This is a genomic window from Kitasatospora sp. NPDC023176 (assembly GCF_055560495.1).
This window is the reverse complement of sequence record NZ_JBVHIP010000056.1, coordinates 1-41,051: the sequence shown is the minus strand read 5'-3', so window position 1 is coordinate 41,051 and position 41,051 is coordinate 1. Positions and strand designations below refer to the sequence as shown.

General features: G+C 73.7%; 36 protein-coding genes. 12 read left to right on the top strand and 24 right to left on the bottom strand.

Annotation, left to right across the window (positions count from 1 at the left end; translation table 11 throughout):
• Positions 1–115: 115 nt before the first annotated feature.
• Positions 116–913 carry an SDR family oxidoreductase gene (locus ACZ3YL_RS39940; RefSeq protein ID WP_465662526.1) on the top strand — a complete coding sequence of 266 codons (798 nt, stop codon included), beginning with the start codon at positions 116–118 and terminating at the stop codon, positions 911–913.
• Between the two features lie 66 nt (positions 914–979).
• Here the strand turns inward: ACZ3YL_RS39940 and ACZ3YL_RS39935 are convergent, their stop codons facing one another.
• From ACZ3YL_RS39935 to ACZ3YL_RS39895, 9 genes are all read right to left on the bottom strand, one after another.
• Positions 980–1,633 (bottom strand): alkaline shock response membrane anchor protein AmaP, encoded by a 654-nt coding sequence (locus tag ACZ3YL_RS39935; protein ID WP_465662525.1) that lies wholly within the window; start codon positions 1,631–1,633, stop codon positions 980–982.
• Positions 1,630–2,262, bottom strand: a complete 633-nt coding sequence (locus tag ACZ3YL_RS39930) for a DUF6286 domain-containing protein (RefSeq protein ID WP_465662524.1) — start codon at positions 2,260–2,262, stop codon at positions 1,630–1,632. The genes ACZ3YL_RS39935 and ACZ3YL_RS39930 overlap by 4 nt, the downstream gene beginning before the upstream one ends.
• On the bottom strand, positions 2,259–2,606 hold the full coding sequence (locus tag ACZ3YL_RS39925) for an Asp23/Gls24 family envelope stress response protein (protein WP_188308460.1): 348 nt from the start codon (positions 2,604–2,606) through the stop codon (positions 2,259–2,261). Before ACZ3YL_RS39925 ends, ACZ3YL_RS39930 begins: the two co-directional genes overlap by 4 nt.
• Positions 2,606–2,788, bottom strand: a complete 183-nt coding sequence (locus tag ACZ3YL_RS39920) for a hypothetical protein (protein WP_465662523.1) — start codon at positions 2,786–2,788, stop codon at positions 2,606–2,608. Before ACZ3YL_RS39920 ends, ACZ3YL_RS39925 begins: the two co-directional genes overlap by 1 nt.
• Positions 2,789–2,834: 46 nt before the next feature.
• Positions 2,835–3,314 carry an Asp23/Gls24 family envelope stress response protein gene (locus tag ACZ3YL_RS39915; protein ID WP_465662528.1) on the bottom strand — a complete coding sequence of 160 codons (480 nt, stop codon included), beginning with the start codon at positions 3,312–3,314 and terminating at the stop codon, positions 2,835–2,837.
• Between the two features lie 212 nt (positions 3,315–3,526).
• On the bottom strand, positions 3,527–4,333 hold the full coding sequence (locus tag ACZ3YL_RS39910; protein WP_188308457.1) for an enoyl-CoA hydratase/isomerase family protein: 807 nt from the start codon (positions 4,331–4,333) through the stop codon (positions 3,527–3,529).
• A 231-nt stretch (positions 4,334–4,564) separates the two neighbouring features.
• Positions 4,565–4,798: a helix-turn-helix domain-containing protein gene (locus ACZ3YL_RS39905; RefSeq protein ID WP_030059940.1), complete on the bottom strand. Its 234-nt coding sequence runs from the start codon at positions 4,796–4,798 to the stop codon at positions 4,565–4,567.
• Positions 4,799–5,125: 327 nt separating this feature from the next.
• Positions 5,126–6,724, bottom strand: a complete 1,599-nt coding sequence (gene abc-f, locus ACZ3YL_RS39900) for a ribosomal protection-like ABC-F family protein (protein WP_188308456.1) — start codon at positions 6,722–6,724, stop codon at positions 5,126–5,128.
• Between the two features lie 213 nt (positions 6,725–6,937).
• Positions 6,938–7,957, bottom strand: coding sequence for a PQQ-binding-like beta-propeller repeat protein (locus ACZ3YL_RS39895; protein WP_188308455.1), 1,020 nt, complete (start codon positions 7,955–7,957; stop codon positions 6,938–6,940).
• 369 nt (positions 7,958–8,326) lie between these two features.
• Between ACZ3YL_RS39895 and ACZ3YL_RS39890 the strand changes: the two genes are divergently transcribed.
• Positions 8,327–9,541: a glycoside hydrolase family 26 protein gene (locus tag ACZ3YL_RS39890; protein ID WP_465662520.1), complete on the top strand. Its 1,215-nt coding sequence runs from the start codon at positions 8,327–8,329 to the stop codon at positions 9,539–9,541.
• A 17-nt stretch (positions 9,542–9,558) separates the two neighbouring features.
• Here the strand turns inward: ACZ3YL_RS39890 and ACZ3YL_RS39885 are convergent, their stop codons facing one another.
• The 9 genes from ACZ3YL_RS39885 to ACZ3YL_RS39845 form a co-directional block, all read right to left on the bottom strand.
• Positions 9,559–10,719, bottom strand: coding sequence for a GNAT family N-acetyltransferase (locus ACZ3YL_RS39885; protein WP_465662518.1), 1,161 nt, complete (start codon positions 10,717–10,719; stop codon positions 9,559–9,561).
• Positions 10,716–11,579, bottom strand: coding sequence for a YveK family protein (locus ACZ3YL_RS39880; RefSeq protein ID WP_465662516.1), 864 nt, complete (start codon positions 11,577–11,579; stop codon positions 10,716–10,718). Before ACZ3YL_RS39880 ends, ACZ3YL_RS39885 begins: the two co-directional genes overlap by 4 nt.
• Positions 11,580–11,625: 46 nt before the next feature.
• Positions 11,626–12,741, bottom strand: a complete 1,116-nt coding sequence (locus ACZ3YL_RS39875; RefSeq protein WP_465662514.1) for a glycosyltransferase — start codon at positions 12,739–12,741, stop codon at positions 11,626–11,628.
• Entirely contained in the window at positions 12,738–13,619 is an 882-nt protein-coding gene (locus ACZ3YL_RS39870) for a polysaccharide deacetylase family protein (RefSeq protein ID WP_465662512.1), read from the bottom strand. The genes ACZ3YL_RS39875 and ACZ3YL_RS39870 overlap by 4 nt, the downstream gene beginning before the upstream one ends.
• The gene (gene murJ / locus ACZ3YL_RS39865; RefSeq protein WP_465662510.1) at positions 13,609–15,360 is read right to left on the bottom strand and encodes a murein biosynthesis integral membrane protein MurJ; all 1,752 of its coding nucleotides are present in this window, start codon (positions 15,358–15,360) and stop codon (positions 13,609–13,611) included. Before murJ ends, ACZ3YL_RS39870 begins: the two co-directional genes overlap by 11 nt.
• A complete protein-coding gene (locus ACZ3YL_RS39860) occupies positions 15,357–16,721 on the bottom strand; it encodes an O-antigen ligase family protein (RefSeq protein ID WP_465662508.1) in 1,365 nt (454 codons plus the stop codon). The genes murJ and ACZ3YL_RS39860 overlap by 4 nt, the downstream gene beginning before the upstream one ends.
• A 6-nt stretch (positions 16,722–16,727) precedes the next feature.
• Positions 16,728–18,251, bottom strand: coding sequence for a sugar transferase (locus ACZ3YL_RS39855; RefSeq protein WP_465662506.1), 1,524 nt, complete (start codon positions 18,249–18,251; stop codon positions 16,728–16,730).
• Positions 18,252–18,644: 393 nt separating this feature from the next.
• On the bottom strand, positions 18,645–19,799 hold the full coding sequence (locus ACZ3YL_RS39850) for a glycosyltransferase (protein WP_465662504.1): 1,155 nt from the start codon (positions 19,797–19,799) through the stop codon (positions 18,645–18,647).
• A gap of 206 nt (positions 19,800–20,005) precedes the next feature.
• Positions 20,006–20,446 (bottom strand): SRPBCC family protein, encoded by a 441-nt coding sequence (locus ACZ3YL_RS39845; RefSeq protein WP_465662502.1) that lies wholly within the window; start codon positions 20,444–20,446, stop codon positions 20,006–20,008.
• 103 nt (positions 20,447–20,549) lie between these two features.
• On the opposite strand from ACZ3YL_RS39845, the gene ACZ3YL_RS39840 reads away from it, so the two are divergent.
• Entirely contained in the window at positions 20,550–21,446 is an 897-nt protein-coding gene (locus tag ACZ3YL_RS39840; RefSeq protein ID WP_465662500.1) for a HipA family kinase, read from the top strand.
• Between the two features lie 116 nt (positions 21,447–21,562).
• On the opposite strand, the gene ACZ3YL_RS39835 is transcribed toward ACZ3YL_RS39840, so the two are convergent.
• From ACZ3YL_RS39835 to ACZ3YL_RS39820, 4 genes are all read right to left on the bottom strand, one after another.
• The gene (locus ACZ3YL_RS39835) at positions 21,563–23,047 is read right to left on the bottom strand and encodes a S8 family peptidase (RefSeq protein WP_188304300.1); all 1,485 of its coding nucleotides are present in this window, start codon (positions 23,045–23,047) and stop codon (positions 21,563–21,565) included.
• Between the two features lie 247 nt (positions 23,048–23,294).
• Positions 23,295–23,531 carry a hypothetical protein gene (locus ACZ3YL_RS39830; RefSeq protein WP_465662498.1) on the bottom strand — a complete coding sequence of 79 codons (237 nt, stop codon included), beginning with the start codon at positions 23,529–23,531 and terminating at the stop codon, positions 23,295–23,297.
• Between the two features lie 148 nt (positions 23,532–23,679).
• Positions 23,680–23,925, bottom strand: a complete 246-nt coding sequence (locus ACZ3YL_RS39825; RefSeq protein ID WP_465662496.1) for a hypothetical protein — start codon at positions 23,923–23,925, stop codon at positions 23,680–23,682.
• Between the two features lie 18 nt (positions 23,926–23,943).
• Positions 23,944–25,383 (bottom strand): type I glutamate--ammonia ligase, encoded by a 1,440-nt coding sequence (locus ACZ3YL_RS39820; protein ID WP_465662494.1) that lies wholly within the window; start codon positions 25,381–25,383, stop codon positions 23,944–23,946.
• A 595-nt stretch (positions 25,384–25,978) separates the two neighbouring features.
• Here ACZ3YL_RS39820 and ACZ3YL_RS39815 point away from each other — a divergent pair.
• From ACZ3YL_RS39815 to ACZ3YL_RS39775, 9 genes are all read left to right on the top strand, one after another.
• A complete protein-coding gene (locus ACZ3YL_RS39815; protein ID WP_188304296.1) occupies positions 25,979–27,754 on the top strand; it encodes a 3-hydroxyacyl-CoA dehydrogenase family protein in 1,776 nt (591 codons plus the stop codon).
• A gap of 251 nt (positions 27,755–28,005) precedes the next feature.
• Positions 28,006–28,926, top strand: coding sequence for a TetR family transcriptional regulator (locus ACZ3YL_RS39810; protein WP_465662492.1), 921 nt, complete (start codon positions 28,006–28,008; stop codon positions 28,924–28,926).
• Between the two features lie 394 nt (positions 28,927–29,320).
• The gene (gene ccrA / locus ACZ3YL_RS39805) at positions 29,321–30,691 is read left to right on the top strand and encodes a crotonyl-CoA carboxylase/reductase (protein WP_188304294.1); all 1,371 of its coding nucleotides are present in this window, start codon (positions 29,321–29,323) and stop codon (positions 30,689–30,691) included.
• A 10-nt stretch (positions 30,692–30,701) separates the two neighbouring features.
• The gene (locus tag ACZ3YL_RS39800) at positions 30,702–32,732 is read left to right on the top strand and encodes a protein meaA (protein ID WP_188304293.1); all 2,031 of its coding nucleotides are present in this window, start codon (positions 30,702–30,704) and stop codon (positions 32,730–32,732) included.
• Positions 32,733–32,774: 42 nt separating this feature from the next.
• On the top strand, positions 32,775–33,737 hold the full coding sequence (locus ACZ3YL_RS39795; protein ID WP_465662489.1) for an HpcH/HpaI aldolase/citrate lyase family protein: 963 nt from the start codon (positions 32,775–32,777) through the stop codon (positions 33,735–33,737).
• A gap of 3 nt (positions 33,738–33,740) precedes the next feature.
• Positions 33,741–34,244, top strand: a complete 504-nt coding sequence (locus ACZ3YL_RS39790; protein WP_188304291.1) for a MaoC family dehydratase — start codon at positions 33,741–33,743, stop codon at positions 34,242–34,244.
• A 160-nt stretch (positions 34,245–34,404) separates the two neighbouring features.
• Positions 34,405–35,607 (top strand): acyl-CoA dehydrogenase family protein, encoded by a 1,203-nt coding sequence (locus tag ACZ3YL_RS39785; RefSeq protein ID WP_188304290.1) that lies wholly within the window; start codon positions 34,405–34,407, stop codon positions 35,605–35,607.
• 542 nt (positions 35,608–36,149) lie between these two features.
• Complete coding sequence (locus ACZ3YL_RS39780) at positions 36,150–36,842, top strand: phosphatidylserine decarboxylase (protein ID WP_223242113.1); 693 nt, start codon at positions 36,150–36,152, stop codon at positions 36,840–36,842.
• Positions 36,829–37,707, top strand: a complete 879-nt coding sequence (locus ACZ3YL_RS39775) for a CDP-alcohol phosphatidyltransferase family protein (RefSeq protein ID WP_380463542.1) — start codon at positions 36,829–36,831, stop codon at positions 37,705–37,707. The genes ACZ3YL_RS39780 and ACZ3YL_RS39775 overlap by 14 nt, the downstream gene beginning before the upstream one ends.
• A 71-nt stretch (positions 37,708–37,778) precedes the next feature.
• Here the strand turns inward: ACZ3YL_RS39775 and ACZ3YL_RS39770 are convergent, their stop codons facing one another.
• Both ACZ3YL_RS39770 and ACZ3YL_RS39765 read right to left on the bottom strand, forming a co-directional pair.
• On the bottom strand, positions 37,779–39,104 hold the full coding sequence (locus ACZ3YL_RS39770) for a hypothetical protein (protein WP_465662485.1): 1,326 nt from the start codon (positions 39,102–39,104) through the stop codon (positions 37,779–37,781).
• Positions 39,105–39,661: 557 nt separating this feature from the next.
• Positions 39,662–40,786, bottom strand: a complete 1,125-nt coding sequence (locus ACZ3YL_RS39765) for an alpha/beta hydrolase (RefSeq protein ID WP_465662483.1) — start codon at positions 40,784–40,786, stop codon at positions 39,662–39,664.
• Positions 40,787–41,051 lie beyond the last annotated feature (265 nt).

Below are 41,051 nucleotides of genomic sequence, written 5' to 3'. Positions count from 1 at the left end.
CCCCCCCCCCCCCCCCCCCCCCCCCCCCCCCCCCCCCCCCCCCCCCCCCCGGCACCCACCCTCCCGAGAGCCCCCCGACCACCCCAGAACCCCCCACCCCGGCAAGATGTCCCCCATGGATCTCGGACTCACCAACAAGGCCTACATCGTCACCGGCGCCACCCGAGGCCTGGGCCTCGCCACCGCCCGCGAACTCGTCGCCGACGGCGCCCACGTGCTCATCAGCGGCCGCACCCGACAGGCCGTCGACACCGCCGTCAGCGCACTTAAGGCCCACGGCGCCGCCCAAGGCTCCGGCACCGCCCAAACCCCCGGCACCGCCCACGGCCTGGTCGCCGACAACGCCGCCCCCGACACCGCCGAGCGCCTGATCGCCGAAGCCACCACCCGCTTCGGCCGCTTCGACGGCATCCTGATCAGCGTCGGCGGCCCCCAGGCCGGCCCCGTCGAGACCACCCCCGAGACCGCCTGGCGCGACGCCTTCGAGTCCGTCTTCCTGGGCGCCCTGCGCCTGGCCCGCGCCGCGGCCGCCGCCCTCCCCTCCGGCGGCGTGATCGGCTTCGTACTCTCCAGTTCGGTCCGCCAGCCGATCCCCGGCCTCGGTATCTCCAACGGCCTGCGCCCCGGCCTCGCGATGGCCGCCAAGGCCCTCGCCGACGAGCTCGGCCCCCGCGGCATCCGGGTGCTCGGCCTGCTCCCCGCCCGGATCGACACCGACCGGGTCCGGGAGCTGGACGCCCTGGCCGCCGACCCCGAGGCCGCCCGCGCCCTGCACAGCGCCGACATCCCGCTCGGCCGCTACGGCACCCCCGAGGAGTTCGGCAGGGTCGCCGCCTTCCTGCTCTCCCCCGCCGCCTCCTACCTGACCGGCCTGATGGTCCCCGTCGACGGCGGCGCCCTCCGCTCGCTCTGAGCCCCGCCACTCGCTCTGAGCCCCCGCTCCCGCTGAGCCCCTCCGCTCCTTCTGAGCCCCGCCCCGCTACTCCAGCTGACGATGCCCCCGCTGACCACGGCGCCGCCCGGACCGGCGCCGTCGCCCGGCGGGGGCCTCCTGCAGCACCCGGATCCGCAGGTCGGCCGGCAGCTCCGCCAGCCCCAGGCTCCGTACGGCGTCCGCCCGCGGCCCGTCCTCGAAGTGCTCCACCAGCCCGACCGGATCCCCGCCGGGCGTCAGCCGTACGGCGCCCCGCAGCCGCGGATGCCCAGGGGCGCGCACCAGGCGCACCCCGGCCCGCTCCACCTCCGGCAGCGCGGCCGTGCCGTGCTCCAGCGCCTCCTCCAGCGCCCGCGAGTTCACCCGCATCCGCAGCCCGCCCACTCCCGGCGTCGGCACCGCGATGTGAGCCAGCCCGGTCCGCCGCAGCTGCGCCACCAGCCACCAGGCCATCCCCAGGACCAGCACCGACAGCCCCCCGATCACCGTCGGCCACCACCACGAGGAGCCGACCCACCGCCCCCGGGAGCGCGCACTGACCACCGGCTGGTGCGGTGAGGTCAGCGGCCACCAGGCCGGCGGGTCGACCCCGAGCCGCCGGTACAGGTCCAGCCCGCCCGCGAGCACCAGCACCCCGACGCCCAGCAGCACCGCGCCCACCAGCCCGAGCAGCACCCGGTTGACGATCGTCCGCCTCATCCCGCCGCCTCCCCAGTCCGATCCGGCGCGCCGTCCGCCACCACACCCTCCGCCACCACCCCGGCCGACCCGCGCCAGCTCCGCACGTCCAGCCGCAACGGCCGCGCCAGTCCGACCCGCGCCAGCTCCTCCCGCAGCTGCCGCTGCACCCCGGCCGGATCCACCGGCCCGCTCACCGACACCCGCACCCGCCGCCGCCCGACCCGGATCCGCAGCTGGTCGACGCCCTCCAGCCCGGCGGCCCGGTCCGCCAGCAGGTGCCCGATCCCGGCCCGCTCGATCGCCGCTCCCGTCCCCCCGTACGGCCGCAGCACCAGCCACCGTCGCAGCCCGGGCGCGAACGCCAGCCACAGCAGCCACATCCCGGCCAGGGCCGACGCCCCGGCCCCCACCAGCACCCACAGGTCGTCCAGGTGCCGCGTGGCCAGCTCGTCGGCGATCTGTGCCCGCCACCGCCGGGCCGGCTGCCCGGCCCGCACCGCGACCGCGTCGTACAGCAGCGCCCCGGCCACCACCAGCACCACGGTGGCGACCAGCGCTGCCGCGGCCCCCCGCCCCGCCCACAGCCGCGGCACCTTCGGCGGCCGGTCCGACGCCACCGGTTCGGAGGCCTGCGGTTCCGTGCTCACCACGCTCCCCCGGCGACCAACTTCTCGACCACCACGACCACTTCGGACACCCTCGTCCCGGTCAGCCCGACCACCTGCGCCGCCACCCGGTCCCGCACGCCCCGGGCGAGGCCCGCGAGGTCGCCGGGGAAGGGCAGTTCGACGGCCACCCGCACGGTCACCGTGCTGCCCGGCCGGGCCACCGACACCCGGGGCGGCGCCCCCTTCACGGACCGTCCGGCCCAGGCCTGGGCGAGCACCTCCCGGGCGGCCTGCCCGGCGATCCGCTCGTACACCCGGTCGGCGACCCGAAGCCGCCCCCGGCGCGCCGCACCGGGGGCGGGGGCCGGGACGGAGGCCCCCATCAGCGCCGCCGGTCGCGGCCGCGGAACAGGTCGCCGAGGTCGATGTCGCCCTCCAGCAGTCGCCCTGCCACGAAGCCGACCAGTCCGAGCGCCGCCACCAGCAGGAACGCCGCGAACCCGCCGAAGTACCCGGCGAAGCCGAGGGCCATGCCCACCACCAGGCCGACGATGGCCAGGTTCATCCGCTACTCCCTCGTCCTCCGCCGAACCGAACCCGCACCCCGGGTGCTACTTGAGCTTGGGCCGCTGCCCCGCCGGCGTCACCGGCTCCTCTTCCTCCTCGAATTCCGGTTCGTCCGGGAGGTGGACGTCGTTGACCGCGATGTTGACCTCGACGACCTCCAGGCCGGTCATCCGCTCGACCGCGTCGATGATGTTCTCCCGCACCTGGTGGGCGAGTTCGGGGATCACCACGCCGTACTCGACCACCAGGGCGATGTCGATCGCGGTCTGCTTCTCGCCGACCTCGGCCTTGATCCCGCGCCCGATGCTGGACTTGCCGCCGGGCACCCGGTCCCGCATCGCGCCGAAGGTACGGGCCAGTCCGGAGCCCAGCGCGTGGATGCCGGTGACCTCGCGGGCGGCCATCCCGGCGATCTTCTCCACCACGCCGACCGCCAGCGCCGTGCGGCCGCGCTCGCCGACCGGCCGGCCGCCGTCCCCGCCCGTGCCGGACGCGGGCTTGGCGCCGGCGGGCGGGCCGGGCATCGGCGCACCGCCGGGGTTCTTGTGCAGGGTCGCGGGCGTCGGAGTGTCAGGCATGGGGCGCATCTCCCTCGTAGCGGCTCCAGCTATATCGCAAACCTCCCCAACTCTGGCATCTCGCCACGGGCCCCGCCTGCCGAGCGCACTCCGGAAACGCCGGAGGCCCGGCCCCGGGGCTTTCCCCTGGGCCGGGCCTCCCGGCGGAAACGCCGAGGTCAGTCGCCGATACCGGCGAGTTCCCGCAGTCGTCGGGCCTGGGCCACCCGTTCGGCCGAACGCTGCTCGTCGTACGACCGTCCGGAGGCACCCTGCAGCAGCGCCTTGGTCTCGATCACGGCCCCGCGCGGCGCGGCCAGCAGGGCGGCGGCGAGGTCCCGGGCGGCGGCGTCCAGCTCGGCGCCGGGTACGGCCAGGTTGGCCAGCCCGGTCGCGGCGGCCTCCTCGGCGCCCACCCAGCGGCCGGTCGCGCAGATCTCCAGCGCCCGGGCGTAGCCGACGAGTTCGACCAGCGGCTTGGTGCCGGCCAGGTCGGGGACGAGCCCGAGCGAGGTCTCCTTCATCGCGAACTGCACGTCGTCGGCGACCACCCGCAGGTCGCAGCCGAGGGCGAGCTGGAAGCCCGCGCCGACGGCGTGGCCCTGGACGACGGCGATGGTGACCAGGTCGGCGCGGCGCCACCAGGTGAAGGCCTCCTGGTACGCGGCGATGGCGTCGTCCAGCTCCTGGTCGGCGGAGCCGGCCAGCTGCAGGAAGGTGGGCTCGCCGGGGATGCCCTCGGGGGTGAACATGGCCCGGTCCAGTCCGGCCGAGAAGGAGACGCCCTCGGCGCGCAGCAGCACCACCCGCACGCTGCCGGGCAGCTCGCGTCCGGCCTGGGCGAGGGCGCGCCAGAGCGCGGGCGACTGGGCGTTGCGCCGCTTGGGCTGACAGAGGGTGACGACGGCGAGCTCGCCGTCGATCTCCAGACGGACGCCGTCCCGCTCCCAGCTCGGGGCCTGCGGGTCGGTGGCGGGGGCGGTCATGCGGGAACCTCCGGTGGCGGGGGACTTGGCTACCGGAGAGTAACAAACCTGGACGGGGACGGGCAGGGCCCCGGCTCGGAAAGATCGGAGCGGGCGCCGGGGCCGGGATCCGGACATGACGATCGGCGGCCGGTCCACTCGGCCCGAGGGCGGACGCCCGGCTGTGATCAGCCGTCGTCTCCTCGGCCGGCGTCCTGCCGCCGCGCCATCCAGCTCAGGGCCGACGGACCGTCAGGAACCGGCCCCGGCAGTTGCCTTGTTCTTGCCCCGCGTGGCACCGCCGCGGCCCCGGAGGATCACTCCGGACTCGCTCAGCATCCGGTGCACGAAGCCGTACGAACGACCGGTCTCCTCCGCGAGAGCGCGAATGCTCGCCCCGGAGTCGTACTTCTTCTTGAGATCGGCCGCGAGCTTCTCACGCGCGGCACCGGTCACCCGGCTGCCCTTTTTCAGAGTCTCGGCCACCCGTGCCTCCTCGTAGCGTTGCTCGGTCAGATTCCCATGATCACCCATCCACCGCGTCCTGGCCACCCATTCGACAAGGTCGATGTCGCAAATGCGTGGTCCTGCGGTGGTGATCCGAGCGCACCAGGGCGCTCACGCAGAGTGCACGCCCCCGGGCGGATGCCGCCGTCTACCGAGAAAGAGCTGATCAGCAGCGTCGGCCCGACCACGTTCGAGTGGCGGGCCGACGGGAAGTGCTTAAACGGAATCCGGGTCTTCTTCATTCCCGGACACGCCGAAAGGACTAGATTTTCTGGTCCCAAAAGCGGAGGCGACGTCTACTTCCGGTCAGGCCAACGAGACCAGATCGGCGTACGACGGGTTCCACAGGTCCTCGACCCCGTCGGGCAGCAGGATGATCCGCTCCGGGTCGAGCGCCTCGACCGCGCCCTCGTCGTGGGTGACCAGCACGACCGCGCCGGAGAACTCGCGCAGCGCGCCCAGGATCTCCTCGCGGCTGGCCGGGTCGAGGTTGTTGGTGGGCTCGTCCAGCAGCAGCACGTTGGCGGAGGAGACCACCAGGGTGGCCAGGGCCAGTCGGGTCTTCTCACCGCCGGAGAGCACCCCGGCCGGCTTGTCCACGTCGTCGCCGGAGAACAGGAAGGACCCGAGGATCTTGCGGATCTGCACCAGGTCGGTGTCCGGCGCGGCCGAGCGCATGTTCTCCAGGACGCTGCGGTCCGGGTCGAGCGTCTCGTGCTCCTGGGCGTAGTAGCCGACCTTCAGGCCGTGGCCCGGGATCACCTCGCCGGTGTCCGGCGCCTCCACCCCGGCCAGCATCCGCAGCAGGGTGGTCTTGCCGGCACCGTTGAAGCCCAGCACGACGACCCGGGAACCCCGGTCGATCGCCAGGTCGACGTCGGTGAAGATCTCCAGCGAACCGTAGGACTTGGACAGGCCGCTGGCGGTCAGCGGGGTCTTGCCGCAGGGCGCCGGGTCCGGGAAGCGCAGCTTGGCGACCTTGTCGTTCACCCGGGCCTGCTCCAGGCCGGAGAGCAGCTTGTCGGCGCGGCGGGCCATGTTCTGCGCGGCCACCGTCTTGGTCGCCTTGGCGCGCATCTTGTCGGCCTGCGCGTTCAGGGTCGCGGCCTTCTTCTCGGCGTTGGCCCGCTCGCGCTTGCGGCGCTTCTCGTCGTCCTCGCGCTGCTGCTGGTACTGCTTCCAGCCCATGTTGTAGACGTCGATGCTGGAGCGGTTGGCGTCCAGGTAGAAGACCTTGTTGACGACCGTCTCGACCAGGTCGACGTCGTGCGAGATGACGATGAAGCCGCCCTTGTACGTCTTCAGGAAGTCCCGCAGCCAGACGATCGAGTCCGCGTCCAGGTGGTTGGTGGGCTCGTCGAGCAGCAGCACGTCGGAGTCCGAGAAGAGGATCCGGGCGAGCTCGACCCGGCGGCGCTGACCGCCGGAGAGGGTGTGCAGCGGCTGGCCGAGGATGCGGTCCGGCAGGCCCAGCGCGGCGGCGATGGTGGCGGCCTCGGCCTCGGCGGCGTACCCGCCCTTGGTGAGGAACTCGGTCTCCAGGCGCGCGTACTTCTTCATCGCGTTCTCCTGGGTGGCGCCCTTGCCGTTGGCCATCCGGTCCTCGTTCTCGCGCATCTTCTTCAGCACGGTGTCGAGGCCGCGGGCGGAGAGGATGCGGTCCTTGGCGAGGACGTCCAGGTCACCGGTGCGCGGGTCCTGCGGGAGGTAGCCGACCTCGCCCGAACGGGTGACCGTACCGGCGGCGGGCAGGCCCTCGCCGGCCAGCACCTTGGTGAGCGTGGTCTTGCCGGCGCCGTTGCGCCCGACCAGACCGATCCGGTCACCTGCGGCGACCTTGAAGCTCGCGGACTCGATCAGGATCCGGGCACCGGCACGCAGCTCGAGGGCGTTGGCGGAAATCATGGCTGGGAACTACTCCTGGGACGTGGGCGGGCGGCCGGGCAGCGGCCCGGGCGGCGGCGGGAAGCGGGAAGGGGGCTTCATCGGCGGTCGGCGCGGTGGAACTGGGCGCCGCCGCCCGCTATTGCCCGGAGAAGATAGCCATGACGGCCAGTCTACCGGGCCGCGCGAAACGCCCCGGGGGCGTACCGCCCTGGGGTACCGGCCGACCCTCGGCTACTGCTGGGCCGCGGTCGCCTGGTCGCTCGCGGAAACCGCCGGGGCCGTCGTCGGAGCCGGCTGGTCCGCCGGGGCGGCCGGGGTCGTCGTCGGGCTCGCCGCCGGGTCGGCGCAGCCGTCCTTCGGCCGGACCGCCGCGAACGGCGCGTCCGGGTTGGCGCAGGCCGTCTCGGGGGCGGCCGCCTTGGTGTCGAAGACCTTGGGCGGCACGATCGGGCCGTCGGTGATCTCGACCCGGCTGTTGTCCAGCACCTTCACCGTCGCCGCCGGGCCGGTGATCATCGACCAGCCGTTGCTGTCCAGCCGGTAGCCGGTGATGCCGCCGGAGACGGGCACCCCGCTGCTGTTGGTGCAGGTGCGCGGGATGAGCACGGCGTAGCCGGTGTGCACGGTGCGCAGCGGGTCGAAGAGGCAGCCGTTGGAGGGCCGGTCGTTGTACCGCAGGTCGCCGTCGACGTCGCGCAGGCCCATGGTCAGGTTGGGCGTCACCACGGCCAGCCAGGGCGAACCGTCCCGCTGGACGGTGTGCAGCGCGGCCGCGGCCCGCTGGACGGCGGTCTCCTTGCGCTGGGCGTCGGTGCGCTTGTCCGCGCCCGGCTCGCCGTCGGCGCGCAGGTAGTCCGCGAGGCCCGGCACGGCGCGGTGCCAGCGCACCTCGTGGTCGCCCGGGCGCACCGAGGTGACCAGGCCGTCGTCCCAGACCACGATCGCGTTGTCCCCGGCCATCGCCAGGTAGAGCGCCTCGGCGCCCTCGCGGCGGTACGACCAGGCCCGCTCGCCGGTCTGCTTGTGGTAGGCCTCCAGGCCGGGGCCGACCACCTTGAGGTCCAGGTCGGCCGAGCTGACCGACTGCGAGTTCACCGGCGTCGCCTCCGCGTCGCCCGGCCCCGCCACCCGGTCGCCGAACGGCACCGGCTTGTTCGCGTGCGCCGCAGCACCGGCCGCAAGGACCAGCATCACCGCCAGGGCAGGCAGGATCGACCGGGGGGTGAGTACGCGCGGCGGCTTCCAGGACACGGCCGGAGCGTACCTTTCGCCGGGCGGGCGAGTCAGCCCGGAATCGCCGCCCGGGCGTCCGGTCGACCGCACGCCGGACGGTGCGCGCCCGTCCGGTACGCCCGCCCGCCCACCTGCGCCGTCGGCTCCCCGGCCGGTCGGCGGAGCCCTCCGGGGCGGGCGCCGTAAGCCGCGCCGGACCGTTACAGAGCTGATACACGGGGCCGGGCCGAACGGGTGTTGCGGCAGACGGCGTTCGAATATCGCCCACTTTAGGGTGACATTCGGCTTCTCCCTCCCCCACCGGGCCTACTGTCGGCGAGCGTGGCGCGACCGTCCGTCGACGTCGCCACCGCCCGTCCCGCTCCCGCGACATCCGGAGGAGAGACCATGCGCATCGGCCGCCTGACGCTGGCCGCCGCCGCTCTGCTGCTGATGGCCACGGCCAGTGTCCCGGCCGGGACGCCGCTCAGCCAGACCGACCGGCACGGCCTCTCCTCGGACGCCTTCGAGCCGCGCGGCGCGGCATCCCGCCCGCCGGTCCATCGGCCCAAGCACGAGCCCCCGTTCGGCGCCTTCGTCGGCTCCTGGGACGACTACATCCCGCAGATCGGCAAGTACGCCCAGTGGCTGGGCGGCGCCAACATGCAGGTCGGCCACACCTACCTGGCGGGCAACGGCTGGGCGGACATCGAGGGCGAGCCGGTGGTGCTCGGCCTGTGGTCGCAGTGGCGGCTGGCCGACCCGTCCCGGCTGCTCGTGCTCGGCGTGCCGATGCTGGTGCCCAACGAGGCGAACCTGCCGGACGGCCAGGTCGCCAAGCTGCTGGGCCAGGGCGCGCGCGGGGACTTCGACAGCCACTTCCTCCGGCTCGCCCGCCGGCTGGTGGCGCTCGGCGGCGCGGACACCGTGATCACCCTCGGCTGGGAGATGAACGGCGTCACCTACACCCACCGCTGCAAGCCCGACCCGACCGCGTGGAAGGCGTACTGGCGCCGGATCGTCGGGGTGATGCGCTCGGTGCCCGGGCAGCGGTTCCGCTTCGACTTCGCCCCCACCCGGGGCCTGGACGCCATCCCGTGGACCAAGTGCTACCCCGGCGACGACGTGGTCGACATCATCGGCATGGACAGCTACGACCAGCCGGCCGGGAGCACCTTCGACGACTACGTGCGCGAGCCGTACGGCCTGCAGGACCAGGTGGAGTTCGCGGCCAAGCGCGGCAAGCCGGTCTCGTACCCGGAGTGGGGGCTGTTCCGCAACGGCGACAACCCCGAGTTCGTCCGGCGGATGGTCGAGTGGATGCGCACCCATGACACCGCCTACCAGACCGTCACCGACTACTGCCCGCACGGCTTCTTCCAGTGCCGGAGCAATCCGCGGTCGACGTCGGCGTTCAAGCAGCTGATGGCCGGTTCGCCGGGGGCGCCGACGGCGGTGCCGACGGTGCCCCCGGCCCCGATCGTGCCGGTGGTGCCGAGCGTCCCCGCCGTACCGAACCCGTCCGCCACGCCCGGGACCCCGGCCCTGCCGGGCGCGACGGCGAGCCCCTCGGCCGGCGCGTCGCCCAGCCCGTCCGCGGCCGGCACGCCGTCGCGTCGTTAGCGCGCCGAGGGCCGCGGTCAGGCCCGGCGGCGGGCCAGCAGGGCCTCCTTGAGCCGGGGGAAGCGGGTGCGCAGCTGGTGCGCCGCCGCCTGCCGGGCGAGCACCGCGCCGGCCCGGACGGCGGCCGCCGGGGCCGCGCCCGCCGGGCCCAGCAGCAGGCGCTGGTTGGGCATCCGGTCCGGCCGCCAGCGCTGCTTGTACGGTTCCTGGCCGCGCAGCAGGCCGAGCACCGGGATGCCGGCGCCGACCGTCTCGTCCAGGGCGGCGCTGAACAGCAGCCCGGCGATGTCCAGCCGCTCGCGCAGCACCGGGTGGGCGCCGTACATGTACAGCCCGCCGAAGGAGGGGCAGAGCAGCAGCAGGTTGACCGCGACCAGCTCGCCGTTCAGGTGGAACTGGTGGACGGCCGCCCGGCCGGTGGCGACCAGGCCGGTGGTGGACTCGGTCAGGTGCCGGGCGAAGCGCTCGGTGCGGTGCTCGGCAGTGACGCCGCGCTCCTGCCACTGCAGGAAGTGCAGCCGCAGCAGCCCCTCCAGCGCGGCCGGCACCTCGTCCACCGGCGTGCTGCGGACCTGCACCCCGGCCTCGGCGATCTTGCGCAGCTTCACCCGGCTGCGCTGGGCGGTCTTGCCGGGCACCCGCTTGAGCAGCCGCTCCATCGGGACGGCCGGGAGGTACTGGCAGAGCGAGTCCTGGTAGCGGCGCCGGGCACCGCGCCAGTGCTCGTACACCCGCTGCACCGCGGCCTCGGGGTGAACCTCGCGCAGCTCCAGCCAGTGCCAGGGGCGGGTGAGCGGGAGGGCGGCGGCGAACTCGGCGGCGGCCCGGTCGGCGCAGTCGTCGTCGAGCAGGACGTCACCGTAGTCGACCAGCCCGGCCCCGAGGCCGGTGAGGCCGCCGAACGGGCCGCCGCGCCGTCTGAAGGCGCCGGCGCCGACCAGCCGGCCGTCCCGGCGGACCAGCACCACCAGCAGCGCGCCCGGCCGGCCGTAGTGGCGCCACCAGGAGCGCTGCCAGGCGGCGGCCTGGAAGAAGGTGGCGGTGCGGCACCGGGCGGCCAGCGCGTCCCACTCCTCGGCGACGGTGTCCAGGGCGTCGTCCTCGCGGCGCAGCTCGGTGGTCCAGGTGGGCGCGGCCGACTGGGCCGGGAGGCCGGCGGCGCGGGCCTCGGTGCTCATCGTCCGCTCCCGGCTGCGGTCTTCTCCTTGGCCGGGGGCTTGGACCCGGCCTCGGGCCCGGGCTTCGCGTCGCCCTTCGGGTCGGCCTTCGGGTCGGTCTTCTGCTCGGCCTTCTGCTCGGCCTTCGCGTCGGCCTTCTGCTCGCTCTTCGGCCGGGCCTTGCTGCGCTGCTCCTCGCTGCGCGGACGGGGCGTGGCCGGGGCCGGGGCCGTGGGCCCCACGGCTGCCGCGGCCTCGCTCGGCTCGCTCGGCTCGCTCGGCTCGGGGGTCTGCGCCGCCACCGGCGTCTCGGCGGTGTCCGTGCCGCCGCGCCGACGGGTCATCAGCACCAGCGACCCGAGCAGCAGCCCGGCCGCGGCGCCGACCGCGACGTCCAGCTTGGCAGAGGGCGTGGTCGGCTTGTCCGGCTCGGCGGCCGGGGCCAGCGTCACCAGCCGGACGTTGGTGTCCTTGCTGCTGGTGTTGGCGAAGGCGACCAGCGAGCGGGCCACCGCGTCCGCGGTCTGGGCGGCCTCCTGGGCGCGCCTGCCGGTGCCGGTGATCTCGATCATCGGGGCGTCCGGGGAGGTCGTCCCGGAGACCTGGGACTCCAGCTCGGAGCGGGTGCGGCCGGTCTCGGCAGCCGCGACCCCGAGCACCTGCGGCTGGCCCGCGAGCCGCCCGTACGCCTGGGCGAAGTTGGTCGCGGTCGACGCCTCCCCCGGGTTCTGCGGCACCACGAGGACGTAGGCGCTGGCGGAGTACGAGGGGTGCGAGACGACGGCGTACCCGCCGCCGGCCGCGGCGCCCAGCGGCACCGCGAGCGCCACCGGCCACCAGCGGCGGACCAGGTGGCGGGCGCTTCGGCGCGGTGTGGTCATGGGTGTGGCTCCTTGGGTCTGGTACGGCGGTTCCGGCGGCGGGCGGTCAGACGCGGGCCAGCCGGTCGTAGAGGGCGCCCAGGTCGGCGGCGACCCGGGCGATGTCGTAGTGGCCGACGGCCGGGGGGTGCGGCAGCGGGTCGGCGGTGTGGCCGCTCAGCTGCCGCAGGTCGCGCAGCGCGGCGGCGTAGGCGGCGGGTTCGGAGGGGATGCGGCGGGCCTGCGGGGCGGCGCTGGGCGGCAGTTCGTCCAGCGCGGGGCAGGCGCTGTGCCGCACCGGCAGCCCGGCCGCGAGGCCCTCCAGCACACCGAGGCCGAAGGTCTCCGCGGTGGAGGGGGCGGCCAGCACGTCCATGGCGGCCAGCAGGTCGGGGACGTCGTCGCGCTCGCCGGTGAGCACCAGCCGCTCCCGGACGCCGAGTTCGGCCGCCCGGCGCTCCAGTGCGGCCCGCTCGGGGCCCTCGCCGACCAGCACCAGCCTGGTCCCCGGGTCGAGGTCGACGAGCGCCTCCAGCAGCACCTGGAAGCGCTTGCCGGGGACCAGTCGGCCGACCCCGCCGACCACCCAACTGCCCTCCGGCAGCCCGAGTTCGGCCCGGATCCGGCGGCGGGCGGCGGCCCGCTCGGCGGGCGGACGGCGATAGCCGGCGGTGTCGATGCCGTTGGGGATCAGCTCGATCCGGGCCGGCGGGACGCCCCAGGACCGCAGGGTCTGGGAGACCTGCCGGGAGACCGCGACGGTGGTGCTGCCGAGCCGTTCGGCCGCCAGGTAGAGGCCCTTGACGCCTCGGGTGACCGGCCGGCCCTCGATCACCCCGGTGTGCAGCGAGTGCTCGGTGGAGACCACCGCCCGCACCCCGGCGAGCCGCGCGGCCAGCCGGCCGTACAGCTGCGCCCGGTAGAGGTGGGTGTGCACCAGGTCGTAGCGGCCGGCCCGGATCAGCCGGACCAGCCGGGGCAGCGCCCCGAGGTCCCGGTTGCCGCGCATGCCGAGGTGGTGGACGGTCACGCCGTCGGCGCGCAGCGCGTCGGCGACCGTGCCGGGGTTGGTCAGCGCGAGCACCTCGCAGCGCTGGTGCGGCGGCAGGTGGCGCAGCAGCAGCTGGAGTTGACGCTCGGCACCGCCGGAGGCGAGCCCGGTGACGATGTGCAGCACCTTCACGGCCGACGCTCCGCCACTGCCCGCTCGCCTCCGGGGCGGTCCCGACGGCTCCGCTTCAGTTCGGTGACGGCGTCGCGCAGCCGGTGCCGGCCCTTCTTTGCGCGCAGCCGCCAGGCGCCGTCGCGGTCGCCGACGTAGCAGCGGGGCAGGGCGTAACGGCCGGTGAGCGGGGAGTGGGCGATGGCGCAGGCGTAGTCGTACCCGGCGTCGCGCACGGCGGCGGCGGCGGGCAGGTCGACGGCGCCGTACGGGTAGCAGAAGCCGGTGACCGGGCCGCCGACAACCTCCTCCAGCAGGCGCCGGCTCTCCCGGGTCTGCACCGCGAGGGCCTCGGCGGGCAGTCCGGGCAGTGCCTGGTGGCCGAGGCCGTGCGAGCCGATCTCCCAGCCGGCGGAGGCGAGTTCGGTGACCTCCTCGACGGTGAGCAGCTTCTTGCGCGGGCCCTCGGTGTCCCAGCCGTTGTCCTGGCCGAGGAGGTCGGCGACCACGTAGGCGGTGGCGGTGAAGCCGTACGCCTGCAGGATCGGTACGGCGTACCGGGCGAAGTCCGCGTAACCGTCGTCGAAGGTGAGGCCGACCAGCTTGTCGTCCCGCCCGTGGGCGCGGGCCCGCATCAGCTCGCGGACCGAGACGCCGCGCTGTCCGCGCCGGTGCAGCCAGGCGATCTGCTCGGTGAACCGCTCGGGGCTGACGGTGAGCTGGTACGGGTCCTCCTTCTCGACCGCCACCGAGTGGTACATCAGGATCCACGGCGAGGAGGAGCCGGGCAGGGCGGGTTCGCCGACCGGGCGGCGACTCCTGGGCAGTCGTGCCCGGTCGGGCGGGGCGTTGGTGACGCCCGCCTGGGCCGAACGGACGGTTCCCCGTTCACTGTCCATGGGGAAACTTCCCTTCATCGGCGATGGTTGGCTGGAGAGGCCTCCGACGCCCGGTGAGTCCCACGACCCGGGCGGCGGCGAGGACGGGGCCGCGCACTTCGTGGGCACCGAGCCCGGTGCCGAGGGCGGCGAAGACGAGCCCCACGGTGAGGCCCCCGGAGAGGGTCGAGAGCAGCGGATCGGTGACCAGGCTCGCGGCGGCGGCGCCCAGCACGGTGGCCCCGGCGGCGGCGCCGACCAGCCGGCCGTGGCCGCCGAGCACCCGGCGCAGCCGCAGCGGGATGCCGCGCAGCACCAGGCCGTGCAGCAGCAGCGCGGCGGTGGTGGTGATCCCGGTCGCGTTGCCGGCGGCCAGGCCTAGGGCGCCGAAGCGCGGTGTGGCGAGCAGGCCGACGGTGACGGTCACCCCGAGGCCGAGCAGCATCGCGGCGACCGGGTACCAGTCCAGCAGGCGGCGCCCGCCGTCCTCGGTGCGCGGGTCGTCGGCCCGGCGGACCACCGGGCGCAGCGAGAAGTACGGGCGGATCATCACGCCGATCAGCGCCTGGGCGGGCAGGCCGAAGCTGTACACCCGGATGACGGCGGCGGTGGCGGCGGTGTCGCCGGGGCCGAAGGCGCCGCGCTCGAACAGCAGCGAGACCGTCGAAGGGGCGCAGGCCATCAGGAAGGCGGTGCCGAACAGGACGACCGCCGCGGCCTGGCCGAGGTCCTTCTCGACCCGGTCCCGGGCGGCGGTGAGGTCCCCGGCCGCGAGCGCCCGGGCCACCAGCGGGAAGGTGACGGTGCAGATCAGGATGCCCGCCGTCATGGCGAGTTGGGAGACCTTGGCGGCGTAGTTGAGGTGCGAGATGGTGCCGGGCGGCAGCGCCGAGCCGAGGTAGCGCTCGACGAACACCTGGGACTGCCGGGTCAGGGTGAAGGCCGCCACCGGCAGCAGCGCCAGCGGCATCAGCACCAGTGTGTTGCGGCCGCGCCGGCCGCGGCCGGCCGCGGCCTGGCCGGACCGCAGGTGCCGCAGGAACGGGCCGACCAGCAGACCGGCCATCAGCAGGCTGCCGAGCGCCACGCCCAGGGCGGCGGAGCGGACGCCGAGGAGGCCGTGGAAGCCGAACAGCAGGGCCAGGATGCCCAGGTTGTAGGCGACGTAGATGCCGGCCGGGGCGGTGAAGCTGTGGTGGGCGCGCAGGGCGGCGGCCAGGTAGCCGGCCACCCCGAAGGGCAGCACGGTGATCGCGGTGATCCGGGTGCAGACCACGGCCAGGCCCGGGTCGGGCAGGCCGGGGGCGAGCAGCTCGACCAGTTGGGGCGCGCCCAGGGCGGCGGCCAGGGCGAGCCCGCTGAGGGCGAGCAGCAGCCAGGGCAGGGTGGCGCGGACCAGCTGGCGGACCGGGTCGGGGGCGTCCGGGTCCTCCTCGCGAAGCACCAGGGCGAGGGCGAAGGCGGGCACCATGAGGAAGGACATGGCGTCCTCGATCAGCAGCGGTGCGGCCGTCTCGGGGACGGTCCAGGCGACCAGGAAGGCGTCGGTGCCCTGGCTGGCGCCGAAGTAGCGGGCCAGCAGGAGGTCGCGCAGCAGGCCGAGGCCGGATCCGGCCGCGCTGAGCACGGCGGTGATGCCGAAGGCCTTGGCGAGGAAGCCGCCCCGGGGCACCGGGTCCGGTCCGGGCGCGGGGGCTTGGACGGGGGCGCTGCGGGGGGCCGGGACGGGGGAGGCCAGGGCGGCGGGCCGGTCGGTGGTCACAGGGCCATCGCCCGCCCGTCGCCGACGGCACCGGCGTGCCCGTTCGGCTCGGGACGGGCCGTCCCCTGGGCGGCGGCGCGGGCGGCGAGGCCGAGGACGACGGAGGTCAGCACGGTGGTGGTGCCGCCGATGTCGGCGTACAGGAAGTCGACCAGCACCCAGGTGAGCAGGGCGAGGGCGGCCAGGGTCGTGCCGCGGCGGTTGCGCAGGCAGCCGAGCAGCAGGCCGAGGAAGAGCGCGGCGTAGGCGGTGATGCCGATCAGGCCCTGCTCGCTGAGCACCAGGAAGTACATGTTGTGCGGGGAGAGCAGCGGTTCGCGCTGGAAGCCGATGGTGGGGTCGGAGGCGTCGCTGCCGGAGGACAGTCGCAGCGGGGCGTGGCTGTCGCGCAGCTTGGGGAACGCCTTCGGTCCGGCGCCGTGGACGGGGCGGTCCTGCCAGATCCGCCCGGCGGTGGACCACAGGTCGTAGCGGTCGGAGACGGACTGGTCGGGCGCGGCGGAGACCGAGCCGATCGAGCTGAGCCGCTCGGTGACGCCGGAGGCGCCCAGGCCGAGGCCGCCGACCAGGACGACCGCGGCGGCCACGCCCAGCACGGCGCTGCGGACCAGCAGCCGGGCGTCGGCGCGCAGCAGCAGCACGGTGGCGGCGACGCCGGTGGCGATCCAGCTGCCGCGGCTGAAGGAGACGGCGAGCGGGAAGGTGAGGAAGGCGGCGGCGGCGAACATCGCCCGGCGGAGGCGGACGCTGCCGCCGGGACCGCGCTCGCCGAGGGCGAGGGCCAGGGCGGCCAGCAGCCCGTAGCTGACCACGGTGGACATCGCCATGATGTCCAGCGCGCCGAAGGTGCCGACGGCCCGGATCGGCTGGCCGGCGTAGGAGGCGCCGGTGCGGGTGAGGTACTGGTTCGCGCCGACCACGCCCTGGATCAGCGCGGCGAGCACGAAGGAGCCGAGGACGAGCCGCTGGTCGGTACGGTCGCGCAGCGAGCAGAGCACGGCGGCCGGGACCAGGACGAACACCTGGGTGAGCCGGACGAAGCCGGTGATGCTGGTGGCCGGGTCGATGGAGCCGGCGGTGGCGACGGCCGCGGCGACCACGACGGCGCCGAACAGCGCGCAGGTGGTGCGGGTGATCGCGGGCAGCCGTCCGCGCAGCAGGTTGAGCGCGGTGAGGGCGACCAGGGCGAGCGAGGCGACGTCGGCGGCGGTGACGTGGACGGCCGCGGTGACGTCCTTCTCTCCTGCGGGCACGCAGACCAGCAGCACGGTGGCCGCGGCCAGCACGCTGGGCCGGTCCGCGAGGGCGGGCAGGGCCCGCCGTAACACCGGCCGTGGAAGGGCCGTAAGGGTCAGGGCCACGCCGGGTCAGCTCCCGTCCGGGTGGAGCATCAGGGCCGCGGTGCGGCACAGGATCTTGACGTCCTGCCAGAGGCTCCAGCTCTCGATGTAGCGGTTGTCGAAGCGGGCCCGCTCCTCGATCGAGGTGTCCCCGCGCAGGCCGTTGACCTGGGCGAGGCCGGTGAGGCCGACCGGGACGCGGTGGCGGTCGGCGTACTCGGGGTAGGCCTGGCTGAACCGCATGACGAAGTACGGGCGTTCGGGGCGCGGGCCGACCAGGCTCATGTCGCCGCGCAGGACGTTCCACAGCTGCGGCAGCTCGTCCAGCGAGCTCTTGCGCAGCAGGCGGCCGACGGCGCCCATCCGGTGGTCCTGGGAGATGTTCCAGCGGGTCGCCGACTCGTGCTCGTTGCTGGGGCGCAGGGTGCGGAACTTCAGCACGGTGAAGACCCGCCCGTCCAGGCCGGTGCGCTGCTGGCGGAAGAGCACCCCGGGACCGGTGTCGAAGCGGACGGCGAGGGCGCACAGCACCAGGACGGGGGCGAGCAGCAGCAGGCCGAAGCCGGCGGCGGTGACGTCCAGGGCGCGCTTGGCGGCCCAGCCGGGGCGGCGCATGGCCGGGCTGCCGAGCCGCAGGCAGGGGAAGCCCCACAGGTGGTCGCCGCCGGCGATCGGGGCGGTGGGCAGCGAGCCGTGTTCGCGCAGTGCGGGCACCAGCCAGACCTGGCAGCCGAGCCGGACGGCGTCCCGCAGGGCGGCGGCGGTCTCGGCCTCGTCGGCGGCGCCGGCGGTGGCGATCACGTGGTGGATCCGGTGCCGGTGGACCTCGCGCTCCAGGACCTCGCGGCCGCCGAGGACGGGCAGGTCGGTGTCGGTGGCGAGCAGCGGCGGGTCGGCGTCCAGGAAGCCGACCGGGCGCATCCCGTACTCGCCGTGCTCGGTGAGGGCGGCGGCGACCTTGCGGCCGAGCCGGCCGGCGCCGAGCACCAGGACGGGGCTGGGGCGGCCGCGGCGGATCCGCCGGACCAGGTGGTAGAGGATGGCCCGGCCGGCGGTGGCGATCAGCAGCTGGGTGCCGAGCAGGACGGCGAGACGGGCCGGGGTGGCCGGGCCGCAGTCGGGCCAGCGGCCGTCCAGGCAGCCGGCCAGGGTGACGGCGAAGGCGGTGGCGACCACGGCCCGGCCGGCCAGGGCGGGCAGTTCGTCCAGGACGGACAGGGTGAGCCGGGTGCGGTAGAGGCCGCCGGCCAGGTAGAGCAGCAGGAGCAGGGGCAGGACGGCGGCGACGCCGAGCAGTGGGGCGAGCGGCGTGTCGGGGTCGATCGCCCGGTTGGCGATGCCGGCGGCGGTGCAGAGCGCGATCGCGTCGACCTGGACCAGCGCGAGCGGCAGGGCGAGCCGGGACCTGGGGGCCCGGCGGTGCCGGCGGGGCGACGGCACCGCCCGGCTGTACGTCGCCCCGGTCGGCCGGTCGAGCACCCCGGTGCCGGGCAGACGCGGTCCGGACAGGGGCCCGCCGGATCGCGGCACGCTGTCGTGGTCAATGGTCATCAGCGCACGAACTCCCCTGCTGTGTGCCCGGGGTGGCGGTGCCCCGGCACCGATAGGCGTGGGGCGGCCGTCCCGGCCCGGTGGGCGCGGTCCTGACAGCACCTGCTATCGCTGGCGGCTTTCGGTTCTCCTGCGAGGAGGCCGATCGCGGAACGGCTGGTCACCATGGACGAGGCCGCGAAGGGCCCGGACGCGAATTTCCGGGGTGGAATCGAAGCGAAGCAGGCAAAATCCGACAATACCGAACCTGGCCATGCGGGCTGGAAGTTGACTTGCCATTTCATTCCAGCCGCCCATTAATAGGTATTTCGGATTTGACGCCTCGTCCTTATCCGGTTGAGGGTGCGAATGCGCCAACGCCGGAACGGCGGGGATTCACGGCATGTGAAACGATCAGATCCGCTCTGGGACACGGGCCCGGCGCCGTCCGGCCGCCGGTCCGGCCCCCAGCAGGTGGCGGTACAGGACATCGACCTGTTCGACCACCGTGCGGACGTCGTGCCGGGCGACCACGTGGTCACGCAGCCGGGCACCGCGCCGCTCGCACTCGATCGGATCGGACAGCCCTTCCGCCATCCGGGTGGCGAGCGCGTCCGCGTCCTCGGGCGGCACCACCGACCGCGCGCGCTCCGTCTGCGGCAGGCACTCCCGGGCCCCCGGCACGTCCGTCAGCAGCACCGGGCGGGCCGCCGCCATCGCCTCCAGCGGGGCCAGCGCCATGCCCTCCCAGCGTGAGGGCAGCACCACCAGGTCGGCCGCCGCCAGCCACGGACGCGGATCCGGCACGTCCCCGACCAGCCGGACCCGGCACGGCTCCGCCGACGCCCGGACGGCCTCCGCCAGCCGCTGCTCCTCCGGCCCGCCGCCGACCAGCGCCAGCCGGGCCTGCGGCACCCGGCGCAGCACCTCCGGCCAGGCGGCCAGCAGCACGTCCTGGCCCTTCTGCCGGCACAGCCGCCCGACGCAGACCGCGAGCGGGGCGTCCAGGTCCAGCCCCAACGCGATCCGGGCGGCCCGGCGGTCGGTGGGCGCGTAGTGGCGCACGTCCACGCCGTTGGGCACCACCGCCCAGTCCGCGTGCACCCCGGCGGCCACGCCGTCCGCCCGCTCCTGGACGCTGACGCACAGCAGCCGGTGCGCCCAGCGGGTCGCGAAGCGCTCCCAGCGCAGGGTGGCGGCGGCCATCGCGCCGTCCACGGCGGCGAAGGACCAGGCGTGCGGCTGGAAGACGGTCGGCACCGCGCCGCGCACGGCCAGCCGGCCGGCCAGGCCGGCCTTGGCGCTGTGCAGGTGGACCACGTCGGGCCCGGCCGCCCGGACGATCCGGCGCAGCCGCCAGGCCTCGGCGGCGGTGGCCGGGCCGGGCGAGCGGTCGGCGGGCCAGTCCTGGACCAGCGCGCCCACCGCAGCGGCCTCCTCGGCCAGCCGGCCGCCGCGCGGGCAGGCGACCAGCACCCGGTGCCCGGCCTCGCGCTGCCCCCGGACCAGATCGACGACGACGCGGGCGACTCCGCCGTCCACCGGCTGTGAAATGTGAAGGATCGTCATATGCACGGCGGCGAGCCTAGGATGGCTCCCCCGCGCCGGGCGGCCCCCGTCACCCGCAGGGGGCGGGCCGTCCACCCGTACGGCTTTCGGCTCGTACGGGCGGACGAGCCGCTCGAAACTCCGGACGATTCGGCCGACCGATCCGGATCAGCGGATCGTGGGTCGACCGATCCGGGGTCGACGGATCCGGGGTCGACGGATCCGGTTCAGCGGACCTCGGCGGCCAGGTTGGCCAGCACCTGGTCGTGGATCCGGTTCAGGCCCTTGGGGGCGAAGGTGCGCTCGAAGAAGCCGCCGATGCCGGTCGCGCCCTGCCAGGTGGCGGTGACGGTGACCTTGGTGCGGCCCTCGCCGGCGGCCGCGACGGTCCAGGTGATCACCATGCTGGAGTTGGCGTCCTTCTCCACCAGCTGGTCCGGCGAAGGCGCCGAGACGGTGAACAGGCAGTCGCGCACCCGCTTCTCGGTGGCCTGCAGCTTCCAGTGCACCTGGGTGCCGGCGCCGGTGCCGCCGACCCGGACCTCGTACTCGCTGTACTGCGCGGGCAGCAGCTTCGGGCGGGTCACCTGGTAGTCGGCCAGCACCTCGTACACCCGCTCGGGGGCCGCGTCGTAGACCCGCTCGGTGGTGGCCCGTACCTGTCCCATGCCGTGCTCTCCTCGTGTGGTGGGTACCGCTTCGCCGTACCGTTCGCACCGGCAAGCCAATCACAGCGGCACGCCCGCGACGCGGCGGGATAGGGTGACGGCTGTGCTCGATCTGGTGACTGCGCTGCGCTACGTGGACCCGCTGCGGGCCGGCGGTTCGGTGCCGGGCGTCGTGGAGACCGACGACCTGGGGACGTACGTGGTCAAGTTCACCGGCGCCGCCCAGGGCCGCAAGGCGCTGGTGGCCGAGGTGATCGTCGGCGAACTGGCCCGGCGGCTCGGGCTGCGGGTGCCGGAGCTGCGGCTGGTGGACTTCGACCCGGTGGTGGCCGCGGACGAACCGGACGCCGAGATCCAGGACATGCTCAAGGCCAGCGCCGGCCTCAACCTCGGGATGGACCTGCTGCCCGGCGCCGCGGACTACCGGCCCGGGATGATCCCGGTGGACTCCGCCGAGGCCGGGCGGGTGGTCTGGCTGGACGCCCTCACCGGCAACGTCGACCGCACCGTCCACAACCCCAACCTGGTGGTCTGGCACAAGCGGCTCTGGCTGATCGACAACGGCGCCGCGCTGATCTTCCACCACCGCTGGGCCACCGCCGAGGCGTCCGTCGGCAAGCGCTACGACCTCAGCGCGCACGCGCTCGGCGCCTGCGCCCCGGACGTCCGGCTGGCCGACGAGGACCTCGGGCCGCTGGTCACGGTCGAACTGCTGGAGCAGGTGGTGGCGCTGGTCCCGGACGAGTGGCTGGCCGACGAGCCCGGCTTCGACTCGGTGGAGGCCGTCCGGCACGCGTACGTCACCCACCTGGCCGCCCGGGCGGTGCTCTCCGAGGAGTGGCTGCCGGAGGGCTTCGCCACTCCCGAGCAGCTGCGCGAGGCCGAGCGGCGGCGGGCGGCCCGCACCCGGGCCGGTCGGCCGGCCTGGCTGCGGGAGGTGCCGGACCTGCACGGCAAGCCGTCGGTGGAGACGGTCTGGGAGCACCACTTCGAGGGTTAGACCCGCCCGCGGGGCCCTCAGGCGCCCTCGGCCCCGAACGCCGCTGGGGAGCGGGGCCCGTGGCCCCGCTCCCCAGCTCGGTGTTCGATGCTCAGCGCTCAGTGGTCAGCAGCGCGTCAGCGCCACCACTGGACCGCCTTCTCGGCGTTGATGATGCCCGCGCCGTAGAAGCCGTTGTCGTCCGCGCCGCCCTCGCAGGTGGCCTTGAACTGGCCGGTGCCGCCCGGGTTGTACTCGCCGGTCGGGCAGGCGTGGGACTCGGCCTGGTTGGTCAGCAGCTCGGTGAGCTCGTCCGGGCTGGCCCACGGGAAGGTGCTGGCGAGCAGCGCGACCACACCGGTGACGTGCGGGGTGGCCATCGAGGTGCCCTGCATGTAGCCGTACTTGCCGCCGCGGATGGTCGACAGGATGCGGCCGTTCTTGTCCGGGGTGTCCGGGATCTGGTAGCGGGCGTCACCGCCCGGCGCGGCGACGGTGACGACGCCCTTGCCGTAGCTGGAGTAGTACGACTTGTCGCCGTTGACGCCGACCGCGGAGACCGCGACCACGCCGGGCAGCTCGGTCGGCAGCGACAGGCAGTCGTTGGTGACCGGGCGGGTGCCGGGGGTGGTGTCGTCCGGGCTGGAGACGTCGGTGGTCTTGTGCGCCAGGTCGATGTTCTCGTTACCCGCGGCGGCGATGTTGAGGACGCCCTTGCGCTGCGAGAAGGCGACGGACTTGCGGATCGCCTCGGAGACCGCGGCCTGGTCCTTGTCGTTCGGGCAGTTGAACATCCACGGGTCGACGTAGTAGCTGTTGTTCGTCACCTTGAAGCCGTGCTCGCCGGCCCAGACGAAGCCGCAGACCGCGTTCTCCGGGTAGATGAAGCCGCCGTCGTCGACGACCTTGACCGCGGCCAGCTTCACGTTCGGGGCGATGCCGATGATGCCCTTGCCGTTCTTGGCGGCGGCGATCGTGCCGGCCACGTGGGTGCCGTGGTCGCTGTTGGTCGGCTGCCAGGCCTTCCAGTCGGTGTTGGTCTTGCCGTCGATGCAGGAGACCGACTGCGAGGCGTCCACGTTGGCGGCGAGGTCCTCGTGGGTGGCGTCGATGCCGGAGTCCAGCACGCCGACGGTGACGTCGCGGTTGCCGAGCGAGATCTTGTGCGCCTTGTCGACACCGATCTGGCGCATGTCCCACTGGTTGGGCTCGTACGGCTCCTGGCCGTTGGCGGCGGCGCCGGCCGGCTCGGCGGCGACCTCGGCCGTGCCCTGGTCGGCGGCGAGGATGCCCTTGGTGCGGCTGGCGCCGACCGAGTCGACGCCCTTGGCCAGCCGCAGCTTCTCCGCGAACTTGGTGTCGTTCGAGCGGGCGACCACGACGCCGACCTGCTCGTACGACTGGACGACGGTGCCGCCGAGGCCGGTGATGGCCTTCTCCACCTTCTGCACCTGGCCGTGGTTGGCCTTGGTGTTGACGACGTAGCTCATCAGCGGACCGGTCGTCGGGTCACCGGCGGGGGCCGCGACGGCGCTGCCGGCCGGGAGCGCGAGGGCTCCGGCGGTGGCGAGCACGACGCCCACTGCCGCGTACCGGGTCCGGCTGATCCGAGGAACTCTCATTGGGGTTGGCCCTCCCGAGTCGTCATCCGGCAGCTGCGTGGGGCAGGTGCGCTGGGATGACCGGGACGTTAATGAATATTTGCTGAGAAGCGCAAGAGGCAGTCATCTAATCGTCACATCTAGACCAACAACGGAGGTTGACGCTCCGCAGCTCAACAGCGGCAACAGAGCTGGAGATTGTTAAAAAGTGATGGTTCGCCGACGAGCCGTCGACCTTGGACATGTACGTGAAGACATGCCCCGGCGCCTACCGCAGCCCGTACGGCCGGCGCGCGTTGCCGGCGGCGACCAGGTGCGCCGGCCGCCGGGTGTCCGGGCCCGAACAGGCGCCGTCCGCCTGCCAGTCGGCGAGCAGCGTGCCCAGTCCGTGCCGGAACCGTGCGGCGCCCACCAGGAACAGTTGGGGAAGTTCGTAGGCGTCCGTGGAGAACAGCGGCTTTCCGAACGGCGCCACTTCCAGCATCTCGCCGAGCACCGCCGCCACCCGCGGACCGGTGTAGCAGGCGGTCAGCCCGAGTCGGTGTACCCGGCGGGAAAGGCCCGGGCCCGCCAGGCGGCCTGCCGGTGGTACGGATGACCGTGCGGCAAGCACCAGCGGGACGCCGCTCGGCTCGGCGGCGCGGTGAAGTCCGTCAGGAGGGACGGATCGGCGCGGTGCAGTGTGAGGCCGGGATCACCGAAGCCGGCGTGGAGTCGGAGCGGCAGGACCAGCTCGGCGCAGACGTCCACGGCTGTCCGGAGCGGGTGGTGCGGCAGCACCGGATCGGTCGGCCGGGCGCGGCCGGGCGGTCGGAGTCGGTGAGCAGTCCGGCGAGGGCGTCGTCGGTGAACTCGGCCGCCACCACACGGTGGCAGTGGTGGTCGACCGGCGCGGGCACCTCCAGCCGGGCCGCCGGTCAGTACCGCCAGCGCGTCGCCGCGATCGTCTCCTCGGGGCCGAGCGCCGCGTACTGCTCGGCCTCGGCCCGGCGCACCGCCAGCACGGCCTGGTGGAGCGGCTCGCCGAGCGCCTCGCGCAGCACCGCCGAGCGCTCGTACGCGGCGATCGCCTCGGCCGGGCCCTGCGGCAGCCGGGGCACCGTGCCGGGCTCGGCGGCGGCCGGGTCACCGGTGAACTCCGGTGGCAGCGCGCGGCGTTGCTCCAAGCCGGAGAGGCCGGCCGCGATCACCGCGCCGACCGCGAGGTACGGATTGGCGCTGGCGTCGAAGCACTTGACCTCGGCGTTGGCGGTGGCGGCGCGCTCCCCGGTGGAGCCGGTGACCAGCCGCATCGCCGCCTCCCGGTTCTCCAGGCCCCAGCACTGGTAGGCCCCGGCCCAGTGCTGGGGCACCAGTCGCAGGTATCCGGCCGGGCTGGAGCAGCCCAGCACCAGGAGTTCGGGCAGCGCCTGGAGCACCCCGGCGAGGAAGCCCTCGGCCTCGGCCGTCAGTCCGTGCGGGCCGGAGCCGCCGTGCCCGAGGTTGCGGCCGTCCCGCCAGAGGCTGAGGTGCAGGTGCCCGCCGTTGCCGACCCCGTCCGGCTCGACCACGGGGGCGAAGGAGACCCGCAGACCGTGCCGGGCGGAGACGGCGCGGACGGTGTGCCGGACCAGGACGGAAGTGTCGGCGGCGCCGACCGGGCCCTCGGGGGCGACCGAGACCTCGAACTGGCCCGGGGAGTACTCGGGGTGGATCTGCAGCACGGTCAGCCCCTGCTCGCCGAGGGCGCGCAGGACGTCCCGCAGGTAGTCGGAGAGGTCGGTGAGCCGCTGCATGCCGTACGCGGGGCCGTGCGTCGGGTACTGCGGCGGCTCGTGCGGGGCCCCGGCCAGGGCGACCACCCACTCGACCTCGATGCCGGCCTTGAGGCTCAGCCCGCGGGCGGCGGCCGCGGCCTCCATCCGGCGGGCGAACAGCCGTTGGCAGCCGGGGTGCGGGGCGCCGGCCTGGGTGTGGCGGTCCCCCGGGGCCCAGGCCCAGCCGGGCTGGGCGGTCAGCGGGACGATCCGGTCGAGGTCGGGGTAGAGCCGGAGGTCCCCGGTGGGGCCGCCGATGAGTGGGCTGGTGGTGATCGCGTCGTCGGCGAGGAACACGTCGAAGCAGGGCGCGGTGCCGACGCCCCACTGCGCCGCGTGCGCCAGGCCGCCCAGCGGCACGGCCTTGACCCGGGTGATGCCGGCGTTGTCCACCCAGGTGACGGCGACCGCCTCGACGGCGGCGGTGCGCAGCCGGTCGACGGCGTGTTCGGCCCGCTCGGCGCGCTCGGCCCGCGGGGGCAGCGCGACGGCGGCCGCGAGGGCGGCGGGGCCGAGCGGCCCGGCGGGATCGGCTGCCGGGGAGGCGGCGACGGTACTCATGCCGCCATGCTGCCCCGCGGACCGGGGGCCGGTAACTCCCCTATCGAGTGGAACGAACGGACGCCCGTCCGCCCGTTCACCCGTTCGGGGCCAGGCTGTTCGGGGCCGGGTCATCCGGGGTCGTCCGGTTCGCGGCGGGGCCTCCCCGGGCCGGGCCGCCGGGGGTGGAGCGGCCCCCGGCCCGCACGGTTTTCCGCCTCCGACCCCTTCCTACCGGTGAGTAGCTTCGCTACAGTGGCCGGACACGCACCTCTGCCGGGCTTCGGGAGCCGCACCGGCGGGCGGTCGCGGGTCGTCGTGTCTGCGGCGCCCGCGCGGTGCGCCTTCACCGGCCGGTGCCGCGAACCGCGGCAGGCCGGGTCTCTCTCCTCGTATCAGCGCCGCTTCCTTCACCTTCGAGCGCCTGAGCACCACGGCACCCCGCAGTTCGGCCGGAGCGGACCGGCCGCTGCCCGGGTCTGCCGGAACCCGTCATCTCCCCAAGCCCCCGCGCGTGGACCCTCCTCCGGCGGCGGCCGCCCCCGTCCCGTCGACGGGTGCGGCGGCCTGCCCGCCGGAGCACGCGCGGGCCCTTCATGACTAGGAGTCAGGACAGATGGAGCGTCCCTTCCCCACCGTGGCCGTCGTCGGCCTCGGCACGATGGGTGCCGGCGTCGCGGTGGCGGTCGCCAGGAGCGGCCGCCGGGTGATCGGCATCGAGGCCACCGAGGACTCCGCCGCCCGGGCGCTGGCCCGGATCGAGGAGGCGACCGCGCACGCGGTCGACCGGGAGCGGTTCACCGCCGAGGAGCGCACCGCGCTGCTGGCCCGGATCTCGGTCGGGCACGCGCTGGCGGCCGCCGCCGAGGCGGACCTGGTGATCGAGGAGGTCCCCGAGCAGCTGGAGCTGAAGCGGGAGGTCTTCGCCGAGCTGGACCGGATCTGCCCGGAGAGCACCGTGCTGGCCACCGGCACCACCGCCCTGTCGGTGACCCGGATCGCGGCGGCGACCGCCCGCCCGGAGCGGGTGCTCGGCCTGCACTTCTTCAACCCGGTGCACAGCATGAAGCTGGTCGAGGTGGTCCGCACCGTGCTGACCTCCCCGCAGACCGCCGAGGACGCCGCCGCCTTCGCCCGCGACCTGGGCAAGGAGCCGGTGGCGGCGGGCGACCGGGCCGGCTTCGTGGTGAATGGCCTGCTGTTCGCCTACCTGAACCAGGCCGCCGCGATGTACGAGTCCAAGTACGCCTCCCGGGAGGACATCGACGCCGCGATGCGGCTCGGCTGCGGCCTGCCGATGGGCCCGCTGGCGCTGCTCGACCTGATCGGCGTGGACACCGCGCGCACCGTGCTGGAGGCGATGTACGAGCAGTCCCGCGACCGGCTGCACGCGCCCGCGCCGATCCTCGGCCAGCTGGTCTCGGCCGGGCTGCTGGGCCGCAAGTCCGGGCGCGGCTTCTACACCTACGAGGCGCCGGGCTCGTCCAGGGCGGTGGACGCGGCGACCGGCCCGGCCCGCCCGAAGGTGCCCGGCCGCACCGTGCGCACCGTCGGCGTCTGCGGCTCCGGCACGATGGCCACCGGCATTGCCGAGGTGTTCGCCAAGGCCGGGCACCCGGTGCTGCTGGCCGCCCGCAGTCAGGAGAAGGCCGAGAAGGCCAGGGCGCAGCTGGCGAAGTCGCTGGAGCGCTCGGTGGCCAAGGGCCGGCTGAGCGGGGAGCAGCGGGACGCCGCGCTGGCGCTGGTCACCCCGGTCGGCCAGTACTCCGAGCTGGCCGAGGTGGACCTGGTGGTCGAGGCGGTCGCCGAGGACCTGGCGGTCAAGCGGGAGCTGTTCGCCACCCTGGACAAGATCGTCCGCCCGGGCGCGGTGCTCGCCACCACCACCTCCTCGCTGCCGGTGATCAGCTGCGCGACGGCCACCTCCCGGCCGCAGGACGTGATCGGCATGCACTTCTTCAACCCGGCCCCGGCGATGAAGCTGGTCGAGGTGGTCTCCACGGTGCTGACCGCGCCGGACGTCACCGCGACGGTGCTGGAGCTGACCGCGAAGGTGCGCAAGCACCCGGTGGAGTGCGGCGACCGGGCCGGTTTCATCGTCAACGCGCTGCTGTTCCCGTACCTGAACGACGCGGTGCGGATGCTCCAGGAGCACTACGCGACGGTGGACGACATCGACACCGCGATGAAGCTGGGCTGCGGCTACCCGATGGGCCCGTTCGAGCTGCTGGACGTGGTCGGGCTGGACGTCTCGCTGACCATCGAGCAGGTGCTGCACCAGGAGTTCCGGGAGCCGGGCCTGGCCGCGGCCCCGCTGCTGGAGCACCTGGTGGCGGCCGGCTGCCTGGGCCGCAAGACCGGTCGCGGCTTCCGCGACCACGCGCGCCGGTGAGCACCTCACGGGCCGGGGGCGAGCAACTGCCGTACGAGACCGGTCCGGGCCCGTACGGTGCCGGGGCCGCGCCCCACGGCAACGGCGCGGCCTACGGCAACGGCACCGCGCCGTACGGCGCCGGGCCCCCCGGCTGGACCCCGGGGGCGGTGTCCGCGCGCTGGCCGAGACCGGCCGTGACCGGCCCGGTCACGCCGGTACGCAGGGGAAGGGCCGCGGGCGCCCCACCCGGGCCGTGTAGCGTTCCGGACATGGATCGGGTTCAGTCAGCCACTGCGCAGCAATCCGCCGGACCGCGCGGCACCGACCGCACGGCCGGCCCGTCCGCGGGCACCGGGTCGGAGGCCGGCCCGGGCAGCCGCCGGGCAGCGGCGCAGCGCCAGCAGATGCGCCAGGACCTGGCCGCGGCCGCGATGGAGCTGTTCGCCTCGCAGGGCTACGAGGAGACCACGGTCGACCAGATCGCCGCGGCCGCCGGGGTGGCCCGGCGCACCTTCTTCCGGTACTTCCGGTCGAAGGAGGAGGCGATCTTCCCCGACCACGACGACACCCTGGTCCGGGTGGCCGACCTGCTGGCCAGCGCCGAGCCGGAGGAGCACCCGCTGGACGTGGTGTGCCGCGGCATCAAGGAGGTGCTGCGGATGTACGCCTCCACCCCGGGGGTGTCGGTCGCGCGGTACCAGCTGATCCGTCAGGTCCCGGCGCTGCGCGAGCGCGAGATCGCCGTGGTGGCCCGGTACGAGCGGCTGTTCACCCGCTACCTGCTGGGCCGTTTCGACACCGGCGAGCCCATCCCGTCGGGCTGGCAGCGCGGCGGCGAGGACGACTCGATGCTGGCCGAGGTGTCGGCGGCGGCGGTCGTCGCGGCGCACAACCACGTGCTGCGGCGCTGGCTGCGGGCCGGCGGCCGCGGTGACGTGGAGGCGCAGCTGGACCACTCCTTCGAGGTGATCCGGCGGACCTTCTGGGCGGCCAGCTCTCCGGGTGCCAGACGCCGGGGTTCGGTGGTGGCACCCGGTGCCAGTGGGATGCCCGAGAATGGGGTGGCGGAGAGCGCACTGAGTGCCAGCCCTGGAGGTGAGGTACTCATCACAGTCGCCCGGACGGATGCTCCGCTGGATGTCGTGGTGGACAGCATCCGAGCCGCGCTGAGCAGCGCCCGGGACCGCTGAGGGGTCGACAACCCCAGCTCAGAGGCATATTGAGGGCCCGCGCCGAACCGTCGGCGCGGGCCCTCGGCATACCCGCTCCACGCGCGTCACGCACCCTTCCGGAGTGTCGGAATTGCTGACACCCGGTGTCTTTACGAGTGGCACAGGGTGCCACTACCTTGTTACTCACCAGTCGCGGCGCCGCGGCTCCCCACCTCGGCGCGCCGTCGTCCGGCGTTCCCACACCCCGGGAACGATGCCAGACCAGCAGTGCCACACAGCAGTGCAGACCCGCCCGGACCACCACCGGGCGACCGCCTGACCGCCAACCACCCACCTCAGCGAAGCCGGTGTCCGCTCCCGGCTCCCCCAGACGCCCTGTGACCCTCGCACAGGTACGCCTTCGGAGGCAGCCATGCAGGAAATCCTCGACGCGATCCTCAGCTCCGACGCCACGTCGGCGGACTTCGCGGCAATCAAGCTCCCCGAGTCCTACCGGGCGGTCACGCTCCACAAGGACGAGGAGCAGATGTTCGCCGGCCTCGACAGCCGCGACAAGGACCCCCGCAAGTCCCTTCACCTCGACGACGTCGCCCTGCCGGAGCTGGGCCCCGGCGAGGCCCTGGTCGCCGTCATGGCCAGCTCGGTGAACTACAACACCGTGTGGAGTTCGATCTTCGAGCCGGTCTCCACCTTCGGCTTCCTGGAGCGCTACGGCCGGCTGTCGCCGCTCACCAAGCGCCACGACCTGCCGTACCACGTGCTCGGCTCCGACCTCGCGGGCGTGGTGCTGCGCACCGGCGCCGGCGTCAACTCGTGGAAGCCCGGCGACCAGGTCGTCGCCCACTGCCTCTCGGTCGAGCTGGAGTCCCCGGACGGCCACAACGACACGATGATGGACCCGGAGCAGCGCATCTGGGGCTTCGAGACCAACTTCGGCGGCCTGGCCCAGATCGCCCTGGTGAAGACCAACCAGCTGCTGCCCAAGCCCAAGCACCTCACCTGGGAGGAGGCCGCCTCCCCCGGTCTGGTCAACTCCACCGCGTACCGCCAGCTGGTCTCGCGCAACGGCGCCGGCATGAAGCAGGGCGACAACGTGCTGATCTGGGGTGCCAGCGGCGGCCTCGGCTCGTACGCCACCCAGTACGCGCTGGCCGGCGGCGCCACCCCGATCTGCGTGGTCTCCAGCGAGGCCAAGGCCGACATCTGCCGCGCCATGGGCGCCGAGGCGATCATCGACCGCTCGGCCGAGGGCTACCGGTTCTGGAAGGACGAGAACAACCAGGACCCGCGCGAGTGGAAGCGCCTGGGCGGGAAGATCCGCGAGTTCACCGGCGGCGAGGACGTCGACATCGTCTTCGAGCACCCGGGCCGCGAGACCTTCGGCGCCTCGGTGTACGTCACCCGCAAGGGCGGCACCATCGTCACCTGCGCCTCCACCTCCGGCTACATGCACCAGTACGACAACCGCTACCTGTGGATGTCGCTCAAGCGGATCGTCGGCTCGCACTTCGCCAACTACCGCGAAGCCTACGAGGCCAACCGCCTGGTCGCCAAGGGCAAGATCCACCCGACCCTCTCCAAGGTCTACTCCCTGGAGGAGACCGGCCAGGCCGCCCTGGACGTGCACCACAACAAGCACCAGGGCAAGGTCGGCGTGCTCTGCCTGGCCCCCGAGGCGGGCCTGGGCGTCCGCGACCAGGAGCTGCGCGAGAAGCACCTGCCGGCCATCAACCTCTTCCGCGAGGTTGACGAGCGGAACATCCAGTCGAGCCGGAACGTGTGAGACGACTCCGATGACCGAGCCCCAGAAGCGCGACCGCCCCTGGCTGATGCGCACCTACGCCGGCCACTCCACCGCGAGCGACTCCAACGCGCTCTACCGGCGGAACCTGGCGAAGGGCCAGACCGGTCTGTCCGTCGCCTTCGACCTGCCGACCCAGACCGGCTACGACTCCGACCACATCCTCGCCCGCGGCGAGGTGGGCCGGGTCGGCGTCCCGGTCGGCCACGTCGGCGACATGCGCGCCCTGTTCGACGGCATCCCGCTCGAACAGACCAACACCTCCATGACGATCAACGCCACCGCGATGTGGCTGCTGGCGCTCTACCAGGTGGTCGCCGAGGAGCAGGGCGCCGACATCGCCAAGCTCACCGGCACCACCCAGAACGACATCGTCAAGGAGTACCTGTCGCGCGGGACGCACGTCTTCCCGCCCGGCCCGTCGGTGCGCCTGATCACCGACATGATCGCCTACACGGTCGGCAACATCCCCAAGTGGAACCCGATCAACATCTGCAGCTACCACCTGCAGGAGGCCGGGGCCACGCCCGTCCAGGAGATCGCCTACGCGATGTGCACCGCCATCTCGGTGCTCGACGCCGTCCGCGACTCCGGGCAGGTGCCCGCCGAGCGGATGGGCGACGTGGTCGCCCGGATCTCCTTCTTCGTCAACGCCGGCGTGCGCTTCGTCGAGGAGATGTGCAAGATGCGCGCCTTCGCCCAGCTCTGGGAGAAGGTCACGCTGGAGCGCTACGGCGTCACCGACCCCAAGCAGCGCCGCTTCCGCTACGGCGTCCAGGTCAACTCGCTCGGGCTGACCGAGGCCCAGCCGGAGAACAACGTCCAGCGGATCGTCCTGGAGATGCTGGCCGTCACCCTCTCCAAGGACGCCCGCGCCCGGGCCGTCCAACTCCCCGCCTGGAACGAGGCGTTGGGGCTGCCGCGGCCCTGGGACCAGCAGTGGTCGCTGCGGATCCAGCAGGTGCTGGCCTACGAGTCGGACCTGCTGGAGTACGGCGACATCTTCAACGGCTCCGAGGTGATCGAGACCAAGACCGCCGCGCTGCTGGCCGGCGCCGAGGCGGAGATCGCCAAGGTGATGGAAATGGGCGGGGTGATCCCGGCCGTCGAGTCCGGCTACCTCAAGTCCAACCTGGTCGCCTCGCACGCCGCCCGCCGGGCCCGGATCGAGTCCGGCGAGGACAAGATCATCGGTGTCAACTGCTTCGACACCACCGAGCCCAGCCCGCTCACCGCCGACCTCGACACCGCGATCATGGTCGTCGACCCGGCCTCCGAGCAGTCCGTGCTCGCCGCCCTGGAGGCCTGGCGGGCCGGCCGCGACGAGGCCGCCGCCCAGGAGGCGCTGGCCGAGCTCAAGGCCGTCGCCGCCACCGGGGCCAACCTGATGCCGGCCACCCTCGCCTGCGCCCGGGCCGGTGTCACCACCGGCGAGTGGTCCTTCGCCCTGCGCGAGGTGTTCGGCGAGTACCGCGCCCCCACCGGCGTGGGCGGCGCGCCCGTCGCGGTCGCCGCCGAGCCCGGCGGGGAGCTGGAGCAGGTCCGCGCCGCCGTCGCCGCCACCGCCGAGGAACTGGGCGCCGGCAAGCTGCGCCTGCTGGTCGGCAAGCCCGGCCTGGACGGGCACTCCAACGGCGCCGAGCAGATCGCCGTCCGGGCCCGCGACGCCGGGTTCGAGGTGGTCTACCAGGGCATCCGGCTCACCCCGGAGCAGATCGTCTCCGCCGCGGTGGCGGAGGACGTGCACTGCGTGGGTCTGTCCATCCTCTCCGGCGCGCACACCGAGCTGGTGCCCGACGTCCTGAAGCGGCTGCGCCGCGCCGGGGTGGAGGATGTCCCGGTGATCGTGGGTGGCATCATCCCGGCAGCGGACGGCGAGGCCCTGAAGGCCGTCGGCGTCGCCGCCGTGTTCACCCCGAAGGACTTCGGCATCACCACCATCATCGGCCGGATCGTGGACGAGATCCGGCTGGCCAACCGGCTCCAGCCGTGGACGCCCGCACCGACCGCGGCCACGAACTGACCAGCTGACCAGCTGACCACTGGGAAGGAACCCTCCACTCTTATGACTGCCGTCAACCGCCTGCGCCCCCGCCGCTCCTGCCTCGCCGTACCGGGCAGCAACCTGCGCTTCCTGGAGAAGGCCCAGGGCCTCCCGGCCGACCAGGTCTTCCTCGACCTCGAGGACGCCTGCGCCCCGCTGGTCAAGGAGAGCGCCCGCCACACCATCGTCGACGCGCTGAACAACGGCGACTGGGGCGGCAAGACCCGCGTCGTGCGCGTCAACGACTGGACCACCCACTGGACCTACCGCGACGTGATCACCGTCGTCGAGGGCGCCGGCCCCAACCTCGACTGCATCATGCTGCCGAAGGTCCAGGACGCCGAGCAGGTCAAGGCGCTCGACCTCCTGCTCACCCAGATCGAGAAGACCATGGGCTTCGAGGTCGGCAAGATCGGCATCGAGGCGCAGATCGAGAACGCCAAGGGCCTGATCAACGTCGACGCCATCGCCGAGGCCTCGCCCCGGCTGGAGACGATCATCTTCGGCCCGGCCGACTTCATGGCCTCGATCAACATGAAGTCCCTGGTGGTCGGCGAGCAGCCGCCCGGCTACAACGCCGACGCCTACCACTACATCCTGATGCGCATCCTGATGGCCGCCCGCGCCAACGACCTCCAGGCGATCGACGGCCCGTACCTGCAGATCCGCAACCAGGAGGGCTACCGCGAGGTCGCCGGCCGCTCCGCCGCCCTCGGCTTCGACGGCAAGTGGGTGCTGCACCCGGACCAGGTCGCCGCCGCGAACGAGATCTACTCGCCCTCGCAGGAGGACTACGACCACGCCGAGCTGATCCTCGACGCCTACGACTACTGCACCTCCGAGGCGGGCGGCGCCAAGGGCTCCGCGATGCTCGGCGACGAGATGATCGACGAGGCCAGCCGCAAGATGGCCCTGGTCATCTCCGGCAAGGGCCGGGCCGCCGGCATGCAGCGCACCACCAAGTTCGAGATCCCGGAGAGCTGAGCCATGCAGTTCGGACGCACCTACGAGGAGTTCGAGGTCGGCGCGGTCTACAAGCACTGGCCCGGGAAGACCGTCACCGAGTACGACGACCACCTCTTCTGCCTGCTCACCATGAACCACCACCCGCTCCACATGGACACCAACTACGCGGAGAAGACGACCGACTTCGGCCGCAACGTCGTGGTGGGCAACTACATCTACTCGCTGCTGCTCGGCATGTCCGTCCCGGACGTCTCCGGCAAGGCGATCGCCAACCTGGAGATCGAGTCGCTGCGCCACATCGCGCCGACCTTCCACGGCGACACCCTCTACGGCGAGACGACCGTCCTGGACAAGTGGCCGTCCAAGTCCAAGGACGACCGCGGCATCGTGTACGTCGAGACCAAGGGGTACAAGCAGGACGGCACGGTCGTCTGCGTCTTCCGGCGCAAGGTGATGGTGCCGACCGCGACGTACATCAAGGAGCGCGGCGGCGAGCAGCCCGGCCGGCCTGAGCCGCTTTCCTGAACCACTCCCCTCTAGAGGGGCCACCCCGATAGACCCCGGACGGGGAGGCCGCCGTCATCGGCCGACCCCCACCCGGTCGGGGGCCCTGCTGTCGCAGCCACGCCGGCAGGGCCCCCGGAAATCCCCCCCCCCGCCCTTTCAGACATTCCGGAGCCGCACGATGGGACGCCTCGCACAGACCGACGGCCTCACCGAGATCCAGCGGGACATCCTCGCCACCGTGCGGGATTTCGTCGACAAGGAGATCATTCCGGTCGCGACCGAGCTGGAGCACAAGGACGAGTACCCGACCGCCATCGTCGAGGGCATGAAGCAGCTCGGGCTGTTCGGCCTCACCATCCCCGAGGAGTACGGGGGCCTGGGCGAGTCCCTGCTCACCTACGCCCTGGTGGTCGAGGAGATCGCCCGCGGCTGGATGTCGGTCTCCGGCATCGTCAACACCCACTTCATCGTGGCGCACATGATCAACGCCCACGGCACCCAGGAGCAGAAGGACCACTTCCTGCCGAGGATGGCCGCCGGCGAAATCCGCGGCGCCTTCTCGATGTCCGAGCCCGGCCTCGGCTCCGACGTTTCGGCCATCTCCACCAAGGGTGTCAAGGACGGGGAGTTCTACGTCCTCAACGGCCAGAAGATGTGGCTCACCAACGGCGGCACCTCCACCCTCGTCGCGGTCCTCTGCAAGACCGACGAGGGCGGCAGCAGCCCGTACAAGAACATGACCACCTTCCTGATCGAGAAGACGGCCGGCTTCGGCCCGAACCCGACCGTCCCCGGCCTCACCGTGCCCGGGAAGATCGAGAAGATGGGCTACAAGGGCGTCGACACCACCGAGCTGGTGCTGCAGGACGTGCGGATTCCGGCCGACCGCGTCCTCGGCGGCGTCCCGGGCCGCGGCTTCTACCAGATGATGGACGGCGTCGAGGTCGGCCGGGTCAACGTCGCCGCCCGCGGCTGCGGCGTCGCCCGCCGCGCCTTCGAGCTCGGCATCTCCTACGCCCAGCAGCGCTCCACCTTCGGCAAGAAGATCGCCGAGCACCAGGCGATCCAGTTCAAACTCGCCGAGATGGCCACCAAGGTCGAGGCCGCCCACCAGATGATGGTCATGGCCGCCCGCAAGAAGGACAGCGGCGAGCGCAACGACCTCGAAGCGGGCATGGCCAAGTACCTGGCCTCGGAGTACTGCAAGGAGGTCGTCGAGGACGCCTTCCGGATCCACGGCGGCTACGGCTTCTCCAAGGAGTACGAGATCGAGCGCCTCTACCGCGAGGCCCCGATGCTGCTCATCGGTGAAGGAACTGCGGAGATCCAGAAGATGATCGTCGGGCGCCGACTCCTGGAGGAGTACAAGATCGCCGAGTGACCGGCCGGTCGACGGCCCGGTCCTCCGCGCCCACCGGGTGAGCGGGGGGACCGCCGAGTGATTGCGGGGCCGCCCCGATTGACGGGCGGCCCCCTCCGAACCGCCGGTCGACGGGCGTGCGGGCCCGTCCCGGCAGAGTGCCGTGCCACGTCACGGACCCGGCCTGGTCCGCCGCGGTCCGGCACGGCCTCCACCCAGCGGCCGCAGGGCGCACAGCTGCAGCGACGCGCCCTGCGGCCGCTTCCGTACACCTTCTTCCACCCGGTACGGGCCGTGTCCCCCACCGGGTTTCGACCGCCCGCCTGTTGAGACAAGAGTCACCAGCCCTGTCCGGTCCCTTGGGAACCGGACCGGGGCGAGCTACGGTCGTAGAGGCGGGATGCGCGTACGCACTCCCACCGGACACATGAACGAGCAGGCGGGTTGCCCACCGACCGTGTGCTCCCGATAGCATCCACCGGGACAGCAAGCCGTCCCTTCTATTACCGATCCCGCGGTGGCCCCCGTCCAGCGGCCATGATCCCCCGCGACAAAGGTTCTCGATGCCCATCAGCCCGTCCCCGCACACCTCCGGCACGGACCGCGATGCCCTCGCAGCCCCGACGGCCGGTCGGCGACCCCGCGTGACCATCGCGCGCGGAGCCACCCCCTGGTTCGTCCCCACCCTCGCCACGGCCGCCGTGACCACCGCCCTCACCCGGCGCAGCGGCAAGTGGGCCCTGGCGGCGGTACCGGCCTGCGCGCTCGGCGCGGGCATGCTGTGGTTCTTCCGCGACCCCGAGCGTGAGATCGGCACGGGCAGAGTCATCTCCCCCGCCGACGGCGTGGTCCAGAGCATCGACGCCTGGCCGGACGGCCGCACCCGGGTCGCGATCTTCATGAGCCCGCTGAACGTCCACGTCAACCGCGCGCCCCTGCCGGGCACGGTGACGTCGGTCGAGCACGTCGCGGGCGGCTTCGTCCCGGCGTTCAACAAGGACAGCGACCAGAACGAGCGGGTCGTCTGGCACTTCGACACCGAGCTCGGCGACATCGAGATGGTGCAGATCGCGGGGGCCGTGGCCCGTCGCATCGTGCCGTACGTGGCCGCCGGAACCAAGGTCGAGCAGGGCGACCGGATCGGCCTGATCCGGTTCGGCTCCCGGGTCGACACCTACCTGCCGGCCGGCGTCGAGGTCGGCGTCGAGGTCGGCCAGAAGACCACAGCCGGGGTGACACGCCTTGACCGTGACTGATCCTGAAACAATCGTCGGCCTGGACGACGAGGAGACGGCCCTGCGCCGCCGCCGCTGGGCGCGCGACCGCGAACTGCGGGCCCCGCGCTCCCCCCAGCACCTGTCCACCGCCGACTTCCTGACCCTGGGGAACGCCGTCTGCGGCTTCCTGGCGATCTACTCGATCACCACCGGGGTCCTGGTCCCGCACATCACCAACCCGGACGCCGCTCCGGACCGGCACAGCGCCGCCACCGCGGTGACGCTGCTGCTGATCGGCTCGATGTGCGACCTCTTCGACGGACTGGTGGCGCGGAAGCTCCGCTCCTCCGCCCTCGGAGCGGAACTGGACAACCTGGCCGACCTGATCAGCTTCGGCATCGCGCCGGCCTACTTCGTCGCGGTCTGGGGCATGGTCTCCCAGGGCTCCAACACCAAGCTGTCGGCGCTGATCGCGCTGACCGTGCTGCTCGCGGTGGTCCTGCGGCTGGCCCGCTTCTCGGCCGTCAAGATGCGGCCCGGGGTGTTCCAGGGCATGCCCTGCCCGATGGGCGCGATGACGGTCATCGCCATCGTGCTGCTCGACCCGCCGTTCCTGCCCGGTCTGCTCGCCATCTTCGGCGCCGCGTACCTCATGGTCAGCCGGATCGAGTACCCGAAGCCCCAGGGGCTGCTGGCCACCGCCACGCTCTGCTGGGTCGTCGTGGCGATCGGCTGCCTGGCCGCCTGGGCGACCGGGCTGCCCGGTGGCGACACCCTGATGCACGTCGGCGCGTTCGCCCAGATCACGCTCGCCGCGATGGCGCCGCTGCTGGTCATCCGGCGCAAGGTCGGGCAGAAGGTCGGCGACGTCCGCGCCCGGCGGGCGGAGTCGCGGCTCGGCTGAGCACCCGCTGTATGTGACAGAAGGGCCCGGAACCTGGTGGTTCCGGGCCCTTCTGCCGTGCTCGGAGAAGGCTACGCGCCGCCGGTGTGGACGCTGAAGGCCGAACGGCGGGCCGCCCGGGCCACGCCCGGATCCGGGTGCACGCCGGAGACCGCCGTCAGCACCGAGGCCGCCCGCGGGTGCCCCGACTGCCGGGCCCGGGCGAACAGCCGCACCGGATCGCCCGCCGAGGCGCCCTCGACATGGCCCACCAGCAGCTCCGTCTCCCCGTGGTCCAGCACCGCGGCCGCGGTGTCCACCCACAGCCAGGCCGCGTCCTCGGCGCCCAGCACGTCCGCCGGGGCGACCCCCTCGTCGGCGCGCTCGGCCAGCCACAGCAGCGCGTACGGGCGCAGCACCGGCTCGTCCACCGCCGCCCGCACCGCCTGCTCGGCCGGCCCGCCGGCCACCCGCAGCGCCTCGAAGGCCAGTCCGCGCACCAGCGCGTCATCGCCCTGGGCGGCGTCCAGCAGCTCGGCCACCGCGCGGTCCGCCGGACGGGCCGCCACCCAGGCCCGGAACTCCGCCCGGGCCGGGCCCGGCGAGTAGTCCGCGCAGGCGTTCAGCAGCTCGAAGGCGCTCTGTTCGATGTGCCCGGCCGCGGTCTGGGCGACCGTGCAGATCTCCTCCAGCTTCGCCCGCACCGCCCAGTGGCCCAGCGGGGACAGCTCGGCGGCGTCGTTGCGGCGCACCACGGCGCCGACCGCCGCCAGGCCGTCCAGCATCCAGTCCAGGACGGCGGCCACGTCGGAGGGCGCGGCCGGGGTGTCGATCTGCGGCGCGCGGCAGGTGCCGCGCACGGCCGAGACGGCCGAGGCGGCGTGCGGCACGGGCGACAGGCCCGGGCCGCCGAGGGCCGCGCCGACCCGGCGCTCGTCCAGACCGCGGCGCAGCAGCTCCAGCAGCTCGCTCTCGGGCACCGGGCCGTCCACCAGGTGCAGGAAGGACAGCAGCTGCGGGGCCTGGTCCACGGCCTGGCCGGCCAGGACGGCGAACACCCCGCGCAGCGCGGCGGGCGGCACCGGGGCGAGCAGCGTCCAGGCGTCGAACAGCCCGGACCAGCCGCGCACCACGGCCTCGTCGTCGTGCTCCCAGGCGTGCAGGCGCCAGCCGGGGCCGGCTCCGCCGTCCCGGGCCTCCACCAGGCCCACCAGCAGCGCCTGGCCCCACGCCTTGGCCGCCGCGCCGACCGTCATGGCCAGCGCGCGACCGGCCGCCCGGGCGTCGTCCGGGAGCAGCTCGCCGCGCTTGTCGACCTCCGCCAGCTCCCCGGCCCAGCGGGCGATCCGGACGGCGTCCACCAGCATCCGACGGGCCAGCGGCGCCAGCTCGGCCGGCGCGGGGAAGCCTTCCGGCATCGGAACCCGGCCCCGGCCGGGCGCCGGGGCGGGCCCTCGTCGCCGGGGTACACCGGCCCCGCCCGGCCTGCCGCCGGATGGCCGCTGGGCCGTACCGGGGAGACGGGTCACCGTCGCACCGGTACCGATCGTCGGCGGGAGCGGGGCATCACGGTCGCGCGGGTTCCGAGACGTCACGTCCGGCAGTCTTCCCCTTGCATGGGCCTTCTGTCACATCCGGTTGTCCGTACGCCCGCGCGACTGGCGACGGCACCTCCGCAAGACCGGGCAACAGCGGCAAACCGCCTGGCCGGAAACGGGTGGCGGGGGCATGCCAGGGTGGCGGCGGGGCGTCGCACTGCCCGTCCGCGCGGTCACACTCCGTACTGGGACGGGGTTCCGCGACGGTGCGGGGGCCGGTCGCGGCGGAAACGGAGGGCTGGAATCCGGCCAGCCGGCGGCTGCCGACGGGAACGTGGCGGCGCACCGGAAGTCGGACCGGCCGACTTCCGGTGTGGCGATCGCTCTCCTGGCGGCGGCCGGCCGCCTGGTCAGAGCAGCGGCGGCTGGCCGCTTGGTCAGAGCAGCGGGGTGAGCCAGCGCCGGAGGAGCTCGGTGTAGTGGTCCGGGGCCGAGTTCCAGAGCGCGGCGTGCTCGGCCCCGGGGAAGCGCTGGAGGCTCACCACGTCATGCCGGGCGGCGGCCAGGCGCTCCACCGTGCCGAAGGGCGCGATCCGGTCGTCGGGGCTGTGCAGGATCAGGGTCGGCGCCCGCAGGTCCGTCCCCTCGGCGAGGCGGGAGAAGTCCGCCAGGTCGACGCCGGTGCGGCCCTCCGCGGCCAGCGCGCCCAACTCGGCGGCGACCCCGGTGAAACCGGCCCGGACGGCGTCCCGGCGGGCGGCGACCGGAAGGTCCAGGACCGGCGAGTCGAGGACGATCCCGCTGATCGCGTGCGCCCAGGCAGAACGCGCCGCCGTCTGCAGCACCGTGGTGGCGCCCACCGACCAGCCGTAGAGGATCACCCGGCCCGCGCCGTTGTCCAGCGCCAGCCGCACCGCCGACTCGACGTCCCGCCACTCGGTCTCGCCGAAGTGGCTGTAGCCGTCCGGCGAGGCCGGGGCGCCCTCGTCACCGCGGTAGGTGACCGCCAGCGCGGGCAGGCCCAGGCGGTGCAGGACCGGCAGCACCGGGAGGGTCTGCTGGCGGTCGGCCTCCGGGCCGTGCACCAGGATCACCCAGGTCCCGCGCCTGCCGTCCAGCCACCAGGCGGGCAGCGCGCCGAGCTCGCCGTCGACGGCGGTGTCGGTGAAGGCCAGACCGAGCGCCCGGGTGGGATCGCCCAGGTGCACGCGCGGAGTGAAGCGGACCTCGGTGCCGGGCGTCAGGGTGCCCCGGTCGGCCCGGACCAGCCGGCGGGTGACACCCTGCTCGTCCCGGTGCAGGACCTCCTCCACCACCGCGTGCCCGCCGCCGTCCCACTCGACCGCCCACCGGCCGGGCCGCAGACTCTCCGGACGGCGGCTGAAGGTGACCCGGCCGGCGGCCAGGCTCTGCACCAGCACGGGACCGGAATCCGGCCCGGCACCCCCCGGCCCCGGACCCGCCCCCGGACGGACCATCCGCTCGGAGGCCCGGCGGCCGACCACCAGGACGACGGCCCCCGCGGCGGCGGCCGCCACGACGGCTGCGGTTCCCCAACGCATTTCGTTCCCCGCTCTGCTGCACGGACCCGGACGGTTTTCGAGCACCAGTCCACCGGGGGGGCATCGGCCTGGCCACCGGGCTGGGCCGTCTGGGGGGTGGTGTTTGTTCGGGGGGCTCTCGGGAGGGTGGGGGCGGGGCGGTTCCGGGGGTGGCTGCTCCGGGGGCTGGGTGATTTTCGGACTGCCGACTCTGTGGGTGGGGGGTTGGGCGCCGTTGGCAGTCTGAAAATCACCCGTCACGCCCCTCTCCGCAGCCACCCCCTGC

Coding starts and splice junctions, on each gene's coding strand:
- ACZ3YL_RS39820 (WP_465662494.1), bottom strand. CDS start 25,383: ATGAGTACCGTCGCCGCCTCCCCGGCAGCCGATCCCGCCGGGCCGCTC.
- ACZ3YL_RS39810 (WP_465662492.1), top strand. CDS start 28,006: ATGGATCGGGTTCAGTCAGCCACTGCGCAGCAATCCGCCGGACCGCGC.
- ACZ3YL_RS39770 (WP_465662485.1), bottom strand. CDS start 39,104: ATGCCGGAAGGCTTCCCCGCGCCGGCCGAGCTGGCGCCGCTGGCCCGT.
- ACZ3YL_RS39800 (WP_188304293.1), top strand. CDS start 30,702: ATGACCGAGCCCCAGAAGCGCGACCGCCCCTGGCTGATGCGCACCTAC.
- ACZ3YL_RS39850 (WP_465662504.1), bottom strand. CDS start 19,799: ATGACGATCCTTCACATTTCACAGCCGGTGGACGGCGGAGTCGCCCGC.
- ccrA (WP_188304294.1), top strand. CDS start 29,321: ATGCAGGAAATCCTCGACGCGATCCTCAGCTCCGACGCCACGTCGGCG.
- ACZ3YL_RS39935 (WP_465662525.1), bottom strand. CDS start 1,633: ATGAGGCGGACGATCGTCAACCGGGTGCTGCTCGGGCTGGTGGGCGCG.
- ACZ3YL_RS39920 (WP_465662523.1), bottom strand. CDS start 2,788: ATGAACCTGGCCATCGTCGGCCTGGTGGTGGGCATGGCCCTCGGCTTC.
- ACZ3YL_RS39785 (WP_188304290.1), top strand. CDS start 34,405: ATGGGACGCCTCGCACAGACCGACGGCCTCACCGAGATCCAGCGGGAC.
- ACZ3YL_RS39855 (WP_465662506.1), bottom strand. CDS start 18,251: ATGACCATTGACCACGACAGCGTGCCGCGATCCGGCGGGCCCCTGTCC.
- ACZ3YL_RS39780 (WP_223242113.1), top strand. CDS start 36,150: ATGCCCATCAGCCCGTCCCCGCACACCTCCGGCACGGACCGCGATGCC.
- ACZ3YL_RS39925 (WP_188308460.1), bottom strand. CDS start 2,606: ATGGGGGCCTCCGTCCCGGCCCCCGCCCCCGGTGCGGCGCGCCGGGGG.
- ACZ3YL_RS39880 (WP_465662516.1), bottom strand. CDS start 11,579: ATGACCACACCGCGCCGAAGCGCCCGCCACCTGGTCCGCCGCTGGTGG.
- ACZ3YL_RS39815 (WP_188304296.1), top strand. CDS start 25,979: ATGGAGCGTCCCTTCCCCACCGTGGCCGTCGTCGGCCTCGGCACGATG.
- ACZ3YL_RS39795 (WP_465662489.1), top strand. CDS start 32,775: ATGACTGCCGTCAACCGCCTGCGCCCCCGCCGCTCCTGCCTCGCCGTA.
- ACZ3YL_RS39890 (WP_465662520.1), top strand. CDS start 8,327: ATGCGCATCGGCCGCCTGACGCTGGCCGCCGCCGCTCTGCTGCTGATG.
- ACZ3YL_RS39790 (WP_188304291.1), top strand. CDS start 33,741: ATGCAGTTCGGACGCACCTACGAGGAGTTCGAGGTCGGCGCGGTCTAC.
- ACZ3YL_RS39870 (WP_465662512.1), bottom strand. CDS start 13,619: ATGGACAGTGAACGGGGAACCGTCCGTTCGGCCCAGGCGGGCGTCACC.
- ACZ3YL_RS39940 (WP_465662526.1), top strand. CDS start 116: ATGGATCTCGGACTCACCAACAAGGCCTACATCGTCACCGGCGCCACC.
- abc-f (WP_188308456.1), bottom strand. CDS start 6,724: ATGATTTCCGCCAACGCCCTCGAGCTGCGTGCCGGTGCCCGGATCCTG.
- ACZ3YL_RS39835 (WP_188304300.1), bottom strand. CDS start 23,047: ATGAGAGTTCCTCGGATCAGCCGGACCCGGTACGCGGCAGTGGGCGTC.
- ACZ3YL_RS39845 (WP_465662502.1), bottom strand. CDS start 20,446: ATGGGACAGGTACGGGCCACCACCGAGCGGGTCTACGACGCGGCCCCC.
- ACZ3YL_RS39765 (WP_465662483.1), bottom strand. CDS start 40,786: ATGCGTTGGGGAACCGCAGCCGTCGTGGCGGCCGCCGCCGCGGGGGCC.
- ACZ3YL_RS39910 (WP_188308457.1), bottom strand. CDS start 4,333: ATGACCGCCCCCGCCACCGACCCGCAGGCCCCGAGCTGGGAGCGGGAC.
- ACZ3YL_RS39915 (WP_465662528.1), bottom strand. CDS start 3,314: ATGCCCGGCCCGCCCGCCGGCGCCAAGCCCGCGTCCGGCACGGGCGGG.
- ACZ3YL_RS39885 (WP_465662518.1), bottom strand. CDS start 10,719: ATGAGCACCGAGGCCCGCGCCGCCGGCCTCCCGGCCCAGTCGGCCGCG.